Below are 55113 nucleotides of genomic sequence, written 5' to 3' on the forward strand. Positions count from 1 at the left end.
TGTTGCCGTCCATCAGCTCGACGGCCACGGCCCCCGCCTCGTTGAAGAGCGGGACGGCCTCGGCGGCCGACGCGAGGGACGGGAAGAAGAGCAGCGCCGACGAGGTCTCGCGGTCCAGCGGCAGGGTGTCGAAGACGATGTCCGAGAGGAAGCCGAGCGTGCCCTGCGAGCCCACCATCAGCCCCCGCAGGATCTCCACCGGCGTGGCGCCGTCGAGGAAGGCGTCCAGACGGTAGCCGTGGGTGTTCTTGATCTCGTACTTGGCGCGGATGCGGGCGGTGAGGGCGGCGTCGGCCTCGATCTCGGCCTTGAGCGCGAGAAGCCCCCGGCAGAGCACGGGCTCGGCGCGGGCGAGCACGTCGTCGGCGGTCGGGTCTCCGGTGTCCACCATCGTGCCGCTGGGCAGGACGAAGGTCAGCGACGAGACGGTCCGGTACGCGTTGCGCGCCGTGCCGGCGGTCATCCCCGAGGCGTTGTTGGCGACGACTCCACCGACCGTGCAGGCGACGGCGCTCGCCGGGTCGGGGCCGAGGACCCTGCCGTGTCGGGCCAGCGCCGCGTTGGCCCGGGCGACGGTGGTCCCGGGTCGGATACGGGCCCGGGCGCCGCCGTCCAGGACCTCGACGCCCGCCCAGTGGCGCCGCACGTCGACGAGGATGTCCTCGCCCTGCGCCTGGCCGTTGAGGCTGGTCCCGGCCGCCCGGAAGACGACCTCGCGCCCCTTGCCGTGCGCGTACGAAAGGACGGTGGAGATGTCGTCGATGTCCTCGGCGACCACGACGACCTGCGGGATGAAGCGGTACGGGCTGGCGTCGGATGCGTATCTGACGAGGTCGGAGATCCTCCAGAGCACCTTGTGGGGTCCGAGCAGCGCGCCGAGCTCGGCGCGCAGGGGAGTGGGTGTGCCATGGGCGTGGAGATCGGGAACCCGGTCGGAGGACGGACCCCGCGTGCCACCCGGACGGAGTGCTTGCGGATTGGGCTCCAGCAGTGGCATGGCACGGTCCCCTCGGCGGTGGCGTACGCACCCGTCGGCGCGCACCCACTACGGCTCGACAGCGGCTCGGCAACGGCTCAGCAGCGGCGCTCCGGCGCGACGTCGACCAGAGCGGACAGCAGCCCGCCGAGCACCTCCCGCTGATCGACGGTCAATGGAGCAAGGATGTCCTCTGCGGCCGCCCGGCGCGCGCTGCGCAGCTGCCGCAGCGTGGCGCGTCCCTCGTCCGTGAGCTCGATACGGATCACCCGGCGGTTCGTCGGATCGGGGACCCGGCGGACCCGGCCGCCCGCTTCCAGGGCGTCCACCAGGGTGGTCACCGCGCGGGGCACGACCTCCAGACGCTGGGCGAGATCGGCCATCCGCGGCGGTGCCTCGTAATGGGCGACCGTGCGCAGCAGTCGGGACTGCGCAGGGGTGATCCCGACCGGCTCCAGGTGGCGCTTCTGGATGCGGTGGAGCCGGCGGGTCAGCCGCAGGAGCTGCTCGGCCAGCAGGCCGTCGGCGTCGGGGGTGCTCATGCGGGGAACAATATCAGGACCCCGCTCATTGTGAGTATAGGTAACAATGAGCTAAGCTCTTCCCGTTTCACCGTCGTGGAGCCCCGAACTCCCCGCGCCACGTACCGTCACGGCGGTCCCGATCCCTACGAAGGAGCCCATGCGCATCCACGCAGAGTCCGACTGGACACCACCCCCCAGAGAACCCGACCAGCCGCCGGCCCAGCTGCGGCGCATCGTCCGGCTCTTCCACCCCTACCGCGGCCGGCTCGCCGTCGTCGGCCTGCTCGTCGCCGCCTCCTCGCTGGTCTCGGTCGCCTCGCCCTTCCTGTTGCGCGAGATCCTCGACACCGCGATCCCGCAGGGCCGCACGGGCCTGCTCAGCCTGCTCGCCCTCGGCATGATCGCGACCGCCGTCGTCACGAGCGTCTTCGGTGTGCTCCAGACCCTGATCTCCACCACCGTCGGCCAGCGCGTCATGCACGACCTGCGCACCGCCGTCTACGCCCAGCTGCAGCGCATGCCACTCGCCTTCTTCACCCGGACGCGCACGGGCGAGGTCCAGTCCCGCATCGCCAACGACATCGGCGGCATGCAGGCGACGGTCACCTCCACCGCGACGTCCCTCGTCTCGAACCTCACGGCCGTCATCGCCACCGTCGTCGCGATGCTCGCGCTCGACTGGCGGCTCACGCTCGTCTCGCTGCTCCTGCTGCCGCTGTTCGTGTGGATCAGCCGCCGGGTGGGCCGCGAGCGCAAGAAGATCACCACGCAGCGCCAGAAGCAGATGGCGGCGATGGCGGCGACAGTGACAGAGTCGCTCTCCGTCAGCGGCATCCTCCTCGGCCGCACCATGGGCCGGGCCGACTCCCTGACGACGTCCTTCGCCAGTGAGTCCGAGCGCCTGGTCGACCTCGAAGTGCGCGCCTCCATGGCCGGACGGTGGCGGATGTCCACCATCGGCATCGTCATGGCCGCCATGCCCGCCCTGATCTACTGGGCCGCCGGCCTCACCCTCGGGGCGGGCGCGCCCGCGATCTCCATCGGCACCCTGGTCGCCTTCGTCTCGCTCCAGCAGGGCCTCTTCCGGCCCGCCGTGAGCCTGCTCTCCACCGGAGTGCAGATCCAGACCTCGCTCGCCCTCTTCCAGCGGATCTTCGAGTACCTCGACCTTCCGGTCGACATCACCGAGCCCGAGAAGCCCGTCCGGCTGGAGGAGATCCGCGGAGCCGTGCGCTTCGAGGACGTGGACTTCCACTACGAGACCAAGAACGGCCCGACCCTGTCCGGCGTCGACGTCACCGTCCCGGCGGGCGGATCGCTCGCGGTCGTCGGCCCGACCGGCTCCGGCAAGTCCACCCTGAGCTACCTCGTGCCGAGGTTGTACGACGTGACCGGCGGCCGCGTCACCCTCGACGGCGTCGACGTCCGCGACCTCGACTTCGACACCCTCGCCCGCGCGGTGGGCGTCGTCTCCCAGGAGACCTACCTCTTCCACGCCTCCGTTGCCGACAACCTGCGCTTCGCCAAGCCCGACGCGACGGACGAGGAGATCGAGGAGGCCGCCCGCGCGGCCCAGATCCACGACCACATCGCCTCGCTGCCCGACGGATACGACACCCTCGTCGGAGAGCGCGGCTACCGCTTCTCCGGCGGCGAGAAGCAGCGCCTGGCGATCGCGCGCACGATCCTGCGCGACCCGCCGGTGCTCATCCTCGACGAGGCGACCAGCGCCCTGGACACCCGTACCGAGTACGCCGTGCAGCAGGCCATTGACGCGCTCTCCGCCGGTCGCACCACGATCACCATCGCCCACCGTCTCTCCACCGTCCGCGACGCGGACCAGATCGTGGTCCTCGAAGGCGGACGCATAGCGGAGCGCGGCACCCATGAGGAGCTGCTCGACCGGGACGGCCGCTATGCCGCGCTGGTGCGGGGAGACGCGGAGTTGGCACGGACGGCTTCCTGAGGCCCAAGGTCGTGTCCGGAAAATCTTGCCTGGCGTGCGACGCCCTGCACGCACGCTCGCCGCGTTGCCGACATGCCCGAGTAGCTCCGCTACGAGGGCATCCCGGCGCCTTGCGATCGCACGCACCGGACGCCGCGCGCCCCGCCCTTCGGGCGGACGGCCATACTTTCCGGACACTCCCAAGGGCCCAGAAGGTCAGTGGTGCGGGGGCGCCGGTGCCGACTAGGCCGGAACCGTCTCTCCGGCCCCGGCCGGGACCGTTCCGCGCCGCAGCAGGCGTCGGATCTCGGTCACGGCCGCGCGGCCCGCGCGATTCGCGCCGATCGTGGAGGCCGAAGGCCCGTACCCGACCAGATGGATGCGCTCGTCGCGCACCGCGCTGGTGCCCTCGACCTTGATGCCCCCACCCGTCTCTCGCAGCTTCAGCGGTGCCAGGTGGTCGATCGCGGCGCGGAATCCGGTCGCCCACAGAATCACGTCCGCGTCCACCGTGCGGCCGTCGGCCCAGGCCACACCCGTCGGGGTGATCCGGTCGAACATCGGCTGCCTGTCGAGGACGCCTCTGGCCTGTGCGGCCCGTATCGCGTCCGTGAGCGGCAACCCGGTCACCGACACCACACTCTGCGGTGGCAGCCCGCGCCGTACGCGCTCCTCCACCATGGCGACGGCCGCCCGGCCCTCCATCTCGCCGAACGGACCGTCCCGGTAGACCGGCTCCCGGCGCGTCACCCACGTCGTCTCCGCCGCCGTGTCGGCGATCTCCATCAGATGCTGGGTGCCGGACGCCCCGCCGCCCACCACGACGACCCGCTGCCCGGCGAAATCCTCGGGGCCCGGGTAGTCCGCCGTGTGCAGCTGCCGCCCGCGGAAGGTCTCCTGGCCCGGATACCGGGGCCAGAACGGCCGGTCCCAGGTACCCGTGGCGTTGATCAGGGCCCGCGTCGCGTACGTACCGTCCGACGGGCCCGCGGTCTCGACGAGAAGCCGCCCGTCCCGGCCCTCCCGCACCGCCGTCACATCCACCGGGCGGTGGACCCGTAGGTCGAACGCCTCCTCGTACGCGGTGAAGTACCCGCCGATCACCTCCGACGACGGGCGGCTGCCGTCCGCCCCGGTCAGCTCCATGCCGGGCAGCGCGTGCATCCCGTGGACCTTGCCGTACGTCAGCGAGGGCCAGCGGAACTGCCACGCGCCGCCGGCCCGTGGCGCGTGATCGAGGACGACGAAGTCCCGGTCCGGCTCGAGACCGGCGCGCCGCAGATGGTAGGCGGCGGACAGCCCCGCCTGACCGGCGCCGATCACCACGACGTCCACCTCGTGTACCCCGAAATCGTTCACGATTCCACCAACCGCGCGACGCGTCCGGATCTTCCCGCGACCGCCTCGGCGATCCGGGCGGGAGTCAGATGTCGGTGCCCGGATACCGCGCACCGGGCGCGAGACTGTTCCCATGCCCGATGTCTTCAGCACCGAGATCCTCGATGTCACCACAGGCCGCTCCGAGACGGTGACGGACCTGACCCACGCGTGCGAGGAGTTCCTCGCACGCACGGCCGCGGGCCGGGACGGTCTGCTCAACCTCTTCGTCCCCCACGCCACGGCCGGCCTCGCCATCCTCGAAACGGGGGCCGGCAGCGACGACGACCTCCTCAGCGCCCTCCATCACCTCCTGCCGGCCGACGACCGCTGGCAACATCGGCACGGCAGCCCGGGGCACGGCCGTGACCACGTCCTCCCGGCCCTCGTCCCGCCCCATGCCACCCTCCCGGTGCTCGCCGGGCGCCTGGAGCTGGGGACCTGGCAGTCGGTCTGCCTCGTCGACACCAACAAGGACAACCCGGAGCGGCGGGTGCGGCTGAGTTTCCTGGGCTGACGCGTCCCGCGTATCGGCGGGCTTCTCCGCCAACTGCCTGTGCCACCGCGTCGCCTGAAAATCAATAGGGCATGGCCGAAAATCGCCCGGGCCGCTCCCGGGCCGCGAGCGTACGACGTGGCCCGCCGAGGTAAGGGACGGCATCCCGCGCACCAGGATGGCCGGAACGGAACTCACCCAGCGCAGTGGCCAGTTGACCGTGTGGCATCATGGCCGCGTTGTCCACTCGGGGATCAAGAGACCTGGGCCGCAGGCGCGTCGAGGCGGAGAGTCGTCGTTCTTCGCGCTGACCGGAGGCGCGGACAACAGCGTGACCGGGCGAGGGCGACCGCTGGGGTTCGCCGGAGGACTGAGGATGAAGTTACCTGGCTCTGCGTCACCGTCCTCCGCGGACAGGCGGCTCAGGCGCCGCCTCAGGGAGGTCCGCCAGACCTGTGAGGGACTGCTCGGCCAGTGGGGCATGGAGCACGGGTGCGGCATCGACGAACTCCACACCTATCTCACCGTCCAGCGCGACCGCGCGATCCATCTGGTGCCGGCGCCCTTCCCCGAGCGTCATCTGTTCGGCCTCTGGCTCAAGATGGACGACTTCGACGTCATCGCCTTCGAGAAGGCCGCCTCGCCGTCGCACAAGGAACACATCATCGCCCATGAACTGGCGCACATCGCCTTCGACCACCGAGGGTCCGTGCAACTCGATCAGAACGACTCGACCCAGCTGTTCTCGGACGTCGACCCCGCGGCCGTACGGAGCATGCTGATGCGCTCCCGCTACAGCGACCACGAGGAACTGGAGGCCGAGACGATGGCGTCGCTGATCCTGGCCCGGGCCACCAAGCGATGGACCGAACCTGCCTGGGGCGTGCCCGACGAGGCCGCCGAGATCGTCGCGCGCATCGAGAACGGCCTCGGGAAGCCGGACCAGGGATGAGCGTGATCTACGGAATCCTCGCGTGGGTCTGCGCCATCGGCGGCCTCGCGGCGTTCGCCTACCGGCTCCCGGACCTGCTGCGCCGAAAGCAGGACATCGCCCTGTGGGCGCTCTGCGTCTACTTCCTCTGCTCCGGCATCAGCTTCCTGGTCGACCTCGACCTCCTGCGGCTGCACATCTCCGCCTTCTTCGGGCTGCCGAACATCACCTCACTGATCACCCAGGTGGCGGTGGTGGTGCTCACCGCGGCCCAGCAGGTCGTCCTCGTCTACTGGTCGTCCCCGCCGGCCGAGGCCCGGCGCATGGCGCGCCACCGCGTGCTGTTCTTCGGCGCCGCGCTCTGCGTCCTCGTGATCGCCTCGTTCGTCGTCGGTCCCGTGGCACAGTCCGAAACGGCGACGTCGACGATCCTGCTCAGCATCCAGGACGGCGGATACGCCCTCTACATGTCCTTCTACCTGCTGATCTGCGCCGTGGGACAGTTCGAGACCGTGCGCCTGTCCCTGCGCTTCACCAAGATGGCCAACCGTCAGTGGCTGGCGGTCGGCATGCGCACCGTCACCGTCGGCGCGAGCCTCATCCTGGTGTACTGCGTCACCCGCGGCATCCAGATCGCCGGCACCAGGCTGCACTTCGACGGATCGGGCCTCGACCCCATCCAGTGGAGCAGCGGCAGCATCGGCGCCCTGCTCCAGATCACCGGCTGGACCATTCCCTCCTGGGGCACCCGCATCACCCGCGCCCTGGGCTGGATCCGCAGTTACCGCTCCTACCTGCGCCTGCGCCCCCTGTGGTGGGCCCTCTACCAGGCGTCGCCGGACATCGCGCTCGACCCGCCGCGGTCCTGGCCGCGCGACCTCATCCCGCCCCGGGACGTGCACTACAGCCTCTACCGGCGCGTCATCGAGATACGCGACGGGCAGCTGATGCTCCGCACCTCGCTCTCGCTCGCGGACTTCTCCCGGGTGGCCCGCTCCCTCGAACTCCCCGAGGACCCCACTTCGCCCCTGGGTGAAGCGCTGCAGGTCCGTGCCGTACTGAGCCGCCCGGCCGACGAGCGGGCCGAGCAGGCCGACGCCTCCGACATCCCCGAGCGCCCGCCCTACGAGGACTTCCACGACGAGGTGGAGTGGCTCACCAAGGTCGCCTCGTCGTTCACCGCTCTCGGCCAGGGCCGTCCCGGGCGCGCCGACGCCGGTCTCCTGTCATGACGGAGCCGGCCCCGGCCGGCCCGCCCCGCACCTCGGTGACAGGCGAGGACCCCGACGACGCACGGGTGCTCCCGCTGGCCGTCCACACCATTGAGCGCCTCGTGGCCCTCGACGCCGAACACGGTGCGACGGCCGCGGTGCCCGCCGTACGCGAGGCCCTGCGCCGCGTCCCGGACCTCTCGGCCGCCCCGGGCAGTCTGCGCGGCAAGGGCAGCGACCGGCTCGCCGCCCTGGCCGAGCTGTGCGAGGTCATCGGCTGGATCCTCTTCGACGCCGGGTTCCACCGCGAGGCAGCACGCATGAACGCGCGCTCCCTGGCCCTGGCGGAACTGTGCGGTGACCGCTCCACGGCCCGGCTGGTCCTGCTGAACCACAGCATGCTCCAGGCCCATACCGGCCGGCCCAGGGCCGCCCTGGACACCGCCGCCCGCGTGAGCGGTCCGCGCGCTCTCCCCGCCAGGGTCGCCGGCCTCGTTCTGATCCGCCAAGCGCACGCGGTCGCCATGCTGGGCGACCAGCACGCCTCCGTGGAGCTGATCTCCCACGCCCAGAGCCGGTTCCTGGACGGAGTCTCCCGCCGCGACCCGCACTGGGCGTGGTGGATCGACCAGACGGAACTGACCGGCCACGAGGGCTGGGTGATGGCCAGGCTCCGCCGGTGGAACCGCGCCCTGCCCCTTCTGCACCAGGCGGCCACGGCACCCGGTCCCTCCTACCGCCACCTGTTCACGGCGGAACTCCTCGCGGCCCTGGCGGGCGCCGGTGCCTGGAGCGAGGCGGAGGACCTCATCGGGCAGCTCGCTCCCCGCGCCGCGGCCATCGGGTCCGTACGGACGACCGAGACGCTCGCCAGGACGGCGACCGGACTGCGCCGACGCCCGGAGGCTCCCGCGGCCCTGCGGGACGCGGCCGTCTTCCTGCTGGAATGCCTCGCCGCCCCGGCGCCCCCGACCCACCCTCCACTGTGAACACCCCCGCGGACACCCGCGATCTCCAGAACGCACAACAGACAGGGACTCGATGAGACACATACGGATATCCACGCCCGCGGCCGCTGTCCTCGCAGCGGTCGTCCTTCTCTTCGCCTCCGGAGCACCGGTGTCCGAAGTGGTCTTCGGCACTCCGGCCGCCTCGGTGTCCGCCGAGCAGCCCGCCGTCGAGCGGGGCCGCCCGTATGTGTCGACCCATCTCTACTTCGGCACCGGCCGTCACAACGGCAACCCGCCCATCACCGACGAGCAGTTCATGAAGTTCGTCGCCGACGTGATCACCCCGCGCTTCCCGTCCGGGCTGACCATTCAGGAGGGACGCGGTCAGTGGCGTGACAAGGACGGGGACATCAACCGGGAGCGGTCGTACGAGCTGACGGTGCTCTACCCCGTGACGGAGGCGCCGGACGTGGACGCCGACATCGAGTACATCCGGCGCCTGTACTGCACGATCTACGGACTGGAGTCCGTGGGGCGTGCCGACGTCCGGGCGCGGGCGGACTTCTGACCCACGCCCCTCGAGGCCGCGCCCCGCGGGCCCTCAGCCCAGACGGCGCACCGGGGCGCCGGCCAGGAACGCCTGGATGTTCTCCACGGCCTGGCCGTAGTACGTCGCGTAGTTGGCCCGGGAGCCATAGCCCAGGTGCGGCGTGGCGAGCAGGCGCGGAGCCGAGCGCAGCGGGTGGTCGGTGGGCAGCGGCTCGATGTCGAAGACGTCGACGCCGGCGCCGGCGATGCGGCCCTCCCGCAGAGCGGTGAGCAGGGCGTCCTGGTCGACGATCGCCGCCCGTGAGGTGTTGACCAGGTACGCCGTCGGCTTGAGCAGGGCCAGCTCCGCCGCGCCGAGCAGGCCACGGGTGCGGTCTCCGAGTGCCAGATGTACGGAGACGAAGTCGCTGCTCGCGAGGAGCTCGTCCTTGGAGGGGGCGAGCTCCACCCCCGCCTCGTCGGCGCGCTCCTTGGTGAGGTTCTGGCTCCAGGCCACCACTTCCATGCCGAAGGCGAGACCGACCCGGGCGACCCGGCTGCCGATCTTGCCGAGACCCAGCAGGCCGAGCCGGCGCCCGTGCAGATCGGCGCCGACGGTGCTCTGCCAGGGCCCGGCCTCGCGCAGGGCGGTGTTCTCGGCCACGAGGCCCCGGGCCAGGCCGAGCAGGAGGGCCCAGGTGAGTTCGACCGGCGGGGTGGCGGAGCTCGCGGTGCCGCAGACGGTAGCGCCGTGGGCCTCCGCGGCGGCGTGGTCAATCACCGAGTTGCGCATGCCGGAGGCGATCAGACGTGCCGGCGGCGGACCCCATACCAGTCTTCTCCTTCGTGTCCCTCGCGGGTTCGCCCATCCGGCCCAGCCGGAGAGGACATTTTCCCCCGGCTCGTAAATTTCCGCCGTGCTACTGTTGAGGTAGTTGCAGTTGTGGTTCCCATAAACGTGAAATTTTGACGGCTCCGGCCGTCGGACACTTTTGTATTTCCGGTGCTTTCTTTCCGGATGGGGCAATCATCACGGCGACGCCGGGGTCCGCACAGTGCGGGTCCCCGGGCACAGCCCCGAAGGAGATATGACATGGCAACTGGCACCGTCAAGTGGTTCAACGCGGAAAAGGGCTTCGGCTTCATCGAGCAGGACGGTGGCGGCCCCGACGTCTTCGCCCACTACTCGAACATCGCCACGTCCGGCTTCCGTGAGCTGCAGGAGGGCCAGAAGGTGAACTTCGACGTCACGCAGGGCCAGAAGGGCCCGCAGGCCGAGAACATCGTTCCCGCCTGACGCTGACGCACTACGCAGCTGGGGCCCGCACCAGGGGTGCGGGCCCCAGCTCGTTGATGTCCGCCCGGCATGAGCCGGGCCCGGCCGTCCCATCCGGTGGCATTCCGGTCATGGGCGGCCTGCTTCATTTCAGTCTTCACCCGGCTCGTTCCTGCAATTCTTCGGAAATTCATTTTCGCCGAGAATTCCTCGATACGTGCCATATCGAGGAAGGTTCTTCATGAACCGCTCAGCTCGCACGAACGACCGCTACGCGGCTGCCCGCACGGGGCAGGGCCGTCCCGGTCCCCGCACCGGCGGAAACGGTCGCCGTCCCTCCGCGCCGCAGGGTGAGTTCGCGCTCCCCGTCACCGTCACCCCGCCCCTGCCGGCCGCCGAGGCCTTCGGGGAGCTCGACATGCCCGCTCCGCTGCTGGCCGCCCTGGCGGCCGAAGGCGTGAGCGTGCCGTTCCCGATCCAGGCGGCGACGCTGCCGAACTCCCTCGCAGGCCGTGACGTGCTGGGCCGGGGCCGTACCGGCTCCGGAAAGACCCTCGCCTTCGGCTTGGCCGTGCTCGCCCGCCTCGCCGGGCAGCGCGCCGAGGCACGCAAGCCGCTGGCGCTCGTGCTCGTCCCCACCCGGGAACTGGCCCAGCAGGTCACCGACGCGCTCACTCCGTACGCCCGGTCGCTGAAGCTCCGCATGGCCGCGGTGGTCGGCGGGATGTCGATCGGCCGCCAGGCGAGCGCGCTGCGCGGCGGCGCCGAAGTCGTCGTCGCCACGCCGGGACGGCTCAAGGACCTCGTCGAGCGCAAGGACTGCCGCCTGGACCGGGTGAGCATCACGGTCCTGGACGAGGCCGACCAGATGGCCGACATGGGCTTCATGCCGCAGGTCACCGAGCTGCTCGACCTGGTACGGCCCAACGGCCAGCGGATGCTGTTCTCCGCGACCCTGGACCGCAATGTCGACCTCCTCGTCCGCCAGTACCTGCACGACCCGGTCGTCCACTCGGTCGACCCCTCGGCGGGCGCGGTGACCACGATGGAGCACCACGTCCTGCACGTGCACCCGGCGGACAAGTACGCCACCGTGACCGAGATCGCGGCCCGCGACGGCCGGGTGATCATGTTCCTGGACACCAAGCACGCCGTCGACCAGCTCACCCGGCACCTGCGGGCGAGTGGCGTACGGGCCGAGGCCCTGCACGGCGGCAAGTCCCAGCCCCAGCGCACCCGTACGCTCGCCCAGTTCAAGACCGGCGACGTCACGGCCCTGGTCGCCACCAACGTCGCGGCGCGTGGCATCCACGTCGACAACCTCGACCTCGTCGTCAATGTCGACCCGCCCAGTGACCACAAGGACTACCTCCACCGCGGTGGCCGCACCGCCCGCGCCGGCGAGTCCGGCAGCGTCGTCACGCTGGTCACCCCCAACCAGCGCCGTGACATGGCCCGCCTCATGGCCGACGCGGGCATCCGCCCGCAGATCACCCAGGTCCGCTCCGGCGAGGCCGAGCTGAGCCGGATCACCGGCGCCCAGGCCCCCTCGGGCGTGCCCCTCGGCGGAGCGTCCCCCGTCTCGGAACGCCCCCGCAGCACCCCGTTCCGCGGTCTCGGAACGGGGCGGTCCGGCGGCTCGGGAGGCAACTCCCGTCGAGCCGTCGAGGCGCGGCAGGCCGCCGAGGCCCGCAAGGCCGCCCGGATCCGCCGTACCGCGTAGACCCCCGGGACAGTGCCGCCAACACCCCGGCGGCGCTGTCCCTTCGCTCCACCCGCCCCGTCCGCGACACCCTGTGAGGCACCATGCGTTTCGTCATCGCCCGCTATCCCTTCGATCTCACCAAGGCCGAAGTGCAGGAAGCGATGAAGGGCAAGAAGCCCGAGCCGGTCACCGGCGAATGCGTGATCATCGGCCGCCGGACCTATCCCGTGAAGCAGGTCGGCGAGGTCATCACCCGCCAGGACCGCCGCGACTTCACGGCCGCCGAGGTGACCCGCGCCCTGACCGGCCTCGGCTTCACCTGCCGCCCCGCCCCGCTGCCCCCGACTCCGCAGACGCCCGAGAGCTGAGGCGAGGTCGCCCGCGGACGGCACCGCACGGCGGTCGAAGGGCGGTGCCGAGGCCGTCCCGGGCGGTCCCTGGCGAGAGTCGCCGCCTCGAAATGGCCCACGTTCAATGCGAGGAAATGGTCCTGCCAATGGGGCCAACCCGGGCCTAGGTTGGGGGCCGTGAAGACATCGCACCGGCTGTTTCCGGCCCCAGGAGCCCCTCGGATCCTCGCCCTCGCCCAGCTCGGCAACTCGATCGGCGACGGCGCCTACTACGTCACCTCCGCGCTCTACTTCACGCACGTCATCGGTCTCGCCCCGGCGCGCGTCGGCCTCGGGCTGACGATCGCGTGGGCCATCGGTTCGGTCGTCGGGGTGCCGCTCGGCCGGGTGGCGGACCGGCGCGGGCCGCGCGGCGCGTCGGTGGCGCTCGCCGTCGCCACCAGTGCCGCCGTCGCGTCCTTCCTGGTCATCCGCTCGTTCCCGATGTTCCTGCTCGCCGCGGCCCTCTACGCCATCGCGCAGTCGGGCCTCGCCGCGGCCCGCCAGGCACTGCTGGCCGGCCTGATCGGCAAGAAGGAACGCACCGGTGTCCTGGCCCAGTTGCAGTCCACGCTCAACGCGGGGCTCGCCATCGGTGCCGCGCTCGGAGGCGTCGCCCTGCACTACGGGACACGGGACGCGTATCTCGCCGTCTTCGCGATGGACGCGGCCGGCTTCCTCGTCTGCGCGCTCACCCTGCTGCGGCTGCCCGGCGTGGCGCCCGTGCCGCAGATCAAGGGGGACGGCCTCGCCGTGCTGCGGGACCGCCCGTACACCGTCGTCACACTCCTCAACACCGTGCTCCTGCTGCGCATGCCGCTGCTCAGCCTCGGTATTCCGCTCTGGATCACGGAGCGCACCGCGGCCCCGGAGTGGCTGGTGTCGGCGCTGTTCGTCCTCAACACCCTCGCGGTGACGTTCCTTCAGGTCCGCACGGCTCGCGGCGTCACCTCAATCGCCGACGGGGCCAAGGCCGTTCTGCGGTCGGGCGTGATCATGCTCGCCGCCTGCGCGGTGTTCACGCTGTCCGCCGTCGGGGCATCGCCCTGGACCGCGACGGCGGCGCTGGTCGGCGGAGCGGTACTGCTGGTGATGTCCGAGATGCTCCAGTCGGCCGGCTCCTGGCAAATCGGCTTCGACCTGGCACCGGCCGACCGGGTGGGCGAGTACCAGGGCTTCTTCGGCGCGGGTGTGACGGTCGCCCGCACGATCGGGCCGCTGGTGCTCACCGCGCTGCTGGTGGGCTGGGGTACGCCCGGATGGCTGCTGCTCGGCGGGGTCGTCCTGATCGCGTCCTGCGCGATGGGTCCGGCGGCCCGCTGGGCCGAACGCTCCTCCTCGGCGGCAAGGACCGAGGCGCCCCGCGACACCCGCGAAGGTGACGGTCTGGTCATCGGCGCCGCCGGCTGACTCCCCGATGAGCGAGCGGCGCTTCAGCCCGCGCGCTGGGCGTAGTCGCCGAAGCCCTGCCAGTCGAGAACGACACAGGCCTCGTCACCCACGACCCAGGCGTCATGCCCGGGCGGGCAGACCATGGCGTCACCGGGACCGAACTCCTCCTCTGACCGTCGTTCATCCGGACCCTGATGCGGCCCGACAGGCAGTAGCCGGCGTGCGCGGCCTCGCAACTGTCGGTGCCGGCGATCGGCTTCACGTGCTCGGACCAGCGCCAGCCGGGCTGGAACGTGGCCTTCCCCAGTGGAGCGCCGCCCATGTCGACCAGCTCCAACTGCCCCTTACCCGCCTCGAAGGGGCGGGTTTCCTCCGGCGCTTCCAAGCTCTTCCTGATCAGACCGGCCATCGTGTCATCTCCTTGCCGGCTGCCCGTGCGGACATTGCCGCCGCGAGGACAGCCTTCGCTTTCAGGCTACGCCGACCCCCTGGACGCCGCCCGGTGTGCTTCGCCCGGTCCGGACGTCGGAGGACCACACCGGTCCTCAGCGGCGAAGCCAGTCGAGTGCGGCCTCGGCGGTGAACTCGCTCTGGCCGCCGCGGAACAGCAGTTCCGCCGTCCGGAACGCCGGATCGTCCGCCATCGCCGCCATGTACGGGATCGCGATACAGCGCATCCCCGCCGCGTGCGCCGCGAGCGCTCCGGGTGTCGCGTCCTCCAGGACCACGCACGCGGCCGGCTCCACGCCGAGCCGCCTCGCCGCCTCAAGGAACACATCCGGCTCCGGCTTTCCCCGCTCCACTTCCTCGGCCGAGACCAGCGTGGTCAGATGAGCCTCCAGGCCGGTGCCGTCGAGGACGGCGCGCATCGCCGCGAGCGACGAGCCGGACGCCACGGCCATCGGCACCTGGTGCGCGTGAAGCCGCTCGACGAACTTCCGCATCTCGGGGAACACCTCGGTCCGCGTCCGGGCCAGCTCGACATACGTCCGGTTGAGACGGTCCAGCAGCTCGTCGACGGGTGTGCCGATCCCGTACTCCCGGCCCAGGATCTCCAGGGTCTCGCGCGTGCCGATGCCGATGAACTCCGTGTGGCGTTCCCAGGTGAAGTCCTCGACACCGTGCGACCCGAGGAGACGGCGGGCCGCCTCGTAGTAGTTCGGCTCGCTGTCCACCAGCGTGCCGTCGAGATCGAAGACGACCGGGGTGCGCGGAGTGCTCATGGACCCCAGCATCTCAAGAGGGCCGGATCAGGGGCGCCGGCCCGCACCCTTCGCGGACGCCCGGCCCACCGCCTCCACCAGCGGCAGCAGCCGGTGCGGCACCCGCTCGCGCAGCGCCATCTCGGTCCTTGTGCGCACGACCCCGGGCAGCTGGATCAGGCGTTGGATGACGTCCTCCAGATGGCCGTTGTCGCGGGCGACCACCCGCGTCAGCAGGTCCCCGCCGCCGGTGATCGAGAACGCCTCCACGATCTCCGGGACGGCGGCGAGCGCGTCACCCACCTCGTCCAGATGGCCCTGGGTGACCTCGATGTGGACGAACGCGAGCACCGGGTGGCCGAGCGCGGCGGGGGAGAGGGCCGGCCCCGTGCCGGTGATCACCCCGTCGCGTTCCAGCTTGTCCAGTCTGGCCTGGAGGGTGCCGCGGGCGATCCCGAGGATCCGCGCGTACTCGCGCACGCTGGTGCGGGGCTGCTCGATGAGCAACCGCAGAATTCGGGTGTCGAGTTCGTCCACCGCCACGGTCCGTCGGCCTCCTCACGGCCCAGCAGTTCAGACATCGACTGTACCAATGGCTCACCCCTTCCAGCCTGCGTGGGTGCGGGAGCAGCCGCTCGGCCGCGCGGGGCCCGGACCGTGCCCCGCACGATCCGGGCCCCGCTCGTCCTGCCCGGCGCTGCCCTCCCTGTCAGGCGCGGCACCCGGGCATGTGCCTGATGTCGATCACGAAGCGTTCCGGCGAGTGCAGCGTGAACGTCTTGTACTGGGGCTTGGTGTCGAAGGCCGCTCCGAAGGTGACCACACCCTCGAAGTCGCCCGTCAGAGCGAGACCCTTGAGGCTGGGCAGGGCGATCCTGACCAGTTTGGGACCCTTGTAGACCGACTTGCCCGCGTCATTGTGAGCGGCGGCGGGCGACAGCTTGATCTCCAGGAAGTGCTTTCCGGCGAGCGGGACCTTGTTGCCCGAGCCGTCGTAACGCAGTTCCTTGACCGGCTTCACGGTGACCGGAGGCATCGTGCCCTTCACGTCGATGACGAGCCGGTCGAAGGTGGCGTGGCCGGCCCACCGGGCGTTGACCACGAGCGCGGTCGCGGGCGGCGCGGCCTGCGACTGCGGTGAGGATGCGGTGGCGGGGATCGTGGCACCGATCCCGGCGGTGAGAAGAATGCCGGCGGCGACGGCCGCGAGGCGCTGACGGTGAAGCATGACGTCCCCCAATTTCTCGTGATACGGGGACAGTGGTGTCACCAGGGAAGACATCCACCGAAATCATACGGTTCCAGGGATGTACCAGAATTACGGACTTCTCAGGTTTTTTCTTCTCGTCCGCCATCGGGGGCGCCCATGTGCTGGAACGCGACGGCCGACCTCGTGGCGGGCGCCGGAATCACCGTGTTCGGAGTCGCCTGCCTGGCGGGCGTACGCGGCGCCCGTGACGTGCCCCTCGCCGCGCTGCCGCTGCTTCTGGGCGCGCACCAGATCATCGAGTCGGTGGTGTGGCGCACGGGCGGCGGACCCGGCCCGGCGACGCTCGCCTGGGCGGTGATCGCCCTTCCGCTCCTGCCCCTGTGGGTGCCGCTGGGCGTCCTGTTCGCCGCGGACGCGCCGACCCGGCGGCGCCTCGTGGCCCCGGTGGCCGGCGGTGTCGTCACCGCGGGCGCCCTCGCGTACTGCCTCGCCACGCGGCCCGTGACGGCGGAGATCCGCGGTCACACCCTGGGGTACGTACTCGACCTGCCCCACGCGCCCCTGCTCGTCACGGGGTACCTGGTGGCCACCGTGGGGGCTCTGCTGCTCGCGGGCGACTCTCCGCTGCGGCTGCTGGGGGTTCTCACCGGAGGGGGAGCGGTGATCTGCGCCCTGCTGTGGCGCCTGGAGTTCGTCTCCACCTGGTGCGCCTTCGCTGCGGTGGCGTCCCTCGTCCTGCTGGTGTGGGTACGAGGGCGCCACCGCGGGAGGGCCGCGGTCCGCCGTCCCTGAGGAGATCCGGTCAGGGACAGGTGCGGTCAGGGACCTTCCTCGGTCACCGCGCCGCCGGGCTCACCACCGGCACCCGGCTCGTCGGCGGCCGCCGGGTCCAGGATGCGGTTGAGGAAGTCCCGTGTCCGCGGGTGCTGTGGATCGCCCACCACCTGCTCCGCCGGTCCCTGCTCGACGATGACCCCGCCGTCCATGAAAACGACCCGGTCGGCGACCTCCCGGGCGAAGCTCATCTCGTGGGTGACGACCATCATCGTCATCCCCTCGCCGGCGAGCACCCTCATGACCGCGAGGACCTCCCCGACGAGCTCAGGGTCGAGCGCCGAGGTGGGCTCGTCGAAGAGCATCACCTCAGGCCCCATCACCAGCGCCCGGGCGATCGCCACCCGCTGCTGCTGGCCGCCGGACAACTGCGCGGGATACGCGTCGGCCTTGTCCGCAAGGCCCACCCGGGCGAGGTTCTCCCGGGCGATCTCCGCCGCCCGCGCCTTGTCCCGCTTCAGTACGCGACGCTGCGGCAGCGTGAGGTTCTCGGTCACCGTCACGTGCGGGAAGAGGTTGAACTGCTGGAACACCATCCCGATGTTGCGGCGTACGGCGTCGATGTCGACATCGAGGTCGGTGACCTCGGTGCCGCCGACGAACACCTGGCCGGCGCTCGGTTCCTCCAGCAGGTTCACGCAGCGCAGCAGCGTCGACTTGCCCGAGCCCGAGGGGCCGATGACACAGACCACCTCGCCCCTGGCGATCTCCAGGTCGATCCCGCGCAACACTTCGTTGTCACCGAACGACTTGTGCAGGCCGCGGATGTCGATCTCGTTCCCCGAGCCCGGCGCGCTCGACGAGCCCTGTGACTTCTGTGGCATCTGTGACATCCCGTTCTCACCTGGCCCTGGCCGCGCGGGCCTCGAGCCGTCGCACCACGAAACTCAGCGGCACCGTCACCAGCAGATAGCACAGACCCGCCACCAGGATCGGTGTGGAGTTGGCGGTCTGGCTCGCCAAGTCCCTTCCGAACTTGGTGAGTTCGCGCTCCTCCAGGGTCACGCCGAGGAACAGCACCAGCGACGAGTCCTTGAAGAGCAGCACCAGCTCGTTCGTCAGTGGCGGGATGACGATACGGAACGCCTGCGGAATGATCACCGACACCATGGCGCGCCCGTGCGAGAACCCCAGCGAACGCGCCGCCTCCATCTGCCCCTTGGGCACCGCCTGGATGCCGGCCCTGATCGTCTCCGCCATGTACGCGGCGGCGACCAGGCCGAGACCCAGGGCGACTTTCCCGTACGTACCGCCGGGAATCTCCGTCCCCGGGAACGCCAACGGCACCGCGACACCGACGAAGATGAAGATCAGCAGCGCGGGCAGCCCACGGAACAGCTCGATGTAGACGCTCGCGACCCACCGGTACGGAGCGACCGACGACAGCCTCATCAGCGCGATGACGAGACCGAGCACCAGCCCGAAGAGGAACCCGGACAGCGTGTAGACCACCGTGTTGCGCAGGGCGATCGTGATGATGTCCGGGAACAGCTTCGACGCGAGGTCCTTCTGCGCGAACTGGTTCTGCAGCCGGTCCCAGTCGGCGCCGACGCCGATCAGGACCAGGACCGCCACGAACAGCGCGTACTGAACGCCCTGCGAGACCCGGCGCCGCTGGCGCCGGGTGAGCCGAGAGGTCACGACTGGCCCTTGGGGAGCGGGCCGATCCACTGCTCGTACAGCTTCTTGTACGTGCCGTCCGCCTTGGCGTCCTTGATGGCCTTGTCGAGGGCGGCGCGCAGCTTGTCGTTGCCCTTCTTCACCGAGAAGCCGTACTGCTCACCGGTCTCGATGTTCTGCCCGAGCTTGAAGGCGTCGGCGTTGGCCTTGTCCTTCAGCCAGCCCTGGACGACGGGGTAGTCGATGACGACCGCGTCGACCTGGCCCGTCCGCAGCCCGTTCAGTACGGCGTCTGAGCTCTCGAACGCGACCGGGTTGAAGCCCTGCGAGGTGGCGTAGCTCTCGCCGGTGGTCTCGGCCTGGGCGCCGAGCTTCTTCTTCTTGGCCTTGACGTCCGCGAGCGAGGTCACCCCGCTGCTCTTCGTCGCCAACAGGGCCTGGGTGGCGTCGAAGTAGGGGACGGAGAAGTCCACGTTCTTCTTGCGCTCGTCGGTGATCGTCATACCGGCGGCGGCGAGGTCGCACTCGCCCGAGTTGAGGAAGGCGCCGGTCTTGAAGTTCTCGAAGGGGGTGTCGAGGATCTTCTGCTCGACACCGAGGTCCTTCGCCACCAGGTCGACGAGGGCGACGTCGAAACCGACGATCTTCCCGTCCTTCTCGAACTGGAACGGCGGGTAGGGGAGATGGGTGCAGGTGGTCAGCTTCCCCTTCTCCACCACGGGGACCCCACCGGCCGCCTCACCGGGACCGTCGTCCCCGGAGGAACAGCCCGCGACGAGCAGCAGCCCGGCCACCGCGGCGGCGCGGAGTGGGACGAGCGTGCCAGTGCGGTGGGCGCGGTGGCCGCCGGCAGTCCTGGACATGGTTGACCTCCATGGGCGCGGGGGCGGCGGTGAGGGTCGACACCGCCAGCGGTGATCGTATGCCACCCCGGCTGTCGACCTCCGGAGATCGCTTCGGGGGCCGTGTGGTGGTCACCGCGCGGTCCGCCGGGAGGAAGTCCGCGGAAGCCGGCAGGGAGGAAGTCCCGGGGGCGGTGCGCGGGGAGGAAGCCGGCAGGGAGGAAGTCCGCAGACAGGAAGAGGAGAATGGAAGGCGACCGGAATCCGGCGGGGGTCGCAGGAGGTGGATCATGGGACAGGCACGCGAGGTCATGGACCGGCTCACCGAGGCGCTGACGACGGCCCGGGACCCCAAGGCCGTGGCGGAGTGCTTCGCGCAGGACGCCGTCGCCGTCACACCGGACGCGGGCGAGCTCCAGGGACGCGACAACATCGCCGAGTACTTCGAGCAGATGGCGGAGATGATTCCGCAGGCGTCGTTCGAGTCGATACACGCGTACGAGGCGGGGAACACCGCGATCGACGAGGGGTACTTCGGCGGCCGCAACACCGGCCCCATCGCCCTTCCCACCGGCGAGATCCTCCCCCCGACGCAGAAGGAGATCCGGGTGCGGGGCTGTGACCTCGCCACGGTGCAGGACGGCCTCATCGTCAGCTACCGGCTCTACTTCGACCAGGCCGAGCTCCTCACCCAGCTGGGGCTCCTGCCCGAGGAGGCCCCCGCCTGAGCCGTAGCCGCCCGTCGGCTGCCGCTGGGCGAACCCGCGGGTCACCGCGGCAACTCGCCGTTGAGGACGGTCATGTCGGGACCCGTCACGCGATGGCGGACGGGTATGCCGGGACCCGTTACGCGATGGCGGACGGCGCCACCCTCCCGACGAGCCGCCGGGAGACCGGCCCCCTCAGCGCGGCGTACCGAGTCGCTGCTACACCCCCGGCCGGTACATCAACACCGACAGGGACCCTGGGCCCGGCGTCCCGCAGTGCTGACGCGCTGACAGGACGCCGGCGGTCACGCGTCGAACTCCGTGAGGTCGATGCTGTGGACGCGCAGCGGCACGCCGTACACCGGGTGGTTCGTCTCCAGCTCCGGCTCCATGCCGAGCTTGCGCATCACGTTCTCGGAGGCCTCGTTGCTGATGTGGGCGACGCTGATGACCTTGTCCAGCCCCCGGTCCTGAAGCGCGAACTCCAGCGCGGCGTGGGCCGCTTCGGAGGCGTACCCCTGGCCCCAGAAGGGCCGTCCGAGCCGCCAGCCGATCTCCACCGCGGGCAGCACCTCCGGCAGGTAGTGCGGTACGGACAGTCCCGTGAAGCCGATCAGCTCGCCGGAGGCGATGAGCTCGACGGCGAAGAGCCCGAAGCCCTCCTCGTCCCACTCCTCCTCCCACCGCTCGATGTCCTCGGCCGTCCGCTCCAGGTCACGGACCGAACCGTCACCGATCCACCGCATCACCTCGGGGTCCGCGTTGATCTCGGCCATCGGAACAAGGTCGTCATCGGTCCACCGGCGGAGGATGAGGCGGGGCGTACGGATTTCGGTCATGGGGCGCATTGTGTCGAACACGGCCCCGGGAGGGTAATCGACCGCGTGGCCCGGACCAGGCACAACACGGCCCGTGCGTCCGGGATGGTCCGTTGGCCTGTCTCCTGGCCGCCACGAGCCGCTTTCACTGGGCCAATGGAACATACGAAGCCGAGTCGCTTGAGCCAGTGGGGCCCAGGATGCTCTCATGGGGAGGTCGATGGCGCTGCGGAATTCCGCGGCGCCTTTTTCATGCCGGTTTCTGGCGCCGCGACGCGGGCCGGGACTCGAAGGGGCGGGAAGCTTGATGAAGAGGATGTTCGTGGTGCCGGATCCGGGGCGGCTGCGTCTGCGCAGCGCGTTGCGGTCCGTCCTCGGCGTCGGCCTGGCGGTGGCCGTGTGCGGCCTCACGGGCCACACCCTCACCGCGGTCATCACCGGCGGGCTCGCCGCGCTCCTCGCCCTCTTCACCGTCACCGACGCGACCGTCCGCGCCCAGGCCGTCACGACCGCGCTGCTGCCCGTCGTCGGCTTCCCCGTGCTCGGTCTCGCCGCCGGGCTCCACGGTGACCCGCTGCTGCGCGACACGGCGTTCCTCGCCGTCGCGGGCCTCGGGGTGTACGCCCGCCGCTGGGGCCCCCGGGGCCACGCGCTGGGCGTGTTCGCCTTCATGACCTTCTTCGTGGCCCAGTTCCTGCACACGGTGCCCCAGCAGCTTCCCGGCCTGTTCTCCGCCGTCCTGCTGGCGCTGCTCGCCTCGTCGGGCGTCCGCTTCGGCCTGTGGTGCTACGAGCGCCGGCAGACGCCGCCCGCCGTGCCCTCCCTCCCACCCGCTTCGGGCTGGTCGCGCACCACCACCCGTCAGTCCGTCCAGGTCGTCGCCGCGGGCGCGTTCGCGCTCGTCGTGGGCCAGCTCCTGTCCGAGGGTCGCTGGTACTGGGCGGTCGGCGCCGCCTGGTGGATCTTCGTGAACACCTCCTCGCGCGGCGAGACCCTGATCCGCGGCTTCCGGCGGATCCTCGGCACGCTCGTCGGCATCGCGGCGGGGCTCCTCGTCGCGCTTCCGCTGCACGGCGCGATCGCCCCGACCGCCGCGCTGGTGGCCGGCTGTGTCTTCGGCATCTTCTACACGGCAGCCGTCTCGTACAGCTGGATGATGTTCTTCGTCACCGTCATGGTCAGCTCGCTGTACGGCCTGCTCGGCGTACTCGACCCGGGTCTCCTCGCGCTGCGGCTGGCCGAGACGGGCGTGGGGGCGCTGGGGGCGACGCTCGCGGTCGTCCTCGTCCTGCCCATCACCACGCATGCCACCACCGACGCGTGGATCCAGCAGGCGCTGCGCTGTGTGCACCGGTGCACCGCCGAGGCCGCCGCGCGCCTCGCGGGCTCCGATGCGGCCGATCCCGCCGTCCGTGTCGCGGAACTGGAGGTCCTCCTTGGGAGGGTCCGGCTGTCGCTGGCGCCACTGGTGCACCCCCTGAGCCCGCTGCGCGCCCGCAAGGCCCGCGCCGGCCACGTGCTCGCGCTGCTGGACGACTGCGCGCGCGAGGTGCGGGGGCTGGCCGCCGTCGCCGCCGACCCGGACGCCTCCCACGACGCCCGGCTGGCCGCGGCTGCCTGGCGGGTCGAGGCCGCCGTCCACGCTCTCGTCTCCCCGGAGGAACCGGCCCGTCCCGCTCTGGACGCCGAGTCGGTCCCGCTCCACCACCCGGGCGCCGAGCCGGCACTCGGCCATCTGCACGGTCTGGAGAAGGCACTCGTCGACCTGGCCGCCCCGCTGCGCACCGCCCCGAACGCGCCGCTCGTCTCCGCCTGAACCCCCTCCGGGGCAGAGCGGGCCGGATCCCCTCCCTATTTGGTCTAGACCTGCTACCGTCGCTGCGCGTCGGTGATCTGGCGCGGCGGGAGAGGGGAACGGCATGGGTGAGCCGGGCGGTAACGGGGGAACGGGCGGCGCGGGTACCGGCGGCGCCGGTGGCGCGGGGGAGCGTGCTCGCGTGGCCGGTGGCCCGGGCCGGGCCTTCATCGGATCGTTCACGTCGGCCGGCGGCCAGGGGATCATCGCGGCCACCGTCGACGAGGAGACCGGCGCGCTGACCCCGACGGGGTTCACGGACGCGGTCCTCGACCCGTCCTTCCTCGCCCTCGCGCAAGACGCCGGTGCGCAGGTGCTGTACGCGGTCTCCGAGACCGAGGAGGGCGCCGTCGCGGCCCTCGACATCACCGGCCCCGAACCCCGCCTCATCGGCGCCGCCGTCGGCGTGCGCGGCGCAGGTCCGACCCACCTGTGCGTCACGGCGGGTCACGTCCTCACGGCCAACTACGGTTCGGGCAGCGTCAGCGCCCTGCCGACCGGCCCGGACGCCTGCCCCCGGCCCCCGAGCGACGTCCTGCGCCACCACGGCAGCGGTCCCCGTGTGCGGCGGCAGTCCGGCCCCCACGCTCATCAGGTGGTCCCGGACCCGAGCGGCCGCTGGGTGCTCGCCGTGGACCTCGGTACCGACTCCGTGCACATCGCGGCCCTCGATGCCGGCAGCGGCACACTGCGACGTCACGGGGAGAGCGCGCTGCGGCCCGGCACCGGACCCCGGCACCTGGCCTTCCACCCGTCGGGCACCCGTGCGTACGTCCTGAACGAGCTGGAGCCCACCGTCACTGTCTGCCGCTGGGACGCCGACGCGGGCGCCCTCGAACCCCTTGGCGAGACCGCCGTCCTGCCCGACGGCACCGAGGGGACCAACTACCCGTCGGAGCTCGTCGTGTCGCCCGACGGACGGTTCATCTGGGCGGCGGTACGCGGCCACGACTCCCTTGCTGTCCTCGCCCTCGACGCGGCGGGCGAGAAGGCCGCGCTGGTGGCGTCGGTGCCGTGCGGCGGCCACTGGCCCCGCGACCTGACCCTCGACCCGGCGGGCCGACGGCTCTACGCGGCCAATGAACGCTCCGGTGACGTCACCTGGTTCGACATCGACCAGGAGACGGGCATCCCCCACCGCGCGGGCGCGATGGAGGCCCCGGCGGCGTCCTGCGTGGTCTTCACGAAATAGCGCGTGCGATGAGCCGGCGCAGCCGGGTCCGGTGCCCGCACCGCGCGGCGCGGGCACGGAGCGTGGCTGGGCGCCGTCGGCGGTCCCGAGGCTGTCTCCGCGCTGGTGGCCGTGAGCCGCGTCGGCCCGGCCCCGGCCGGGAGTGGCCGCTTGTCCGCCGGGGACCCGCCGGGGTGGCCGCTCGTCCGGACCGGCCCGGAGTGGCCTCGGCCCTGGGCCGGCTCCGCCCGGGTGCCGACCCCGGCCGGCCCGGCACCGGCGCGGCACCGTGCTCGTGAGCCGCGTCGGCCCGGTTCGTCCGCTGGGTCCGGGCCCCGGGGCCCCGCCCGCGGAGGGTGCCCGCTGGTCCGGGTTCCCCACGGGGGTGTGCCCCGGCTCCAAATCCTCCGTGAGCTCGCGTTCCTGCCCGCCCCCTGGCGGAAGGGCCCCGGCCCGCACCGCGCGGCGCGGGCGCTCCCGAGCCCCCCGCTAGCCTGCCCCGAGGCGCGGGCCGCCCGCGCGCGGCCGGAGGTCCCAGCCACGAGAGAGGGCCCGTGCCGGACATTCGGCGCGGGCCCTCTCCGTAGGTGCGTACGTGTCCGCGCCTCAGCGGACCGGCGCCCCCTGCGGCTGCGACGGGATGCCCAGCGTCGTCGTGTACTGGGTCAGCACGAGCTTGCCGATCGCCGGGTAGGCGCCGAGCGGCTCGGCGGACGAGCAGTCGGCCTCCTTGGCGGCCTGGTCCAGCAGACCCTCGGGGAGCTCCGGACCGATCAGGTACGGGGCCAGGGCCAGCTGCGCCGAACCGGAGCCGCGCAGCTGCTCCGCGATCGCGGCGATCGAGCCCTCCTGGTCCAGCGCGGCGGCCATGACCGGGACGGCGAGCCGGGCGGCCAGCAGCATGCCGGTGATCCCGGCCGCCTGTACGGCCTCCTCGCCGCCCACCGTGGCGAGGATGATGCCGTCGGCGGCGGTGGCCACGGTGAACAGCCGGGCGCGGTCGGCGCGGGCCAGGCCGGCCTCCGAGAGGCGCACGTGCACGGCCTCGGCGAGCAGCGGGTGCGGGCCGAGCACATCCGTCAGCTCGGCGGTCGCGCGGCTGTCCGTGACGGCCTGGCGTATCGCCCGGACCAGGGCGCTGTCGGGGCCCGCGAGCAGCGGGACGACGACGGCGTCGGGGCCGGTGGGCTCGGCGACCTCACGGCCCGCGGCGAGGGCGAGCTCGTAGCGCTCCACCCGCAGCGCCGCGGTCCGCGTCAGCACGGTCGAGAGCGCGGGGTACTCCGCGTCGTCGCCGTCCAGGTACCCGATGGCCGCCTCGAGACCGGGGAGCTCGGAGCGCGCGATGCTCACGACCTCCTCGGCCAGACTGCGCACGGCCGCGGACGGGGCGCCGGGAACGGCGAGAACGAGCGAGGGTGCGCCCTCGGGCGCTGCCACGGGTTCAGGGCGACGGTGCCGCCCGGACTGGCGGGGTCGCGGCATTCGTACAGGCAGGCCGGAAGCGGGCCCAGTGGGGGAGCTCATGGCGTCGCATGCTACTGGTTTTGACCCTTCGGCTGCTCGGCCAGGGGACAGTCACGCTCTATCTGTCCGTGTTTGTCCGATGGGTTACCTGCGCGTCAACTGCCCCGGAATGCCGGCACGTACAGCAAGCCGGGGTCGTGCGGCAGGCGCAGCGGCCCCGCGGCGAGCGCTGCCGCGATCCGCAGGGCCCCGGCCAGCGGATCTCCCGCCGCCGACGTCTGCCGTGCGTGCGGGAGTTGTTCGGCGAGCTCGGCCCGCAGCGGTACGAGCAAGGGGTCGCCGAGCTTGAACAGGCCGCCGGTCAGGGCGACTTCGCACGTCCCGGCGGTCGGGCACACCGCCGCGGCGGCCTCGGCGATGTGTCGGGCCGCCCGCGTCAGGAGCGCCGCGGCCACGGGATCGCCACCGGCCGCGCACCGGGCCACCTCGGGTGCGAACGACGCCAGTACGGCCGGCCGGTCAGCCCGCGGGTAAAGATGCCCGGGCAGCCCGGCGACGGGACCGAACAGACCCTCGGCACGGGCCAGCAGCGCCGCCGAGCCGCCCGGTCTTCCGTCGTACGCGCGCAGGGCCGCCTCGAGGCCCGCGCGGCCGATCCAGGCGCCGCTGCCGCAGTCGCCCAGCAGGTGCCCCCAGCCGTCCGCACGGCGCCACCCGGTCAGATCGGTTCCGAGCGCGATCATTCCGGTGCCGGCCGCGACCACGGCTCCGGGCCGCTGCCCGAGAGCCCCGGCGTAGGCCGTCACGGCGTCGGCGGCCAGCGCGAGCCGTCGCACGCCGAACGCGCGCGCCAGCGCCGAGGGCAGACGGGCGCGCAGATCGTCGCCGAGCGTGGCCATTCCCGCGGCCCCGACCGTCACCGCCGCGAGCGGCGTTTCACCCGCCGCGCCCGCCGCACCCGTACCGGCGCGGCTCAGCAGCCCCTCGACAGCCGGCAGCAGGCGCTCCAGCAGATGAGCGGCGTCGATCCCGGCGGCGCCGGTACGCACCGGCTCGCGGAACGCCACGGTCTCCACCGCCTCGCCCGACGCGGTGTCCGCGAGGGCGAGGCGCAGACCGGATCCGCCCGAGTCGACCCCGAGGACCCAGTGCCCCGCCCCGCTCACGCCCGGCTCCCCGCCACCGGCCGTACGGCGCCGGACGACGCGCGCGGCGTCACGGCAACTGCCAGTCCACCGGCTGCGCCCCCTGCCGGACCAGCAGGTCGTTGGCGCGGCTGAACGGACGCGAGCCGAAGAAACCGCGGTCCGCCGACATGGGGGACGGGTGGGCCGACTCGATTGCCGGAAGGTCCCCGAGCAGCGGGCGCAGATTGCGGGCGTCGCGTCCCCACAGCACCGACACCAGCGGCTTGCCGCGAGCGACGAGCGCCTTGATGGCCTGCTCGGTCACCTCCTCCCAACCCTTGCCGCGATGCGCCGCCGGCTTGCGGGGCGCCGTGGTGAGCGCCCTGTTGAGCAGCAGCACGCCCTGACGCGTCCAGGGCGTCAGATCACCGCTCGAGGGGCGCGACAGCCCCAGATCGGTGTGCAGCTCCCGGAAGATGTTCTCCAGGCTTCCCGGCAGCGGCCGCACCTCGGGGGCGACGGAGAAGCTCAGCCCCACCGCGTGACCCGGCGTCGGATACGGATCCTGGCCCACGATCAGCACCCGCACCTCGTCGAACGGCTGCTGGAACGCCCGCAGGACGTGCGCTCCGGCCGGAAGGTAGGTGCGTCCCGCGGCGATCTCCGTACGGAGGAAGTCGCCCATCGCGGCGATGCGTTCGGCCGCCGGGGCGAGCGCGTCGGCCCACCCCGACTCCACGATTTCTTTCAACGGTCTTGCCACGGGGCGTCACTCTACTGGTGCGGCCGGTGCGCGCCCGACCGGTGCGCTCAGCCGATGGCGGCGGCCCGCACGCAGAGTACGTCCGGCAGATGGGAGGCCAGCAGCTCCCAGCTGTCCCCGTCGTCGGCGCTCGCGTACACCTCGCCGTTGCGGTTCCCGAAGTACACCCCGGCGGGGTCGGAGTCGTCCGTGCACATGGCGTCCCGGAGGACCGTGCCGTAGTGGTCCCCGTCGGGCAGACCGGCCGAGAGCGCCTCCCAGGAGCGGCCCGCGTCGCCGGTCCGGTAGACCCGGCACCGGCGGCCGGCCGGGACCCGGTCGGCGTCGGCGTTGATCGGGAAGACATAGGCCACATCCGCCCGGTGCGGATGTGCGGCGACCGCGAAACCGAAGTCGGACGGCAGCCCTTCGCCGATGTCGGTCCAGGTGCCACCGGCGTCGTCGCTGCGGTACACGCCCCAGTGGTTCTGCAGATACAGCCGGTCCAGATCGCCCGCGTCCTGGGCGATCTTGTGTACGCACTGGCCGAACTCGGGGTGGGGATCGGGCAGGAACACCGCCGACACCCCGTCGTTGGAGGGGGCCCAGCTCGCCCCGCGGTCCGTGGAACGGAAGACGCCGGCCGTCGAAACGGCGACCGTCACCGCCTCGGGGTCGCGCCGGTCCGTGACCACGGTGTGCACGGCCTCACCGCCGCCGCCGGGCACCCACTGCGAGCGCGTCGGGTGCTCCCACAAGGGACGGACCAGCTCGAAGCTCTCGCCCCGGTCGACGGAGCGGAACAGCGCGGCCGGCTCGGTGCCCGCGTACACCACGTCCGGCTCCTGCGGGCCGGCGGGATGCAGCTGCCAGACGCGCTCCAGCGACGCCCCGGTGTCCTTGGGGAACCGGACAGCGGGCTCCTTCGGCTCGGTCCAGTGCGCGCCGAGATCGTCGGAGTGGAACACCGACGGACCCCAGTGCGCGCTGTCTCCGCCGACGAGCAGCCTCGGCACCTCACGGCGCGTGTCGATGGCGATCGAGTACACGGCCTGCGCGTTGAAGTGCGGGCCGTCGAGCGTCCATCGTCCGCCGCGCCTGCGGCCGATGAAGAGCCCTTTACGGGTACCTACCGTGAGCAGTACGTCGGTCATCGCCGACACCTCCAGGACGCCGTTGTCTCGGGTACGGGCCAGTCTGCACCCGCGCACTGACAACGGCCCCCGGGCTCGCCGTCCGCCCAGGTCAGGCCGTCCGCGCCCGGTGCGGCGGCATCGCGCCGCACCGGGCGCGGACGGTCAGATCGCCCAGGCGTACTGGTCCGGAGCCGGCGTCCCGGCCCCCAGTTCGCGCGCCGCCTGCCGGGCCCAGGAGGCGTTGCGCAGCAGCTCCCGGCCCAGCAGCACGGCGTCGGCCTCACCGTTCGCGACGATCTTCTCGGCGTGTTCCGGCTCGGTGATCAGGCCGACCGCGGCGACCGGCAGCCCGGTCTCGGCCCGTACGCGGGCCGCGAACGGCACCTGGTAGCCGGGCTTCACCGGGATCCTGGCCCGCCGGGCGTTGCCGCCGGAGGACACGTCGAGCAGGTCCACGCCGTGCTCCTTGAGCAGCGCGGCGAAGCGCACGGTGTCGTCGCCGGTCCAGCCCTGGTCCTCCAGCCAGTCCGTGGCGGAGATCCGGAAGAAGAGGGGCAACTCCTGCGGCCAGACCTCCCGCACGGCGTCGACGACCTCCAGCGCGAGCCGGGTGCGGTTCTCGAAGGAGCCGCCGTAGGCGTCGGTGCGGTGGTTGCTGAACGGGGAGAGGAACTCGCCGATCAGATAGCCGTGCGCGCCGTGGACTTCGAGCACCTCGAAGCCGGCGTCCAGGGCCCGTGCGGCCGCCGCCCCGAACTGCCCGACGATCTCGGCGATCTGAACTTCCGTCAGTTCGGTGGGCACCGGGTGCCCCTCGTCGAACGGCAGCGGGCTGGGGGCCACCGGCTGCCAGCCGTGCTCCTCGGCGCCCACCGGCCCGCCGCCCTCCCAGGGGCGCGCGGTCGACGCCTTCCGTCCGGCGTGCGCGATCTGGAGACCGGGCACCGTGCCGTGCTGCTTGAGGAAGTCGGCGATCCTGCGCAGCGCCGCGACCTGGGTGTCGTTCCAGATGCCGAGGTCGGCCGGGGTGATCCGGCCCTCGGGGGCGACGGCGGTCGCCTCGACCAGGATCAGGCCCGTGCCGCCGGTGGCGCGGGCGGCGTAGTGGGCGAAGTGCCAGTCGTGTGCCACGCCCGCGTTCGGGCCGAAGACCTCGGCGGAGTACTGGCACATCGGCGCCATCCACACGCGGTTGGGGATGGTCAGCGACCGCAGGGTGTAGGGCTCGAACAGTGCGCTCATGGCGGACTCCATTCACGTCGGACGTGGGCCGGTTCAACGCTTGTACGATACTCACCGTAGTACGCCATCTGTCAAACTACGAGGACTCTCGTACAATGAGCTTCCGGACCGAAGTGACGAACTGGAGACAGCCGTGAACGCCGTGACCACCGCGACCAGCCCTCGTGCGCTCGCGCACCCCGCTCGCGACGAGATCCGCCTGGAGAACGTCCTGCACGCGCTGTCCGACCCGGTGCGGCTGCAGGTGGTCAGCGAACTGGCCGTCGCGCGGGACGTACTGTCCTGTTCGCACTTCGACCTTCCGGTCACCAAGTCGACGACCACCCACCACTTCCGGGTCCTCCGGGAGTGCGGTGTGATCCAGCAGACCTACCGGGGCACCGCCAAGATGAACGGGCTGCGCCGCGACGATCTGGACGCACTCTTCCCGGGGCTCCTCGACAGTGTGCTGGCCGCCGCGGCCGGTGAGACGGACCGAAAGGGGACGGCCCCTCAGGGCTGACCGAGCGCCGCGTCCCGCAGACCCGCCCAGTCCGCGATCTTCACCGTGCGCCGGCCGAGCGCCCGCCCCAGCGCGGCCTCCGCCTCCTCGATGGACAGCCACCCCGGCCACTGCACCGGGCGGTGCCCCATCGCCCTCAGCTCGGCGACCGGGTCGTCCGCGACCACCCGCCCGGACAGCTCCACGGCGTCGGTGAGGAGCGAGGCGACCGTCTCCTTGGCGCAGGGCCGGTTGGTGCCGATGACCCCGGTCGGGCCGCGCTTGATCCAGCCCGCCACGTACTCGCCCGGGGACGGGGTCCCGCCGCGCAGCACCCGCCCGGCCGCGTGCGGCACCGTGCCGCGGGCCTCGTCGAAGGGCAGGCCCTGCAGCGGAACACCCCGGTAGCCGACCGCCCGCAGCACCAGCTGGGCCTCGATGTCCTCGTACGCGCCGGTGCCCCGCACGCCGCCCGCGCCGTCCGGGGCCGTGCGCTCGAACCGCACACCCGCCGCCCGGCCGTTCTCCTCCAGCACCTCCACCGGCCGCAGGAAGAACCGCAGGCGGATGAGGCGTTCGGCCTCCCGCGCCGTGTCCGGCTCCCGCCCGGCGCCGGCCGCCGCCCAACCGCGTACCACCTCCAGGTTGCGCCGGTTGACGGCGGGCAGCGCCGAGGGATCGTCGAAGGAGGGGTCGAGGGCGAGGTCCGCCGGGTCCACCTCGACCCTGGCCCCCGGCAGGGAACCGAGCTCCCGCAGCTCCTTGGTGGTGAACTTGGCCTGCCCGGGACCGCGCCTGCCGACCATGTGCACCGCGCGCACCCGGCTTCCGGCCAGCGCGGTGAGCGCGTCCTGCGGGACGTCGGTGGGCCGCAGTTCCTCCACGCCCCGGGCAAGGATCCGCGTCACGTCCACCGCCACGTTTCCGACGCCGATCACCACGGCCGAGCGCGCCCCGAGGGCGAACCCGTTGCCCGACGCGTCCGGGTGGGCGCTGTACCAGGAGACGAAGTCGGTGGCCGAGCAGCTGCCGGGCAGATCCTCTCCCGGGACACCGAGCCGCCGGTCGCGCGCGGCGCCGACGCAGTACACGACGGCGTGGTAGAGCCCGAGGAGCCGTTCCGGGGTCAGCCCCCGCGTGCCCACCTCGACATTGCCGACGAACCCGATCCGCTCGTGCTCGAGGACCGTGCGCAGGTTGTTCTGCAGGGATTTGATCTTCTCGTGGTCGGGAGCGACGCCGTAGCGCACCAACCCGTAGGGGCAGGGCAACCGGTCCAGTACGTCCACCTGGACCTCGGGCACCAGGCTCTGTTCGACCAGGGCCTGGGCGGTGTAGACCCCGCTCGGTCCGGAACCGACGACGGCGACACGCAGCACGGCCGTACTCCTTCCCGCCAGGGATTCCAGCATCGCACCGGTGCGCGCCCGAGCGGGAGAGGCGGGCGGGTGATGTCCGGGAAGAGTCCGGTGCGCCCGCCCGCGCGGGTCACATGGAGCGCATCCGGTTGATCTCCGCCGTCTGCTGCGCGACGACGTCGTTCGCCATCTCCTCGATCAGCGTGTTGTTGCCGTCGGAGAGGGCCTCGGCGGCCATCGTGACGGCGCCCTGGTGGTGGGTGATCATCAGCTTCAGGAAGAGGTCGTCGAACGCGGTGCCCTTGGCGTCGCGCAACTGCGCCAGCTGGGCCTCCGTCGCCATCCCTGGCATCGAACCGTGGTCGTGGCCGTCGCTCTTCCGGGGCCCGCCATTGGTTTTCAGCCAGCCCTCCATCGCGCTGATCTCCGGCTGCTGAGCCGCCGCTATCCGCGCCGCCAGCTTCTTCACCTGGGCCGATCCCGCTCGTTGCGGAGCGAGGGAGGCCATGGTGAGCGCCTGGCCGTGGTGCACGATCATCATCTGCGCGTAGGTGAAGTCCGCCGCATTGGGGGTGTCGTCCGGGACCGCGCGGGCCGCCTCCTGCGGAGAGAGGGTCCGCGCCGGCTCGCCCGGCTTGCCCGGAGCCAGTACCGAGGGTCCCTTTCCGCTCGTGGCCTGGGGCTTCCGCGCCGGGGGAGACTCGCAGGCGGCCAGGGCGAGGAGCGTGGCCGCCGACGCCACGGCGACGGCCGACCGGCGGATGCGCGCGGCTCTGCGACGGTTCAACACAGCGGCCTCCTGGGGTTTTTCGGTGAAGTTCGGTGGTTGCTGACCGTTCCTAGCACGCTTCTTGACGTGAGTGATCAAAAACTTTCATTACGGCTGTGTTGCCATCTGTTGAGATGTGCATGCAAAGGAAGATACTGCCGAGGTCCGTGACCCCCGATCAACTACCAACGGATGCAAGGGAGAACGCAGTGACCTCGTTGCGAACCACGCACGTGCGGCGCAGACGTCTGGGCGTGGCGGCAGCCGCCGCCGGACTGCTGGCCACGCTGCTGGCGGCAGGACCCGCGGCCGCCACACCCGACCCCGGAGACGCGCCCGTATCCAGGGGCGCGGTCTCCGCGGAGCAGGCGGCCGAAGCGAGGGCCGCCATCCAGGAGGGCGAGATACCCGGCGTGGACGAGATCGTCCACAGTGCCAACATCACCCATGTGGCGAACGTCCCGAAGGAAGCCCTTCCCGGCTACAACTCCGACCTGGCGTTCCAGGGCGCGTACGCCTTCGCCGGAAACTACGACGGCTTCCGCATCTTCGACATCAGCGACCCGAAGTCACCGAAGACCGTGGCCCAGGTCCTGTGCCCCGGATCGCAGAACGACATCTCGGTGTCCGGGAACCTGCTCTTCCTGTCGACCGACTCCTCCCGGAGCGACAACTCCTGCGCGAGCACCAGCCAGCCCGCGACGGAGAAGTCCTCCTGGGAGGGCATGAAGATCTTCGACATCAGCGACATCAGCAACCCGAAGTACGTCGCCGCCGTCGAGACCGCCTGCGGCTCCCACACCCACACGCTGGTGCCGGAGCGCAAGAACGTCTACATCTACGTCTCCTCCTACTCGCCCAACGTCGCCTTCCCCGACTGCCAGCCGCCGCACGACGGCATCTCGGTCATCAAGGTGCCGCGCCAGGCTCCGGAGAAGTCCGCCATCGTGAACTTCCCGGTGCTCTTCCCCGGCGACGGCCCCGACGGCGGCGGCAACCCGGGCGGACCCACCAACCCCGGCGTCTCCAAGACCACGGGCTGCCACGACATCACCGTGCTGCCGTCGAAGGACCTGGCGGCGGGTGCCTGCATGGGCGACGGCATCCTCTTCTCCATCGCGGACCCCGAGCACCCCAGGGTGATCGACCGGGTCCAGGACAACGTCAACTTCGCCTTCTGGCACTCCGCGACCTTCAACCAGAGGGCCAACAAGGTCGTCTTCACCGACGAGCTCGGCGGCGGCAGCGGAGCCACCTGCAACGAGGCCACCGGCCCCCAGCGCGGCGCCGACGGCATCTACGACATCACCGGCCGCGGCGACCACCGCAAGCTGGTCTTCCGCAGCTACTTCAAGATCCCGCGCCACCAGGCGAACACCGAGAACTGTGTCGCCCACAACGGCTCGCTGATCCCCGTCAAGGGCAGGGACCTGATGGTCCAGGCCTGGTACCAGGGCGGCGTCTCGGTATGGGACTTCACCGACTCCAGCAAGCCCAGGGAGATCGGCTACTTCGAGCGCGGGCCGGTCTCGGCGACGACCCTCAGCACGGCCGGCTCCTGGTCGGCGTACTACTACAACGGCCACATCTTCTCCAACGACATCATCAAGGGCTTCGACGTCCTGAAGCTCGACGACCGCCGTACGGACCCGGCGAAGCTGATCCGGATGGACCGGCTCAACGTGCAGACGCAGCCGGACTACTTCGACGACTTCGACGACTGAACGGACAACTGAACCGACAGCGTGCCGCCGGGCGCCTCCCGCTCCGGCGGCACGCCCAGTTCCCACTCCAGCCCGTACCGCTGGAACAGCTCCGCCCTCAGCCGCGACCGCGGCATGGGAGCCCCCGGCAACAGCACCGCGAAGACCGCGCCCATCAGCAGCGCCCGCAACAGCGGATAGTCGGTGTCCACCTGGTCGGAGCCGTAGCGGACCACCGTGTCCCGCAGAAGGAACGCCAGCCGCTGCTGCTCCGGACACTGCACGAAGCCCTCGGCCTGCAGGATTCCGGCCATGTGCGTCCGCATCAGGACGGGATGCTCGACAGCCAGGCCCAGGATGGCGTCGATGGCCCGGGCCAGCCGTTCCCGGCCGTCCTCGGTCCGCGGCTCGCGCTCCAGCGCCGCCTGCAGGGTCTGGTGCATCAGCCGGTGCACCGCCGACTGCAGCAGCTGCCGCTTGCCCGGGAAGTAGTACGAGATCAGCCCGCGCGCCGCCCCCGCCCGGTCCGCGATGTCGCCCAGGGTCGTCGCCTCGTAGCCGCGCTCCCCGACCAGCTCCACGGTCGCCTGGAGGAGCCGCTCGCGGGAACGCCGCCTCAGCTCTTCATTGACCGATGGGCTCCGCGGGGACATGCTTAACTCCTGCGTTGACTGGCTCGCAGCCAATATACTCAGCGCGTCTCGGTGCGACGCCCTTCGTGGCTGGTCAGCGGGATGGACGCCTGTTCTGGGCGACACGGGGGATCGTCCAGAGCAGGCGCTTCCGCCTGCCCTGGATCCACGGCGGATCCGTCACCCTCATCCTCCTCTCCTGTCGTACGTGAGCACAGCCAGGGCCACCGCGAGCGCTCCCAGCAGCCAGCCGGCCGCCACGTCCGTCGCCCAGTGCACCCCCAGATACATCCGGGTCAGACCCACTCCCACCACGCACACGGCGGCGAGCGCCACGGCCGCCCGCCAGACGCGGCGGGAGGTGCCGCGCCGGGACAGCAGCCACAGCAGCAGCCCGCAGGTGACCGTCGCCGTCATCGCATGGCCCGAGGGGTACGCGGAGAAGTGCGCGGAGTCGATCGGGTCGGGCCAGAGCGGGCGGTCGCGGCCCACGGCGAGCTTGAGACCCTGCTGGACGGCCGTCCCGAGGACGCTCGTCAGCCCCACCCACAGCGCGAGCCGCCGCTGCCGACGCCACCACAGCGTGACGACGGTCACGGCGATCAGCGCCCGCATCGTCCAGGGGTCCCACACCCAGTCGGACAGGATCCGGTTGGTCTGAGCGAGGTCGGGGTCGGCGACGGCGTCCCGGTGCAGGCCCCGTGCGATCTCGCGGTCGAAGGAGACCAGCGGCTCCCAGCGGACGGCGACCAGAACCAGCAGGAGGACCGACAGGGCCCCGGTCCAGAGCGCGCAGCGACGTGCGGAGGGACGGTGTGCCGGAAGAGGCGTGGCGCCGAGGGTGGGGGAGCGCATGGGGAGATCTTCCCCGACGGCCGGCGGGACGGGCTAACCCAGCGCGCTGAGGCCGGGGACGAACGCCACCAGCAGCGGTACGACCGGGACGAGCGCCGCGGCGGCGGTGAGCCGCAGCCGTCGCCCCGCGGTGAGCCGGGGCGCGGCGGTCAGCAGCCGGTTCACCCGCTGCGGCAGCTCGGCGCCCGGGGTGGGACAGGGCCCGAACACCCCACGGTGCTCGTTGAGTTCGACCAGGGCCAGGGCGATCGTCAACCGGCCGAAGCGCCTCGACGCCACATCGTCGGCGGCCAGCTCCACCAGGCGGTGCATCTCCCCGCGGAACGCCGCGAAGACCGGAATCCCCGGGAAGCCGCCCGCGAGCGCGGCCGAACAGTGCAGGATCCAGTCGTGCCGGGCCCGCGCGTGTCCCTGCTCATGGGCGAGTACGGCATCCAGCTGGCGGCCCTTCAGCCGCCGCAAGGCGGCGGTGGTGATGACCAGTTGGGGTGCGGCCGCCGGCAGCCACCAGGCGTCGGGGCGCTCACCCTCCAGGACGACCAGCGGTTCGGTGCCGGGCTTCTCGCCGGGCAACAGGGGGGATTGTACGAGCAGTTCGTCCCGGCTCCGCCTGCGCCGGGCCCTCGCGCGACGGATCTCGCGGGTGAGCATCGCACCGGTCCACAGGCCTCCGCTCGCCAGGAGCACGGCGAGCGCCGCCGACCAGGGCTGGTCGGTACCCAGGGCGTAGGCCTCCATCACTCCGCGCGGGGCGGGCGCGAACACCTGTCCCCGGACCGCCTGCCAGGCGGCCGCCGCACTGATGGTCATCGACAGCGCGAAGCTCAGCAGGACCCCGGCCACCACGCACTGCCACATCCACAGCGCCACCACCGGCTCGCGTTCCGCCCAGTCGGACCGCGCCAGAAACCGTGGAGCGACAACGGCCGTCAGAGTGCCGAGCGCGAGCAGCGCGAGGGAGACAACCATGGCGCCAGCCTATGAGTGAGGGGCTACTCCCGGGTATGGCCTCGGGTGGCAAGTGACGCACGCCACGGTCGCGTCGGCGGCCCTCTCGGACGGCGCGCACCGCGCCCCGGACCCGTCCGTCACAGCGTGACCAGCATCGCGACCATCGCCAGCCCCATGGACAGCCGGCAGACCAGGGTCAGCTCCGGCCTCACGGCCCAGGACAGGGTTGGCCCCCCGGCGGGCGCCGCGCCGACGGGGGCCAGCCGCGCCCCGGTGCGCAGGACGTACGCCGTGTAGTAGACGAGCAGCCCGCCGGTCACCAGCGGCACTCCGGACGCCACCGCTCCGGCTCCATGGCCCGTGTGCGCGCCGCCCGCGCCCCCCGCCCCGGTCATCGCGACCGCCATGTAGACCATCGCGAGCGACCCCGTCAGATGGTGCAGATGGTGCCCGCCGCCTCGTGTCGCCGCCCCCAGCGCCCGCAGCGCCGCTGCCCCGAAGACCGTCGCGTACACGATCCAGGCCCAACCCGGCGGCGCGAGCACCGAGGCGGGCACCGCCATCGTCGCCATTCCGAACCCCATCACGGCCTCGGCGCCCGCCGCCCTGCGCTCCTCGCCGGAACAGCCGCGCCTGCGCAGCAGGCAGTACGACCCCGCCGCCGTGCACAGGGCCACCAGTAGCCAGCCGGACATCGCCGGTCCGTGCACGGGCCCACCTCCCGTTCGACGGTGTCGACGGGTCCATGCCCGCCGGGCGTCACGCGCACGCGGGCGCAGGGGTGTACGGGGGGAGCGCGTCGGGCGCCCGCACGAGCCACCGGATCGCCGTCGGTGGGCCGGGATAGTCTCGTGGGGCATGTGAGCGCTCCGCGGACACCGGTTCACCGCCCGGCGGCCGAGCGGCGCACGGCCCAGCAGAGAACGGAGAGTTTCCGCATGGACACCGCACCGCCCCGTGATTCCGGGCAGCTGACCTTCCGCGATGCCGTCGAGGCCGATGTGCCCGTGCTCGTCCCCCTCATCGAGTCGGCCTACCGGGGCGAGTCCAGCCGGGCCGGCTGGACCACCGAGGCGGACATTCTGGAGGGCCAGCGGACCGACCCGGAAGGCGTCCGCGAGGTGATCACGGCCCCCGGCAGCTGCCTGATGGTGGTGGAGCGCGACGGCGAGCCGGTCGCCTGCTGCCAGCTCGAACACCGCGGCGAGGCCGCCTACTTCGGCATGTTCGCGGTCCGGCCCGATCTCCAGGGCGCGGGTCTCGGACGGCGGATCATCACCGAGGCGGAGCGCCGTGTGCGCGAGGTCTGGGGCGCCCGCGAGATGCACATGACCGTCATCTCGGTGCGCGAGGAACTGATCGCCTGGTACGAACGGCGCGGCTACCGCCGTACGGGAAGGATGACGCCCTTCCCGTACGGCGACGAGCGTTTCGGCCTCCCGCAGCGCGACGACCTCCAGTTCGAGCTGCTCGTGAAGGAGCTCGGCTGACGGCGCCGCGCTCCGGGCGCCCGGCGCTCAGGCGGTGAAGCGGCCGGTGCGGCGGATCTCCGGATAGTCGGTCGTGGCGCCGTCGAGCTCCAGCGCGCGCACCAGCCGCAGATGGTCCTGGGTGTTCACCACCCAGCCGATGACCCGGAGCCCCGCGTGGTGCGCCTGCTCGACGGTCTCCAGGGTGAGCCGGCGGATGTTCAGCGCGAGGGCGCCGGCGCCGACCGCCTGGGCGCGGTCCACGATGTCCGCGCCCCAGTGGCTGCCGATCAGCACCGTCCGTACGCCGGGCACCAGCCGGGAGATCTCGGCGATCGCCTCGTCGTGGAACGAGGACACCTCCACTCGGCCCACCAGATCGCGTCGGAGCAGCACCTCTGCGAGCGCCCGGGCCGCCGCCACATCTTTGATCTCGGCCTGGAGCGGCGCCCGCACGGCGTCCAGGACCTCCTCGAAGACCGGGATCCGCTCGCCCTGCCCGGCGTCGAGCTCCCGCAGCTCGGCGAGGGTCCGGTCGGCGATCGGTCCGGAGCCGTCGGTCGTACGGTCCACCTCCGCGTCGTGCATGACGACCAGGGCGCCGTCCTTGCTCAGATGCAGATCCAGCTCGATGGCATCCATGCCCGCGGCTTCCGCGCGGACGAAGGAGCGCAGGGTGTTCTCAGGTTCGACACCCATGACTCCGCGATGACCGATGGTGAGGAAACTCAAGATCTTCTCGCTTCCGTCGATGCTTCGGCTCGGGTCGCTTCAGGGGCGCGCCGCTCCCGTACGGCACTGGTACCCCACGCGGCACGGCCGCAGCCTAACGGCCCGCATCGACGATGTATCCGGTCCCGCGCGAGGGAACGGAGGCATCCGTCCGGGTTCCCGCCACCCCCAGGACAAGGCCGGTGAGAAGGGCTGCGACAAGGACGGCACGGGTGCTCATGGGCTGTTGCTCCGGGGGCGCGAGGCGGGGGCGGAGAGTCCGTCCTACCGCCGGCGGGCTGCTCGTGGCGAGCAGTTTCACCCGTGCGTGGGCGCGTCCCCCGGGCCTTGACGGAGCAGCTCCAGATCGTCGAGCATCGCCCGCGCCAGCTCCAGTTCGGCCAGCTGTCGCCGCTCGCTCCAGCGCAGCGCGACCTGCGGGTGGCCCCATGCGGCCACGCCCTCGGTCCGCGCCAGGGCGTCCCGTACCTCCTTGAGCTCGCCGCGCGTCCGCTCGATGTGCTCCTCGACCAGCGCGCGCAGCCGCTCGGGGGCGGCCAGATGCCCGAGCCAGACCCGCAGCACCAAGGGGTGCTTGAGCACGGCCGGTCCGCTGTCGCCGTCCTCGGCCCAGCCGGCGAGCGCGGCTCGGCCCTCCTCGGTGATCGTGTACCGGCGGGTGGCGCGCGGCTCCTCGGGACCGGAGCGCCGTGACGTGGCGTAGCCCAGCTCCTCCAGCCGTCGCAGCTCCGCGTAGATCTGGCTGATCGCAGGCGACCAGTAGAAGAAGCGCAGCGAGGCGTCGGCCCACTTCTTCAGGTCGTAGCCGGTGCGCTCGCCGGGGAAGGACAGCAGCCCGAGCACCGCCCAGGCGGTCGGCGGCAGTTCGGGCCCCTGCTCTTGCTTCTTCGAGATGTGACGACTAGTCATATGACTCATTGAAGTAAGGCCATCGCACGAACACAACCCCTGGGAGGGACCTTGAAGTTCTCCGTGATCTTCGAGGCGCAGCTGGCCGATCCGACCGTCGAGCGTGAGCACCAGCTCATCCACGACTGTGTCGAACAGGCGGTGTTCGCCGAGGAGATGGGGTTCGACCGGATCTGGGCGGTCGAGCACCACGCGCTGAAGTGGTACGCCCACATGTCCGCCCCCGAGATCTTTCTCAGCTGGGTGGCCGCGCGGACCTCGACGATCCGCATCGGCCACGGTGTCGTCTGCATGCCGTTCAACTTCAACCATCCGGTGCGGGTCGCCGAGCGCGCGGCCATGCTCGATCTGCTCTCCGGCGGACGGCTCGACCTCGGCGCGGGCCGGGGCGGTACGGAACAGGAGACCTCGCTGTGCGGTGTCGACCGGGACCGCACGGCCCAGGAGGTCGAGGAGGCCCTGCGGATCATCGGCAGCGCCTGGCAGAAGGACGAGCTGGAGTACGAGGGGGAGCTGCTCAGGATCGGTCCGCATCCGATCCTGCCGCGCCCCCGGCAGACCCCGCACCCGCCCCTCTTCCTGGCCTGCAGCCGCACGGAGACGCTCACCCAGGCCGCCGAGCTCGGTATCGGGGCGCTGGTGATGGGATTCGCCGGGCCCGAGTCGATCGCCGGGATGCGGGGCGCCTACGACGCGGCGCGCGCCGCGCGCACCGGGGAGCGGTTCGTGTCGACCGTCGTCAACGACCACTTCTCGGTGCTGTGCCCGACGATCGTGCTCGACGACCGGGCGGAGGCGCGGCGCACAGGCACACGTGGACAGCGCTTCTTCGCCCAGTCCATCGGGCACTGGTACGGCGGGGCGGGCATCCCGGACGAGGCGGTGGTCGAGGGCGCGGACGAGGCCGCCGCGATGCGCACGGCGGCCGAGCAGGTGGTCGCGCGCCTGAACGAACAGAACATTCCGGTCCGGCCGAGCTCCACGGCCACCTTCAACGCCGACCACGCCTATGGCACCGCCGAGGACGCCATCGCGTACGTGGAACGCCTCCGCGACGCCGGAGCCGACGAGATCATGTGTCTGGTGCAGATGGGCACGGTGCCGCAGGAGGCCTGCATGGAGACCCTGCGGCAGTGGGGCGAGAAGGTCATTCCCCACTTCCGGGGCCCGGGGACGCGACCCGCGGGGGAGTCGCGGTGACCGCGCGCCTGACCGAGGCCCTGCCCGCCGACGAGCCCGGCGCCGTGCCCGGGCGCGACCGGCTCGACCCGGCCGCCAGGCCGTACATGGAGGCGCTCGCCGCCTTCTTCCCCGACGTCGGCGGCACCGTCACCGACGCCGCCGAGGCCCGGCGCGTCCTCGCCGCCGCGCCCCGGCCGCCCGCCGGGCCGCCCCCGGTCGGCTCGGTCGAGGACCGCACGGTGCCCGGTCCCGAAGGCGCGCCGCCGGTCCCCGTCCGGATCTACCGCCCGTCCGGTCCCGGGCCGCATCCGACGGTGGTCTTCCTCCACGGCGGCGGCTGGGTGCTGTGTGGTCTGGACACCCACGACCGGACCTGCCGCGGCCTCTGCCGGGCGGCCTCGGCCGTGATCGTCTCTGTCGGCTACCGGCTGGCTCCCGAGGTCCGCTTCCCCGCGCCGGTGGAGGACGCCTACGCGGCCCTGCGCTGGGCCGGGGCCCACATCGCCGAGCTCGGCGGCGAGCCGTCGGCGCTCACGGTCGCCGGCGACAGCGCCGGGGGGAACCTCGCGGCCGCGGCCGCGCTGCTCGCCCGGGACAGGGGCGGCCCGGCGCTCGCCCGCCAGGTGCTGATCTATCCGGCCACCGACGCGGGCCAGGACACCGCTTCGTACCGGACCAACGCCGAGGGCTACTACCTCACGGCGGCGCACGTGCGCTGGTTCTGGGAGCAGTACCTCGGGCCCGAGGGCGACGGTGGCCATCCGCTTGCCTCGCCGCTGCGGGCCGACCTCGCCGGGCTGCCTCCCGCCCATGTGGTCACGGCCGGCTGCGACCCCCTCCGCGACGAGGGCAGGGCCTACGCCAAGGCTCTGCGGGCCGCCGGCGTGGAGGTCACCGAGGGACACCATCCTGGGATGTTCCACGGTTTCCTGGCGCTCGCCGAGCACCTGGACGAGGCGGCGCTGGCGCTCGGCGCCGCAGCGGATGCGATTGTCACAACCCTCCGTGACAGGAAAAACAGCGGTGACCATGGGGGTCGCACAGGATAATTTCTCCTGCCCCCTCTTGTCTGGGAGAACCTCGCACCTATACGGTGTCTTGACGCGAGGTTCTCCTGTGGAGGAAGTGGCATGACGGAAATTCTTGTGCAGGACGTGGTGGGCGGGGACATAGCCGCCTCCAGGGCTGTCGAACACCCTGCCTGGCCCGAGCTCAAGAATGTGGTGGAGCAGATCCGCCCGTGGCAGTCCAAGGACGGCTCCATCGACTTCGAGGCCGACGGCGCGCCCTCCCGTGCGCTCGCCGAGGCCACGGTCGACCGGATGATCGCCGCGGTCGAGCAGCTCTCCCCGCTGCTCCCGCACGACGCCGCCTACCACGAGGCCCTCACCAAGGACCTGCGCGCCTGGGCCGACGGCGGCTTCGCGGTCCCGGACTTCCTGGACTCGCTGCTCGCCTTCCACCCCGCGGCCAACCGCGTGGACGGCCTCCAGCACCTCGTCCTCTTCCCGATGTACACGCAGAACGGCAACCCGAACCGCAACTTCGAAGCGGTCGTCCTGCGCATGGTCTGGCCGGAGTGGCTCTCCGAGCTGGAGCGCACCCGCTACGACAACCCGCTCTTCTGCGGCATCACCTTCGAGGACTTCACCGCGGGGTACGACACCCACTCGGCCGTGCTCTTCCCGGAGACCATCGCCGTGCGCGAGGCTCCCGAGCGCTTCACCTGGGGCGGCATCTTCTGCGACCGCGAGGCCGCCCGCTTCCGTGCCGTCACCGAGGAGTCCGTCCGCATCCTGGGTCTCGAACTGCCCGACGACATCCGCGAGATGGTCGGCGACCAGGACCGTTGCGAGAAGGCCTTCGTGCTCTGGGACATGGTCCACGACCGCACCCACAGCCACGGCGACCTGCCGTTCGACCCTTTCATGATCAAGCAGCGCCAGCCGTTCTGGATGTACGGCCTGGAGGAGCTGCGCTGCGACCTCACCGCCTTCAAGGAGGCCGTGAAGCTCGAGGCCGAGGGCAACGCGCACGGCCGGGACGTCCAGTACGCCGTGCTGTTCGACCGGATGTTCCGCTTCCCCGTCTCCGGCGACCGCAACCGCAACTACGACGGTCTCGGCGGCCAGCTGCTCTTCGCGTACCTGCACAAGCACGACGTGGTGCGCTGGACCGACAACACGCTCAAGATCGACTGGCAGCGGGCCCCCGAGGTCACCAACCAGCTCTGCGCCGAGATCGAGAAGCTGTACCGCGACGGCATCGACCGGCCGAAGCTGGTCCACTGGTTCGCCGCTTACGACCTGGTCTCCAGCTACCTCGCCCCGCACCCCGGATCGCGCTGGGCCAAGGGTCCCGACGCCCTGGACCTGACCCAGCCGCCGCGCAAACTCGTCGACGACGTGCTTCCGGACGAGTTTCCGCTCAGCATGTTCTATGAGGCGCTCTCCAAGAAGCTGAAGGACGTGATCGCCTCCACCAAGGGCATCACCGCCTCCGACGTTTCTCGGACCGAGCAGGCTGCAGCGTGAACTCTCGCACGGAGAACCCGGAGGAGACGACCATGAACGGCAACGGGAACGGCGGACCGCTGGAAGGCGCCGTCATCGCGGTCGCCGGCGCGGCAGGCCCCGCGGGCCGCGCCACGCTGCTGAGGCTGGCGGAGGCGGGCGCGATCGTCGTCGGAGCCGATGCCGACGCGGCCCGGCTCGCCGAGGCCGTCGACGCCGCCCGCTACGCCCACGGCGGAGCCACCGTCATCGGTGACACGGTCGACCTCCTCGACGTCGGAGCCGCCCGCGACTGGGCGGACAAGACCGAGAAGGAGTTCGGCCGGATCGACGGCCTGGTCCACCTCGTCGGCGGCTGGCGCGGCAGCGCCACCTTCGCCGAGACCGACCTGGCCGACTGGCAGCTGCTCGAGAAGCTGCTGATCCGTACGGTCCAGACCACCTCGCTCGCCTTCCACGAGCCGCTGATGCGCAGCGACCGCGGCCGGTACGTGCTGATCAGCGCCGCCGGGGCGTCCCAGCCCACCGCGGGCAACGCCGCCTACGCGGCCGCCAAGGCCGCCGCCGAGGCCTGGACCCTCGCGCTCGGCGACTCCTTCCGCAAGGCGGGGGGCGAGGACGGGCCGAAGGCCGCGGCTGCGATCCTGGTGATCAAGGCACTGGTGCACGACGCCATGCGCGCCGAGCGCCCCAATGCGAAGTTCGCGGGCTTCACGGACGTCAAGGAACTGGCCGAGGCCATTGCCGGAGTCTGGGACCGGCCCGCACGTGAAGTGAATGGACAGCGCCTGTGGCTGACCCCCAAGCCGTGATCCCGAAGAACACCGACGCACGTCGTCACCACGACCCCTCGGTCCGCGGATTCGCCAGCGACAACTACGCCGGCGTCCACCCGGAGATCCTCGCCGCGCTCGCCCTCGCCAACGGCGGTCATCAGATCGCCTACGGCGAGGACGAGTACACCGATCACCTCCAGCGGGTCATGCACAGCCACTTCGGCCCCACCGCGGAGGCCTTCCCGGTCTTCAACGGCACGGGAGCCAATGTCACGGCGCTCCAGGCCCTCACCGACCGATGGGGCGCGGTGATCTGCGCCGAGTCCGCGCACATCAACGTGGACGAGGGCGGCGCGCCGGAGCGGATGGCCGGCCTCAAGCTGCTCACCGTGCCGACGCCCGACGGCAAGCTCACGCCCGAGCTCATCGACCGGCAGGCGTGGGGCTGGGAGGACGAGCACCGCGCGATGCCGCAGGTCGTGTCGATCACCCAGAACACCGAGCTGGGAACGGTCTACACGCCGGACGAGATCCGGGCCATCGTGGAGCACGCGCACGCCCGGAACATGAAGGTCCACCTCGACGGCGCCCGGATAGCCAACGCCGCCGCGTCGCTGAACGTGCCGATGCGCGCGTTCACGAACGCGGTGGGCGTGGACGTCCTGTCGTACGGCGGCACCAAGAACGGCATGATGTTCGGCGAGGCGATCGTCGTTCTCAACCCGGACGCCGTCCGGCATATGAAGCACGTGCGCAAGATGTCCATGCAGCTCGCCTCCAAGATGCGGTTCGTGTCGGTGCAGCTGGAAGCGTTGCTCGCGAAGGACCTGTGGCTGCGCAACGCGCGGCACGGCAACGCGATGGCGCAGCGGCTGGCCGAGGGCGTGCGCGCGGTCGACGGCGTGGAGATCCTCCATCCCGTACAGGCCAACGCGGTCTTCGCCCGGCTGCCCCACGACGTCAGCGCCCGGCTGCAGAAGCGTTTCCGCTTCTACTTCTGGGACGAGGCGGCCGGAGACGTCCGCTGGATGTGTTCCTTCGACACCACCGAGGACGACGTGGACGCGTTCCTGCAGGCGCTGAAGGAAGAGATGGCGCGCTAGGCGGCAGCGATCGCGCTGTATAAATATTCGACCGACCGGAAAGTTATTGACTTCCGGTCGGTCGTTTTCGTAGAGTTCAGTGATATGGAGCTGATCCAGCAAGCGCCCCAACTGGCCGCCTACCTCGCCGCGGACGAGACCATCAACCACGAGCACCCGCTAGTGATCAAGACGGCCGCCCAGCTGCGGTCCGACCACCGCGACGCATACGCATACGCCAGGGCGGCCTATGAATTCGTCCGCGACTCCATCTCCCACTCCGAGGACGCCGGCGCCCTGCAGGTGACCTGGCGGGCCTCGGACGTCCTCGCCGAAGGCACCGGCGTCTGCTATGCCAAGTCCCACGCGCTGGCGGCGCTGCTACGGGCCGAGTCCATCCCGACGGCCCTGTGCTACCAGCGGCTCGCCGACGACGACGGTGGCAATCCCGTCGTCCACGGCCTGGTCGCGGTCAAGCTGCCCGGCGAGAAGGCGTGGGCGCGGCAGGACCCGCGGGGTAACAAGGCGGGCGTGGATGCCCAGTTCTCCCTGGACGGCGAGAAGCTGGCCTTTCCCGTGCGGCCGGAGCTCGGTGAGGTGGACTATCCGGTCCTCTACGCGGAACCGCACCCTGTCGTGCTCAGCGCCCTGCGGTCCGCCCCGGACCGGGCGTATCTCTGGAAGACGCTTCCCACGGACCTCTGAGGGAAGGAGCCGGACGCGTGCACGGGTGCGCGCGTCCGTGGGCCGACCTCCGGGGCACGGACTGAGCCCGTACCCCGGAGAGACGTTTCAGCCCCGCTCGCGGACCTCGGCCGGCGTCGGAGCCGTACCCCCGAGGTGCGCGGGCACCCACCAGGTGTCGCCCGCGTCCTTGGGGCGCACGGGATAGGCGCGCTGCGCGGCCTCCAGGAGCTCCTGCACCCGCTCGCGCAGCCGCCGGGTGATCGCACCCGCGTACTGGTCGGTCGGCGCCTCCATGGGCTTGCCGACCCGGATCGTCACCGGGATGTGGCTGCGCTTGAAGTTGCGCGGACGCCCCTTGGTCCAGACCCGCTGCGTGCCCCAGAGGGCCATCGGGATCAGCGGGACGCCGGCCTCCTGCGCCAGGCGCGCGGCGCCCGACTTGAAGCTCTTGAGCGTGAACGACTGGGAGATCGTCGCCTCGGGGAAGATGCCCACGATCTCGCCGGCCCGCAGCGAGTCCAGAGCGTGCTGATACGACGCCTCACCCTGCGTGCGGTCCACCGGGATGTGCTTCATGCCCCGCATCAGGGGACCGGAGATCTTGTGCCGGAAGACCGAGTCCTTGGCCATGAAGCGCACCAGGCGCTTCTGCGGCAGCGCCGCCAGGCCCGAGAAGATGAAGTCCAGATAGCTGATGTGGTTGCTGACCAACACCGCTCCGCCCTGACGGGGGATGTGTTCCGAACCCTGTGTGTCGATCTTCAGGTCGAGCGCCTTGAACATCGTGAGAGCGGCGCCGATGACCGGCCGATAGACGAGTTCTGCCATCTGGTGGGGACCCTTCTTGTGTGCCTTGGGAGGGTTCTCCCGGCGGAAGTTACGCGGCCGTAGGTTCGGCATTGGAGCAGATCGTGCCCCATACGCGCCGCGCTGGCCAGTCCTGGGGCTTTCCGCCGGGGAGATTGAGGGGAGATCCTCATCACGCCCGGTGGGTGCAAACCGGCCTGTCAGAGGCCTACCCGGCTCTGTACGGGGAATGCGCGGCCGGGGAATCAACGGGCGCTGTGCCACGCTGCACAGGGCGTCGAGGTCACGGGACGTGACGCGAAGTAACGATAGGACAGGAGGCCCCCGGTGCGTGAGGGTGACAGTGGCGGCGGCCGGCCGGCCGCGGCCGACGGGCGCGAGCGGCGGCTCGGAGCCGCCGAACTGGGCGCGGAGCTGGGCCGGCGGGCGACGCTCGTGCAGTTCTCCAGCGCCTTCTGTCAGCCGTGCCGGGCGACCCGCCGGACCCTGGCCGAGGTCGCGGCCATGATCGACGGCGTCGGACATGTGGAGATCGATGCCGAGGAACGGCTCGGGCTGGTGCGCGAGCTGGAGATCGTGAAGACCCCCACGGTCCTGGTGCTGGACGCCTCGGGGCGGATCGTCCGCAGGGCCGCCGGACAGCCCCGCAGGGCCGATGTCATCGCCGCGCTCGGCCGGGCGGTCTGACGTCGTGACGCATCTCCCAGATCCCGGTACGCACTTGACTGTGCCTGCCAACCATCGTCAGGCTGGCGCGGTGCCCCAAGAAATCCTTCTCTACGGCCGCGTGCACGTGGACCTGGCCCGCAACGCGAGCGCTCGCTGTCCGGGTGTCTGAGCAACCACGGACCCGTACGCATCCCTTGCAGAAGGACAATTCCATGACGGTATCGCCCGAGCTCCGCATACCTCGGCAAGTCACCTCAGATGTGTTCCGCTCCGTCTTCCGGCAGCACGCCGCCGGTGTCGCGGTCATCACCGCACAGGGGGAGCGCCCCGTCGGTTTCACCGCCACCTCACTCAACTCCGTAGCCGCCGAGCCGCCGTTGGTCTCCTTCGGCGTGGGCACCTCCTCCTCCAGCTGGCCGGTCATCTCCGAGGCCGAGTACATCGGCGTCCACATACTCGGCGAGCACCAGAGCGAGCTGGCCGCCACCTTCGCGCGCAGCGGCGCCGACCGCTTCGGCGCGCCGACGCGCTGGCACAGCGGCCCGGAGGGCGTTCCCCTGCTCGACGGCGTACTGGCCTGGCTGGTGTGCCGGGTCGTCGCCCGCGTACCCGCGGGGGACCACCGCATCGTCATCGCCCAGGCAGTTCACGGGGACCCCGACGGCGTGGGCCGTCCGCTGCTCTATCACCAGGGACGCTTCAACGCTCTGCGGGACTGAGAGTTCCTGATTACGGAGCGTTGTGAAGGTCACAGTTACGAGCGCTTGCTTACCGGGAACGTACTGGGTGTACTGATGAGTAATATTTCGGTCGGGGCGCCCGCCGCCCCAACCGGAAACCGTCCCTTCAGGCGCCTATGCTGCGTGCAACAAGGCAGCCCAGTAATGACGATGCAGTAGGAGAGCCGGCGTGAGCTTGAGGATCGTAGTAGCTGTGAAGTACGTGCCCGACGCCACCGGCGACCGGCACTTCGCCGATGACCTGACGGTGGACCGGGACGACGTCGACGGCCTGCTGTCCGAGCTGGACGAGTACGCGGTCGAGCAGGCGCTGCAGATCGCCGAAGAGGCGGACGACGCCGAGATCACCGTGCTGACCGTCGGTCCCGAGGACGCCAAGGACGCGCTGCGCAAGGCGCTGTCCATGGGCGCCGACAAGGCCGTCCACGTCGAGGACGACGACCTCCACGGCTCCGACGTCATGGCGACCTCCCTGGTGCTCGCCAAGGCCATCGAGAAGACCGGGTACGACCTGGTCATCTGCGGCATGGCGTCCACCGACGGCACCATGGGTGTGCTGCCGGCCATCCTCGCCGAGCGTCTGGGCGTCCCGCAGGTCACGCTGCTGTCCGAGGTCAAGATCGAGGACGGCACCGTCAAGGGCCGTCGCGACGGCGACAGCGCCTCCGAGCAGCTCGAGGCCTCCCTGCCGGCCCTCGTGTCCGTGACGGACCAGTCCGGCGAGGCCCGCTACCCGTCCTTCAAGGGCATCATGGCCGCCAAGAAGAAGCCGGTCGAGTCCCTGGACCTCGAGGACCTGGAGCTCGACGCCGACGAGGTCGGCCTCGAGGGCTCCTGGACCAAGGTCGACTCGGCCGCGGAGCGTCCGGCCCGCACCGCCGGCACGATCGTCAAGGACGAGGGCGAGGGCGGCAAGCAGCTGGCCGAGTTCCTCGCGAGCCAGAAGTTCATCTAGGGCTTCAGCCCACCCCACGCCCGCAGATTCTTCGTTCGCAGGAGATTGAAGTCCCATGGCTGAAGTTCTCGTCTACGTCGACCACGTGGACGGCGCCGTCCGCAAGCCCACCCTGGAGCTGCTGACCCTCGCCCGCCGCATCGGCGAGCCCGTCGCCGTCGCCCTCGGCGCCGGCGCCGAGGCCACCGCCCCGGCCCTCGCCGAGCACGGCGCCGTGAAGGTCCTCACGGCCGACGCGCCCGAGTTCGCCGACTACCTCGTCGTACCGAAGGTCGACGCGCTCCAGGCCGCGTACGAGGCGGTCTCGCCGGTCGCCGTGCTCGTCCCCTCCTCCGCCGAGGCCAAGGAGATCGCGGCCCGCCTCGCGGTCCGCATCGGCTCCGGCATCATCACCGACGCCGTCGACCTCGAGGCCGGTGACGAGGGTCCGGTCGCGACGCAGTCCGCGTTCGCCGCCTCCTTCACCACCAAGTCCCGTGTCTCCAAGGGCACCCCGGTCATCACGGTCAAGCCGAACTCGGCCGCCGTCGAGGCCGCCCCGGCCGCGGGCACCGTCGAGGCCCTCACGGTCTCCTTCTCCGAGAAGGCCACCGGCACCAAGGTCGTCGGGCGCACCCCGCGCGAGTCGACCGGCCGCCCCGAGCTGACCGAGGCCGCGATCGTGGTCTCCGGCGGCCGTGGCGTCAACGGCGCCGAGAACTTCTCGATCATCGAGGCGCTCGCCGACTCGCTCGGTGCCGCCGTCGGCGCTTCGCGCGCCGCCGTGGACGCCGGCTGGTACCCGCACTCCAACCAGGTCGGCCAGACCGGCAAGTCGGTCTCGCCGCAGCTGTACATCGCTTCCGGCATCTCCGGTGCGATCCAGCACCGCGCCGGTATGCAGACCTCGAAGACGATCGTGGCGATCAACAAGGACGCCGAGGCCCCGATCTTCGACCTGGTCGACTACGGCGTGGTCGGCGACCTCTTCGACGTCGTCCCGCAGCTGACCCAGGAAGTTCAGTCCCGCAAGGGCTGACCTGCGCTTCTGCTGGGCCCGGGGGCCGTACGGTGATCTTCACCGTGCGGCCCCCGGTCGTTTCGGACAACCATTGACTCAGGCCCGGAGAGACTACTAACTTCGCTATACGGATTATTGATTCCGTGAAGCGGAAAAGAGAAGGGTATGGGAATGGGTCAGCAGGAGAAGGTGGCAACGAGCCTCGCCGGCGGCGTCAGCGAGGCCATCAGCGCCTCCCTCGAAGCGGTGGACGCGGAGCTCGCCCGCCGCTACCCCGGAGACCCCGGCACCCGCCAGCCCGTCCACACCGTCTACGTCCCCGGTGACGTCTTCGAGGCCGGCACCATCCGCTCCTGGGGCGACCAGGCCCTCGCCGCCCTCGACGAGCACGCCCCGGACGCCGCCTCCCTCGCGTCCGTCCTCGGCCTCTCCGACGAGCTCGCCGGGCCCGTCCACGACCGCGTGCGGGCCAAGCTGGAGCGCGAGCCCATCGAGGACCTCCGCGTCGACTTCGAGGACGGCTACAGCGGCAGCGACGAGGACGCCGACGCCGCCCGCGCCGCCCGCCTGATCTCGGAGGCGTACGCCGCGGGCACCGCCGCCCCGTACATGGGCATCCGCATGAAGTGCATGGAGGCCGCCGTCCGCGACCGCGGCATCCGCACCACGGACATCTTCCTCACCGGCCTCATGGAGCACGGTGGGCTCCCCGACGGTCTCGTCCTCACCCTTCCCAAGGTCACCTACCCCGAGCAGGTCACCGCCTTCGTCCGGCTGCTCGAGGCCTTCGAGAAGGCCCACGGCCTGGACGCCGGCCGCCTCGGCTTCGAGATCCAGATCGAGACCAGCCAGTCGATCCTGGCCGCCGACGGCACCGCCGCCGTCGCCCGCATGATCGACGCCGCCGAGGGCCGCGCCACCGGTCTGCACTACGGCACCTTCGACTACAGCGCCTGCCTCGGCGTCTCCGCCGCCTACCAGGCCAGCGACCACCCCGCCGCCGACCACGCCAAGGCGATCATGCAGGTCGCCGCCGCGGGCACCGGCGTACGCGTCTCCGACGGCTCCACCAACGTCCTGCCGGTCGGCAGCACCGAGCACGTCCACGAGGCCTGGCGCCTGCACTACGGCCTCACCCGCCGCGCGCTGGCCCGTGCCTACTACCAGGGCTGGGACATGCACCCGGGCCACATCCCGACCCGCTACGCCGCCGTGTTCGCGTTCTACCGCGAGGGCTTCCGGGCCGCGGCCGCCCGCCTCGCCGCCTACGCCAACCACGCCGGTGGCGACGTCATGGACGAGCCCGCCACCGCCAAGGCCCTCAGCTCCTACCTGCTGCGCGGCATCGACTGCGGCGCCCTGGACACCGACGAGGTCGCCGCCATCACCGGGCTCTCCCGGGCCGACCTCGACCGCTTCGCTTCCCCGCGCCGCGGGGACCTGACGGCCACCGCCCAGTAGGCGAACGGGCGTCAGGACAGGCATCGCTGCCCCGTACTCTGTACGCGTTCGGACGGGAACACGACACAGGGAACGGGGCAGCGGTGTCTTCGGGGGAGAACGAACTGATCGCGGGGCGCTACCGGGTCGTCCGGCAGCTCGGCCGCGGTGGCATGGGCGTCGTCTGGCGCGCGCTCGACGAAGTGCTCGGCCGCGAAGTGGCCGTGAAGGAGCTGCGCACCTACACGGACTCGGCCGGACACGAACTCGCCGACCTGCGGCTGCGCATGCAGCGCGAGGCCCGGGCAGCCGCGCGGGTGCGCCACCCCGGGGTCATCTCCGTCCACGACGTGACGGACCACCAGGGCCGCCCCGTCATCGTCATGGAGCTCATCGACGGCCCCTCCCTCGACGACGTCCTCGGCGAGCGCGGCGTCATGGACCCCCTCGAGGCCGCGCGGGTCGGCGCCAAGGTGCTGGAGGCCCTCGCCGCGGCGCACGAGGTCGGCGTCCTCCACCGCGACGTCAAGCCCGGCAACGTCCTGCTGGACCGGGGAGGCCGGGTCGTCCTCACCGACTTCGGGATCGCCACCATGGACGACCCCGGCGACGGCTCCACCACCCACCTCACCCGCAGCGGCGAGATCGTCGGCTCGCTGGACTACCTGGCGCCCGAGCGCGCCCAGGGGCAGGACCCGGGACCGGCGTCCGACGTATGGGCCCTCGGCGCCACGCTGTACGCGGCCGTGGAGGGCGCCTCACCCTTCCGGCGTACCTCGACCTGGTCGACGCTCACGGCGATCGTCGGGGAGCCGCTGCCGGAGCCGCGCAGGGCCGGTCCGCTCGCGCCCGTACTCCAGCAGCTGATGCACAAGGACCCGGCCCAGCGGCCCGACGCCGCCACGGCGGCGCGTCTCCTGACCGCCGTGGCCGACGGCCAGGACACCGGTCCGACGATGCCCCTGGGGCCGCCCGCGCACACCCGCGTACCGACCGAACGGAACATGGCGCCCCATCAGCCGGACGGCTTCGGCCCCGCCCAGCCCCAGCCGGACGGCTTCGGTCCCGCTCCGCACGGCTCCGGCGGTCTCGGCGCGCCGGTGCCCCGGGCCGACGGATTCGGCCCGGCCGCGCCGCACCCGGTCACCCCGGCGCCCGCGCACCGCACCGCCCCCTCCACGCCCCGCAGGAGCCGCTCCACGGCCCTGGTGGCCGCCACGGTGGCCGCCGTCGTCCTGGCCGGCGGCGGAGTGACGTACGCCCTCATGGACCACGGGCAGACCACCGAGCGGGAGCAGCTGGCCGGCGGCCAGGCACCCACCCCCGAGGCGAGCCCCGGCCACGTCCTCGAGCCCGGCGCCGACACGTCGGTCACGGGCACCCCCAGCGCCACCCCCTCGAAGCCGGGCGCCAGGCCGTCGCCGTCGCCGTCGCGCAAGGCACCCGTGCCCGGCGGGGCGACCGGCGGCAAGGGATCCGGCGGCAGCGACGGTGGAGCGAGCACCGACGGAGGCTCGACCACGACGGGCGGCAGTGCCACCGGGGGAAGCGGCGGAACCACCGGCGGCTCGACGACGGGCGGCTCCACCACGACCACCGGCGGCGCCTCCGACCCGGCTCCCGCCCCCGTCTGTCACTCCATCGGCGGCGGAAAGTACAACTGCGACGTCTGGCGCACCGAGAAGACCTACAGCCACTCGGGCGGCGAGATGGGGATCCTCAACGCCGGCACCAACTACTTCTACTGCCAGGTCGACCTGGGCCGCCGCGAGACCTACGGCAAGTGGACCAACACCTGGTGGGCCAGGACCGACGACGACAGCGGCAACACGAACGTCTACTTCAGCGTCGTCTACGTCAAGGGCGGTGACAACAACGCGCCGGTCCCCGGACTGCCGGTCTGCTGACCGGGAACCAGCCGCGCCTCGTGTTCAGGTCGTCCTCCGCTATGTCGGGCGTCACGACCACATTGGCCGGCGCCCGAGCCGCTCCCGCCGGATCCGCGGCACCTGGGCGTTCTGCACGATCACATGGTCGGGGTTCCCCAGTCCGGCGGCCATCGCCGGGGACATGCGCACCACCCCCGAACCGCGCTGGTCGAACAGGTCGGGTGCGCTCCCCGTGCGAGAGGCGCCCTCGGGCAGGGGATCGGCCGGGTGCAGGTCGTCGTAGATGGTCGTGGCGGGCCGCTCGGGGACGTACTGCTCCAGGCCGGACCGGGCTACCCGGTTCTCGTCGGCGAAGAGCCGGGTGCCCTTCTCGCACAGTTGCTCGTTGCCGCGCGCCCGGGAACTGAACTCCTCGGGGGTGTCCCCGAACCACTCGCGCAACTGCCGTGACTCCGACAGCAGATCGGTCAGCAGCGGGCGCTCCCCGGGATGCCGGCGCGGTGCGCCCGAGCCGTCGTGAATCACTCCGTACCGGTGGACGTACGCGTACACGCCCCCGAGCAGCTCCCCGGACGGCATCTCGACGCGGAAGTCCTCGGGCGGCAGCAGTACACGGTCGTACTCGCCGCCGGGCGTGAAGATGCCCTCGCTGGCGTCCACGATCTCCAGCTGGGAGGCGTCCAGCCAGGTCACGAACAGGTCCCGGGTGAACCCCGGTACATGGAACGGCGAGGACGAGACATAACCCAGCGGGCTGACATTCGCGGATACGCCCACCTCGATGCCGGTGGTCCGGACCTTCACCATAGGAACGGTCGACGAGGCCCCGACGCCGCGCATCTTGTGCACCAACTGCGCGGGACAGGCGTTGGATCCGACCGACAGCACCGGGAAACGCTCTCCGACCAGGGGCTCATTGACGCACATCAGCGCATGGTCGAGCGGTACGGGTCCCGCCTCGTCCACCACGGGGAACCCCCCGGGCGGCTGCTCCACCAGCCACTTCGAGAGCCTGCGCTCGCTCTCGGGGCGCAGCCGCAGAAAGTTGTTCCCGTGGAGGAGGCCCGACTCGACCGGCCAGGCCCCGGGGTAGATCAGCGGATTCTCCCTCGGCGCGTCGGCGAGCCCGAGCGCCTCGAGCGTACGGTCGTCCACCAGTACCCGGCCTCCCCCGCTGACCCCCGGACGGGGGCACGATGCTCGATCCACATCGTAGAGAAGGCGTACCTCCGCTGACAGGGGGCGAGTTCGGCCGCGCACGCGATATCACCCGGCTTGCAGAGCGCGCGTTCAGGCCGGTGCGATCTCTCCCGAGCCCCGCGGGATCAGCGAGGTCGTCAGTTCGACCCGCGCGGGCTCGTCGTCGCTGCCGTCCAGACGGCGGAAGAGCCGCTCAGCCGCCGTGCGTCCCAGGGCGGCGGCGTCCTGGGCTATGACGGTGATCCCGAGCAGGTCCGCCAGCTCGATGTCGTCGAAGCCGACCAGGGCGACCGGGCGCTCCCGACCCGCCAGGGTGCGGACCGCCGTGACGGTCACCCGGTTGTTGCCGGCGAAGAGCGCGGTGACCGGTTCCGGACCCGTCAGCATCGCCGTGACCGCCCCACGGACCCGCTCCGGGTCCGTGGGGCCGAGCGAGACCCAGGAGTCGTCCACGGGCAGCCCGGCGTCCTCCATGGCAGCGCGGTAGCCGCGCAGGCGCTCCGTGGCGGTGTGGATGCGCGGCTGGTCGCCGATGAATCCGATGCGGCGGTGCCCATGGGCGATCAGGTGGGCGACGCCTTCGCGGGCACCGCCGAAGCTGTCCGACAGGACGACGTCCGCGTCGATCCGGCCGGCCGGAC

The 55113-nt window shown here is 71.5% G+C and carries 55 protein-coding genes and 2 pseudogenes (2 of these 57 only partly in view); 29 read left to right on the forward strand and 28 right to left on the reverse strand.

Going from position 1 to position 55113, the window contains the following annotated elements; genetic code table 11:
• On the reverse strand, positions 1-997 hold the 5' end (the start) of the coding sequence (locus tag ACZ7J0_RS09080; protein WP_470885444.1) for an FAD-binding and (Fe-S)-binding domain-containing protein. Its footprint begins 1928 nt before the window's first position; only the first 997 of its 2925 coding nucleotides appear in the window; its start codon is at positions 995-997; its stop codon lies off the left edge, out of view.
• A gap of 77 nt (positions 998-1074) precedes the next feature.
• Positions 1075-1518, reverse strand: coding sequence for a MarR family winged helix-turn-helix transcriptional regulator (locus ACZ7J0_RS09085; protein WP_470885445.1), 444 nt, complete (start codon positions 1516-1518; stop codon positions 1075-1077).
• A 139-nt stretch (positions 1519-1657) separates the two neighbouring features.
• On the opposite strand from ACZ7J0_RS09085, the gene ACZ7J0_RS09090 reads away from it, so the two are divergent.
• Positions 1658-3466 (forward strand): ABC transporter ATP-binding protein, encoded by a 1809-nt coding sequence (locus ACZ7J0_RS09090; protein ID WP_470885447.1) that lies wholly within the window; start codon positions 1658-1660, stop codon positions 3464-3466.
• Positions 3467-3688: 222 nt separating this feature from the next.
• On the opposite strand, the gene ACZ7J0_RS09095 is transcribed toward ACZ7J0_RS09090, so the two are convergent.
• Positions 3689-4804 (reverse strand): NAD(P)-binding domain-containing protein, encoded by a 1116-nt coding sequence (locus ACZ7J0_RS09095; protein WP_470885449.1) that lies wholly within the window; start codon positions 4802-4804, stop codon positions 3689-3691.
• A gap of 112 nt (positions 4805-4916) precedes the next feature.
• Between ACZ7J0_RS09095 and ACZ7J0_RS09100 the strand changes: the two genes are divergently transcribed.
• The 5 genes from ACZ7J0_RS09100 to ACZ7J0_RS09120 all read left to right on the forward strand — a co-directional run bounded on the left by ACZ7J0_RS09100 (position 4917) and on the right by ACZ7J0_RS09120 (position 8978).
• The gene (locus ACZ7J0_RS09100) at positions 4917-5339 is read left to right on the forward strand and encodes a secondary thiamine-phosphate synthase enzyme YjbQ (RefSeq protein WP_470885450.1); all 423 of its coding nucleotides are present in this window, start codon (positions 4917-4919) and stop codon (positions 5337-5339) included.
• 355 nt (positions 5340-5694) lie between these two features.
• Positions 5695-6270, forward strand: coding sequence for a hypothetical protein (locus tag ACZ7J0_RS09105; RefSeq protein ID WP_470885452.1), 576 nt, complete (start codon positions 5695-5697; stop codon positions 6268-6270).
• Entirely contained in the window at positions 6267-7481 is a 1215-nt protein-coding gene (locus tag ACZ7J0_RS09110; protein WP_470885453.1) for an MAB_1171c family putative transporter, read from the forward strand. Before ACZ7J0_RS09105 ends, ACZ7J0_RS09110 begins: the two co-directional genes overlap by 4 nt.
• Complete coding sequence (locus tag ACZ7J0_RS09115) at positions 7478-8449, forward strand: DNA-binding protein (RefSeq protein ID WP_470885455.1); 972 nt, start codon at positions 7478-7480, stop codon at positions 8447-8449. Before ACZ7J0_RS09110 ends, ACZ7J0_RS09115 begins: the two co-directional genes overlap by 4 nt.
• A 52-nt stretch (positions 8450-8501) precedes the next feature.
• Positions 8502-8978, forward strand: coding sequence for a DUF3574 domain-containing protein (locus ACZ7J0_RS09120; protein WP_470885457.1), 477 nt, complete (start codon positions 8502-8504; stop codon positions 8976-8978).
• Between the two features lie 33 nt (positions 8979-9011).
• On the opposite strand, the pseudogene ACZ7J0_RS09125 reads toward ACZ7J0_RS09120, so the two are convergent.
• Positions 9012-9746: pseudogene (locus tag ACZ7J0_RS09125) on the reverse strand (NAD(P)-dependent oxidoreductase); the annotation flags it as partial.
• Between the two features lie 285 nt (positions 9747-10031).
• Between ACZ7J0_RS09125 and ACZ7J0_RS09130 the strand changes: the two are divergent.
• The 4 genes from ACZ7J0_RS09130 (at position 10032) to ACZ7J0_RS09145 (ending at position 13718) form a co-directional block, all read left to right on the forward strand.
• On the forward strand, positions 10032-10235 hold the full coding sequence (locus ACZ7J0_RS09130; protein WP_370097065.1) for a cold-shock protein: 204 nt from the start codon (positions 10032-10034) through the stop codon (positions 10233-10235).
• A 220-nt stretch (positions 10236-10455) separates the two neighbouring features.
• Positions 10456-11937 (forward strand): DEAD/DEAH box helicase, encoded by a 1482-nt coding sequence (locus ACZ7J0_RS09135; RefSeq protein WP_470885459.1) that lies wholly within the window; start codon positions 10456-10458, stop codon positions 11935-11937.
• Positions 11938-12020: 83 nt separating this feature from the next.
• Entirely contained in the window at positions 12021-12287 is a 267-nt protein-coding gene (locus tag ACZ7J0_RS09140; RefSeq protein WP_470885461.1) for an SCO5918 family protein, read from the forward strand.
• A gap of 159 nt (positions 12288-12446) precedes the next feature.
• Entirely contained in the window at positions 12447-13718 is a 1272-nt protein-coding gene (locus ACZ7J0_RS09145; protein WP_470885463.1) for an MFS transporter, read from the forward strand.
• Positions 13719-13741: 23 nt separating this feature from the next.
• Here the strand turns inward: ACZ7J0_RS09145 and ACZ7J0_RS09150 are convergent.
• The 4 genes and pseudogenes from ACZ7J0_RS09150 to ACZ7J0_RS09165 form a co-directional block, all read right to left on the reverse strand.
• Positions 13742-14109, reverse strand: a pseudogene (locus ACZ7J0_RS09150) (cupin domain-containing protein).
• A 136-nt stretch (positions 14110-14245) separates the two neighbouring features.
• Complete coding sequence (locus tag ACZ7J0_RS09155; protein ID WP_470885465.1) at positions 14246-14923, reverse strand: HAD family hydrolase; 678 nt, start codon at positions 14921-14923, stop codon at positions 14246-14248.
• Positions 14924-14950: 27 nt separating this feature from the next.
• On the reverse strand, positions 14951-15445 hold the full coding sequence (locus ACZ7J0_RS09160) for an Lrp/AsnC family transcriptional regulator (RefSeq protein ID WP_470885467.1): 495 nt from the start codon (positions 15443-15445) through the stop codon (positions 14951-14953).
• Positions 15446-15611: 166 nt separating this feature from the next.
• Entirely contained in the window at positions 15612-16130 is a 519-nt protein-coding gene (locus ACZ7J0_RS09165; protein WP_470886032.1) for an AMIN-like domain-containing (lipo)protein, read from the reverse strand.
• 138 nt (positions 16131-16268) lie between these two features.
• On the opposite strand from ACZ7J0_RS09165, the gene ACZ7J0_RS09170 reads away from it, so the two are divergent.
• Entirely contained in the window at positions 16269-16904 is a 636-nt protein-coding gene (locus tag ACZ7J0_RS09170; protein WP_470885469.1) for a DUF6629 family protein, read from the forward strand.
• A gap of 26 nt (positions 16905-16930) precedes the next feature.
• Here ACZ7J0_RS09170 and ACZ7J0_RS09175 read toward each other — a convergent pair whose 3' ends face one another.
• The 3 genes from ACZ7J0_RS09175 to ACZ7J0_RS09185 are packed head-to-tail and all read right to left on the reverse strand — an operon-like array spanning position 16931 to position 19429.
• A complete protein-coding gene (locus ACZ7J0_RS09175) occupies positions 16931-17779 on the reverse strand; it encodes an amino acid ABC transporter ATP-binding protein (protein WP_470885471.1) in 849 nt (282 codons plus the stop codon).
• A 7-nt stretch (positions 17780-17786) separates the two neighbouring features.
• On the reverse strand, positions 17787-18587 hold the full coding sequence (locus tag ACZ7J0_RS09180; protein ID WP_468707612.1) for an amino acid ABC transporter permease: 801 nt from the start codon (positions 18585-18587) through the stop codon (positions 17787-17789).
• On the reverse strand, positions 18584-19429 hold the full coding sequence (locus ACZ7J0_RS09185; RefSeq protein ID WP_470885473.1) for an ABC transporter substrate-binding protein: 846 nt from the start codon (positions 19427-19429) through the stop codon (positions 18584-18586). Before ACZ7J0_RS09185 ends, ACZ7J0_RS09180 begins: the two co-directional genes overlap by 4 nt.
• Positions 19430-19698: 269 nt before the next feature.
• Here ACZ7J0_RS09185 and ACZ7J0_RS09190 point away from each other — a divergent pair, with 269 nt between their 5' ends.
• The gene (locus ACZ7J0_RS09190) at positions 19699-20136 is read left to right on the forward strand and encodes a nuclear transport factor 2 family protein (RefSeq protein ID WP_470885475.1); all 438 of its coding nucleotides are present in this window, start codon (positions 19699-19701) and stop codon (positions 20134-20136) included.
• 284 nt (positions 20137-20420) lie between these two features.
• Here the strand turns inward: ACZ7J0_RS09190 and ACZ7J0_RS09195 are convergent, their stop codons facing one another.
• A complete protein-coding gene (locus ACZ7J0_RS09195; RefSeq protein ID WP_470885477.1) occupies positions 20421-20954 on the reverse strand; it encodes a GNAT family N-acetyltransferase in 534 nt (177 codons plus the stop codon).
• A 283-nt stretch (positions 20955-21237) separates the two neighbouring features.
• On the opposite strand from ACZ7J0_RS09195, the gene ACZ7J0_RS09200 reads away from it, so the two are divergent.
• Both ACZ7J0_RS09200 and ACZ7J0_RS09205 read left to right on the forward strand, forming a co-directional pair.
• The gene (locus ACZ7J0_RS09200; protein WP_470885479.1) at positions 21238-22749 is read left to right on the forward strand and encodes an FUSC family protein; all 1512 of its coding nucleotides are present in this window, start codon (positions 21238-21240) and stop codon (positions 22747-22749) included.
• A 181-nt stretch (positions 22750-22930) separates the two neighbouring features.
• Positions 22931-23980 carry a lactonase family protein gene (locus tag ACZ7J0_RS09205; protein WP_470885481.1) on the forward strand — a complete coding sequence of 350 codons (1050 nt, stop codon included), beginning with the start codon at positions 22931-22933 and terminating at the stop codon, positions 23978-23980.
• A gap of 585 nt (positions 23981-24565) precedes the next feature.
• Here the strand turns inward: ACZ7J0_RS09205 and ACZ7J0_RS09210 are convergent.
• The 5 genes from ACZ7J0_RS09210 to ACZ7J0_RS09230 all read right to left on the reverse strand — a co-directional run bounded on the left by ACZ7J0_RS09210 (position 24566) and on the right by ACZ7J0_RS09230 (position 29673).
• Complete coding sequence (locus tag ACZ7J0_RS09210) at positions 24566-25486, reverse strand: sirohydrochlorin chelatase (RefSeq protein ID WP_470885483.1); 921 nt, start codon at positions 25484-25486, stop codon at positions 24566-24568.
• A gap of 95 nt (positions 25487-25581) precedes the next feature.
• Positions 25582-26592 carry an N-acetylglucosamine kinase gene (locus ACZ7J0_RS09215; protein ID WP_470885485.1) on the reverse strand — a complete coding sequence of 337 codons (1011 nt, stop codon included), beginning with the start codon at positions 26590-26592 and terminating at the stop codon, positions 25582-25584.
• 49 nt (positions 26593-26641) lie between these two features.
• Positions 26642-27304 (reverse strand): uracil-DNA glycosylase, encoded by a 663-nt coding sequence (locus ACZ7J0_RS09220; RefSeq protein WP_470886034.1) that lies wholly within the window; start codon positions 27302-27304, stop codon positions 26642-26644.
• Positions 27305-27363: 59 nt separating this feature from the next.
• On the reverse strand, positions 27364-28449 hold the full coding sequence (locus ACZ7J0_RS09225) for a WD40/YVTN/BNR-like repeat-containing protein (protein ID WP_470885487.1): 1086 nt from the start codon (positions 28447-28449) through the stop codon (positions 27364-27366).
• Positions 28450-28593: 144 nt separating this feature from the next.
• Positions 28594-29673 (reverse strand): NADH:flavin oxidoreductase/NADH oxidase, encoded by a 1080-nt coding sequence (locus tag ACZ7J0_RS09230; RefSeq protein ID WP_470885489.1) that lies wholly within the window; start codon positions 29671-29673, stop codon positions 28594-28596.
• Between the two features lie 142 nt (positions 29674-29815).
• On the opposite strand from ACZ7J0_RS09230, the gene ACZ7J0_RS09235 reads away from it, so the two are divergent.
• Positions 29816-30175, forward strand: a complete 360-nt coding sequence (locus ACZ7J0_RS09235) for an ArsR/SmtB family transcription factor (RefSeq protein ID WP_470886036.1) — start codon at positions 29816-29818, stop codon at positions 30173-30175.
• On the opposite strand, the gene ACZ7J0_RS09240 is transcribed toward ACZ7J0_RS09235, so the two are convergent.
• Together ACZ7J0_RS09240 and ACZ7J0_RS09245 are read right to left on the reverse strand one after the other, a co-directional pair.
• A complete protein-coding gene (locus tag ACZ7J0_RS09240; RefSeq protein ID WP_470885491.1) occupies positions 30166-31533 on the reverse strand; it encodes an FAD-dependent oxidoreductase in 1368 nt (455 codons plus the stop codon). The two genes, ACZ7J0_RS09235 and ACZ7J0_RS09240, sit on opposite strands and share 10 nt — an antisense overlap.
• Before the next feature lie 109 nt (positions 31534-31642).
• Positions 31643-32302 carry a DUF305 domain-containing protein gene (locus ACZ7J0_RS09245; RefSeq protein WP_470885493.1) on the reverse strand — a complete coding sequence of 220 codons (660 nt, stop codon included), beginning with the start codon at positions 32300-32302 and terminating at the stop codon, positions 31643-31645.
• Positions 32303-32490: 188 nt separating this feature from the next.
• Between ACZ7J0_RS09245 and ACZ7J0_RS09250 the strand changes: the two genes are divergently transcribed.
• A complete protein-coding gene (locus tag ACZ7J0_RS09250) occupies positions 32491-34005 on the forward strand; it encodes an LVIVD repeat-containing protein (RefSeq protein WP_470885495.1) in 1515 nt (504 codons plus the stop codon).
• Here ACZ7J0_RS09250 and ACZ7J0_RS09255 read toward each other — a convergent pair.
• From ACZ7J0_RS09255 to ACZ7J0_RS09270, 4 genes are all read right to left on the reverse strand, one after another.
• Positions 33981-34637 carry a TetR/AcrR family transcriptional regulator gene (locus ACZ7J0_RS09255; protein ID WP_470885497.1) on the reverse strand — a complete coding sequence of 219 codons (657 nt, stop codon included), beginning with the start codon at positions 34635-34637 and terminating at the stop codon, positions 33981-33983. The genes ACZ7J0_RS09250 and ACZ7J0_RS09255 overlap by 25 nt on opposite strands.
• 165 nt (positions 34638-34802) lie before the next feature.
• On the reverse strand, positions 34803-35471 hold the full coding sequence (locus ACZ7J0_RS09260) for a phosphatase PAP2 family protein (RefSeq protein WP_470885498.1): 669 nt from the start codon (positions 35469-35471) through the stop codon (positions 34803-34805).
• Between the two features lie 33 nt (positions 35472-35504).
• A complete protein-coding gene (locus tag ACZ7J0_RS09265; RefSeq protein ID WP_470885500.1) occupies positions 35505-36440 on the reverse strand; it encodes a M56 family metallopeptidase in 936 nt (311 codons plus the stop codon).
• Positions 36441-36559: 119 nt separating this feature from the next.
• Positions 36560-37132 (reverse strand): DUF5134 domain-containing protein, encoded by a 573-nt coding sequence (locus tag ACZ7J0_RS09270; RefSeq protein WP_470885502.1) that lies wholly within the window; start codon positions 37130-37132, stop codon positions 36560-36562.
• 228 nt (positions 37133-37360) lie between these two features.
• On the opposite strand from ACZ7J0_RS09270, the gene ACZ7J0_RS09275 reads away from it, so the two are divergent.
• Positions 37361-37912, forward strand: coding sequence for a GNAT family N-acetyltransferase (locus ACZ7J0_RS09275; RefSeq protein WP_470885503.1), 552 nt, complete (start codon positions 37361-37363; stop codon positions 37910-37912).
• Between the two features lie 27 nt (positions 37913-37939).
• Here the strand turns inward: ACZ7J0_RS09275 and ACZ7J0_RS09280 are convergent, their stop codons facing one another.
• Both ACZ7J0_RS09280 and ACZ7J0_RS09285 read right to left on the reverse strand, forming a co-directional pair.
• On the reverse strand, positions 37940-38623 hold the full coding sequence (locus ACZ7J0_RS09280) for a glycerophosphodiester phosphodiesterase (RefSeq protein WP_470885505.1): 684 nt from the start codon (positions 38621-38623) through the stop codon (positions 37940-37942).
• Positions 38624-38920: 297 nt separating this feature from the next.
• On the reverse strand, positions 38921-39541 hold the full coding sequence (locus ACZ7J0_RS09285; protein ID WP_470885507.1) for a PadR family transcriptional regulator: 621 nt from the start codon (positions 39539-39541) through the stop codon (positions 38921-38923).
• Positions 39542-39583: 42 nt separating this feature from the next.
• Between ACZ7J0_RS09285 and ACZ7J0_RS09290 the strand changes: the two genes are divergently transcribed.
• The 6 genes from ACZ7J0_RS09290 (at position 39584) to ACZ7J0_RS09315 (ending at position 45790) form a co-directional block, all read left to right on the forward strand.
• Entirely contained in the window at positions 39584-40732 is a 1149-nt protein-coding gene (locus tag ACZ7J0_RS09290) for an LLM class flavin-dependent oxidoreductase (protein WP_470885509.1), read from the forward strand.
• An 86-nt stretch (positions 40733-40818) separates the two neighbouring features.
• A complete protein-coding gene (locus ACZ7J0_RS09295; protein WP_470886038.1) occupies positions 40819-41763 on the forward strand; it encodes an alpha/beta hydrolase in 945 nt (314 codons plus the stop codon).
• A gap of 81 nt (positions 41764-41844) precedes the next feature.
• On the forward strand, positions 41845-43248 hold the full coding sequence (locus tag ACZ7J0_RS09300) for a DUF6421 family protein (protein ID WP_470885511.1): 1404 nt from the start codon (positions 41845-41847) through the stop codon (positions 43246-43248).
• 32 nt (positions 43249-43280) lie between these two features.
• Positions 43281-44039 carry an SDR family NAD(P)-dependent oxidoreductase gene (locus ACZ7J0_RS09305; RefSeq protein WP_470886040.1) on the forward strand — a complete coding sequence of 253 codons (759 nt, stop codon included), beginning with the start codon at positions 43281-43283 and terminating at the stop codon, positions 44037-44039.
• Positions 44036-45106, forward strand: a complete 1071-nt coding sequence (locus ACZ7J0_RS09310; RefSeq protein WP_470886041.1) for a threonine aldolase family protein — start codon at positions 44036-44038, stop codon at positions 45104-45106. The genes ACZ7J0_RS09305 and ACZ7J0_RS09310 overlap by 4 nt, the downstream gene beginning before the upstream one ends.
• An 84-nt stretch (positions 45107-45190) precedes the next feature.
• Positions 45191-45790, forward strand: coding sequence for a transglutaminase-like domain-containing protein (locus ACZ7J0_RS09315; protein WP_470885513.1), 600 nt, complete (start codon positions 45191-45193; stop codon positions 45788-45790).
• A gap of 87 nt (positions 45791-45877) precedes the next feature.
• Here the strand turns inward: ACZ7J0_RS09315 and ACZ7J0_RS09320 are convergent, their stop codons facing one another.
• Positions 45878-46600 carry a lysophospholipid acyltransferase family protein gene (locus ACZ7J0_RS09320; RefSeq protein WP_470885515.1) on the reverse strand — a complete coding sequence of 241 codons (723 nt, stop codon included), beginning with the start codon at positions 46598-46600 and terminating at the stop codon, positions 45878-45880.
• Between the two features lie 306 nt (positions 46601-46906).
• Here ACZ7J0_RS09320 and ACZ7J0_RS09325 point away from each other — a divergent pair, with 306 nt between their 5' ends.
• The 6 genes from ACZ7J0_RS09325 to ACZ7J0_RS09350 all read left to right on the forward strand — a co-directional run bounded on the left by ACZ7J0_RS09325 (position 46907) and on the right by ACZ7J0_RS09350 (position 53290).
• Entirely contained in the window at positions 46907-47266 is a 360-nt protein-coding gene (locus ACZ7J0_RS09325; RefSeq protein WP_470885517.1) for a TlpA family protein disulfide reductase, read from the forward strand.
• A 194-nt stretch (positions 47267-47460) separates the two neighbouring features.
• Positions 47461-47967: a flavin reductase family protein gene (locus tag ACZ7J0_RS09330; protein ID WP_470885519.1), complete on the forward strand. Its 507-nt coding sequence runs from the start codon at positions 47461-47463 to the stop codon at positions 47965-47967.
• A gap of 190 nt (positions 47968-48157) precedes the next feature.
• Complete coding sequence (locus ACZ7J0_RS09335; RefSeq protein ID WP_470885521.1) at positions 48158-48943, forward strand: electron transfer flavoprotein subunit beta/FixA family protein; 786 nt, start codon at positions 48158-48160, stop codon at positions 48941-48943.
• Between the two features lie 55 nt (positions 48944-48998).
• The gene (locus ACZ7J0_RS09340; protein ID WP_468707641.1) at positions 48999-49961 is read left to right on the forward strand and encodes an electron transfer flavoprotein subunit alpha/FixB family protein; all 963 of its coding nucleotides are present in this window, start codon (positions 48999-49001) and stop codon (positions 49959-49961) included.
• A gap of 153 nt (positions 49962-50114) precedes the next feature.
• Positions 50115-51404 (forward strand): DUF6986 family protein, encoded by a 1290-nt coding sequence (locus ACZ7J0_RS09345; RefSeq protein ID WP_470885523.1) that lies wholly within the window; start codon positions 50115-50117, stop codon positions 51402-51404.
• Positions 51405-51487: 83 nt separating this feature from the next.
• Positions 51488-53290 carry a serine/threonine-protein kinase gene (locus ACZ7J0_RS09350; protein ID WP_470885525.1) on the forward strand — a complete coding sequence of 601 codons (1803 nt, stop codon included), beginning with the start codon at positions 51488-51490 and terminating at the stop codon, positions 53288-53290.
• Between the two features lie 51 nt (positions 53291-53341).
• Here ACZ7J0_RS09350 and ACZ7J0_RS09355 read toward each other — a convergent pair whose 3' ends face one another.
• Both ACZ7J0_RS09355 and ACZ7J0_RS09360 read right to left on the reverse strand, forming a co-directional pair.
• The gene (locus ACZ7J0_RS09355) at positions 53342-54427 is read right to left on the reverse strand and encodes a hypothetical protein (protein WP_470885527.1); all 1086 of its coding nucleotides are present in this window, start codon (positions 54425-54427) and stop codon (positions 53342-53344) included.
• Between the two features lie 135 nt (positions 54428-54562).
• Positions 54563-55113, reverse strand: the 3' portion of a protein-coding gene (locus ACZ7J0_RS09360; protein ID WP_470885530.1) for a LacI family DNA-binding transcriptional regulator. The gene runs 478 nt beyond the window's last position; 551 of the gene's 1029 nt are visible here — the last part of the coding sequence; the start codon falls outside the window, past its right edge; its stop codon occupies positions 54563-54565.

It is taken from the genome of Streptomyces sp. NPDC038280, assembly GCF_055600045.1.

Bases quoted from the DNA above. Each gene is read 5' to 3' on its own strand.
- ACZ7J0_RS09260 (WP_470885498.1), bottom strand. From the start codon at position 35,471: ATGCGCTCCCCCACCCTCGGCGCCACGCCTCTTCCGGCACACCGTCCC.
- ACZ7J0_RS09210 (WP_470885483.1), bottom strand. From the start codon at position 25,486: ATGAGCTCCCCCACTGGGCCCGCTTCCGGCCTGCCTGTACGAATGCCG.
- ACZ7J0_RS09115 (WP_470885455.1), top strand. From the start codon at position 7,478: ATGACGGAGCCGGCCCCGGCCGGCCCGCCCCGCACCTCGGTGACAGGC.
- ACZ7J0_RS09295 (WP_470886038.1), top strand. From the start codon at position 40,819: ATGGAGGCGCTCGCCGCCTTCTTCCCCGACGTCGGCGGCACCGTCACC.
- ACZ7J0_RS09285 (WP_470885507.1), bottom strand. From the start codon at position 39,541: ATGAGTCATATGACTAGTCGTCACATCTCGAAGAAGCAAGAGCAGGGG.
- ACZ7J0_RS09230 (WP_470885489.1), bottom strand. From the start codon at position 29,673: ATGAGCGCACTGTTCGAGCCCTACACCCTGCGGTCGCTGACCATCCCC.
- ACZ7J0_RS09170 (WP_470885469.1), top strand. From the start codon at position 16,269: ATGTGCTGGAACGCGACGGCCGACCTCGTGGCGGGCGCCGGAATCACC.
- ACZ7J0_RS09315 (WP_470885513.1), top strand. From the start codon at position 45,191: ATGGAGCTGATCCAGCAAGCGCCCCAACTGGCCGCCTACCTCGCCGCG.
- ACZ7J0_RS09265 (WP_470885500.1), bottom strand. From the start codon at position 36,440: ATGGTTGTCTCCCTCGCGCTGCTCGCGCTCGGCACTCTGACGGCCGTT.
- ACZ7J0_RS09155 (WP_470885465.1), bottom strand. From the start codon at position 14,923: ATGAGCACTCCGCGCACCCCGGTCGTCTTCGATCTCGACGGCACGCTG.
- ACZ7J0_RS09120 (WP_470885457.1), top strand. From the start codon at position 8,502: ATGAGACACATACGGATATCCACGCCCGCGGCCGCTGTCCTCGCAGCG.
- ACZ7J0_RS09345 (WP_470885523.1), top strand. From the start codon at position 50,115: ATGGGTCAGCAGGAGAAGGTGGCAACGAGCCTCGCCGGCGGCGTCAGC.
- ACZ7J0_RS09175 (WP_470885471.1), bottom strand. From the start codon at position 17,779: ATGTCACAGATGCCACAGAAGTCACAGGGCTCGTCGAGCGCGCCGGGC.
- ACZ7J0_RS09100 (WP_470885450.1), top strand. From the start codon at position 4,917: ATGCCCGATGTCTTCAGCACCGAGATCCTCGATGTCACCACAGGCCGC.
- ACZ7J0_RS09340 (WP_468707641.1), top strand. From the start codon at position 48,999: ATGGCTGAAGTTCTCGTCTACGTCGACCACGTGGACGGCGCCGTCCGC.
- ACZ7J0_RS09110 (WP_470885453.1), top strand. From the start codon at position 6,267: ATGAGCGTGATCTACGGAATCCTCGCGTGGGTCTGCGCCATCGGCGGC.
- ACZ7J0_RS09140 (WP_470885461.1), top strand. From the start codon at position 12,021: ATGCGTTTCGTCATCGCCCGCTATCCCTTCGATCTCACCAAGGCCGAA.
- ACZ7J0_RS09300 (WP_470885511.1), top strand. From the start codon at position 41,845: ATGACGGAAATTCTTGTGCAGGACGTGGTGGGCGGGGACATAGCCGCC.
- ACZ7J0_RS09190 (WP_470885475.1), top strand. From the start codon at position 19,699: ATGGGACAGGCACGCGAGGTCATGGACCGGCTCACCGAGGCGCTGACG.
- ACZ7J0_RS09320 (WP_470885515.1), bottom strand. From the start codon at position 46,600: ATGGCAGAACTCGTCTATCGGCCGGTCATCGGCGCCGCTCTCACGATG.
- ACZ7J0_RS09090 (WP_470885447.1), top strand. From the start codon at position 1,658: ATGCGCATCCACGCAGAGTCCGACTGGACACCACCCCCCAGAGAACCC.
- ACZ7J0_RS09165 (WP_470886032.1), bottom strand. From the start codon at position 16,130: ATGCTTCACCGTCAGCGCCTCGCGGCCGTCGCCGCCGGCATTCTTCTC.
- ACZ7J0_RS09135 (WP_470885459.1), top strand. From the start codon at position 10,456: ATGAACCGCTCAGCTCGCACGAACGACCGCTACGCGGCTGCCCGCACG.
- ACZ7J0_RS09105 (WP_470885452.1), top strand. From the start codon at position 5,695: ATGAAGTTACCTGGCTCTGCGTCACCGTCCTCCGCGGACAGGCGGCTC.
- ACZ7J0_RS09195 (WP_470885477.1), bottom strand. From the start codon at position 20,954: ATGACCGAAATCCGTACGCCCCGCCTCATCCTCCGCCGGTGGACCGAT.
- ACZ7J0_RS09255 (WP_470885497.1), bottom strand. From the start codon at position 34,637: ATGTCCCCGCGGAGCCCATCGGTCAATGAAGAGCTGAGGCGGCGTTCC.
- ACZ7J0_RS09305 (WP_470886040.1), top strand. From the start codon at position 43,281: ATGAACGGCAACGGGAACGGCGGACCGCTGGAAGGCGCCGTCATCGCG.
- ACZ7J0_RS09130 (WP_370097065.1), top strand. From the start codon at position 10,032: ATGGCAACTGGCACCGTCAAGTGGTTCAACGCGGAAAAGGGCTTCGGC.
- ACZ7J0_RS09085 (WP_470885445.1), bottom strand. From the start codon at position 1,518: ATGAGCACCCCCGACGCCGACGGCCTGCTGGCCGAGCAGCTCCTGCGG.
- ACZ7J0_RS09225 (WP_470885487.1), bottom strand. From the start codon at position 28,449: ATGACCGACGTACTGCTCACGGTAGGTACCCGTAAAGGGCTCTTCATC.
- ACZ7J0_RS09330 (WP_470885519.1), top strand. From the start codon at position 47,461: ATGACGGTATCGCCCGAGCTCCGCATACCTCGGCAAGTCACCTCAGAT.
- ACZ7J0_RS09275 (WP_470885503.1), top strand. From the start codon at position 37,361: ATGGACACCGCACCGCCCCGTGATTCCGGGCAGCTGACCTTCCGCGAT.
- ACZ7J0_RS09185 (WP_470885473.1), bottom strand. From the start codon at position 19,429: ATGTCCAGGACTGCCGGCGGCCACCGCGCCCACCGCACTGGCACGCTC.